Here is a 57,304-nt window from a genome sequence, read left to right as displayed (position 1 = left end):
GTGAAGCTGAACGAGCGCCTCGAAATTTACCGCGACCGCCAGGCCGCGCTGACAGCGGGCGCGATCCGATAACCCACCTCTGATGGCAATTCGAACCGCAACAAGGACATAACGCATGCGAAGAATGTTGATTGCCGCCGCGCTCGCATTGAGCGCATCCGCCGCGATGGCCCAGACCACCATCCGCATCGGCTTGCAGGACGATATCGGTTCGCTCGACCCCGCGCGCAGCGTGCAGTTCGTCGACCGGATCGTGTTCGCGTCGATGTGCAATTCGCTCGTCGACGTCGGGCCCGATCTGAAAATCGTACCGATGCTCGCGACCTCCTGGACCACGAGCGCCGACGGCAAGTCGCTGACGTTCAAGCTGCGCCAGGGCGTGAAGTTCCAGGACGACGAGCCGTTGAACGCGGCTGCCGTGAAGGCGAACCTCGACCGCTATCGCACGCTGCCGACCAGCAATCGCAAGAGCGAGCTTTCGTCGGTCGATCATGTCGACGTCGTCGACGACAGCACCGTGAAGATCGTGCTGAAGCAGCCGGACGCTGCGCTGCTCGCCACGCTCTCCGATCGCGCCGGCATGATGCTCGCGCCGAAGACGCTCTCCGATGCGGCGGGCGTCGCCTCGCATCCCGTGTGCTCGGGTCCGTACAAGTTCGTGCAGCGCGTGCAGAACGATCGCGTGGTGCTCGAGAAATTCGCGGGCTATTGGGACGCGGACAAGTATCCGATCCAGCGCGTCGTGTTCCAGCCGATTCCCGACAGCACCGTGCGTCTCGCGAACCTGCGCTCGGGCTCGCTCGACATGCTCGAACGCCTCGCGCCTTCGGATGTCGCGTCGGTGAAGAGCGATGCGAACCTGCAATTCAAGCCGGTCACGGGACTGGGCTTCTACTACGTGACGTTCAACATCAACAACGGGCCGCGCGGCAACAGCCCGTTGAAGGACAAGCGCGTGCGCCAGGCGTTCGAGCTGTCGATCGACCGCGATGCGATCGATCAGGTGATCGGCGCGGGCATCTTCACGCCAGCCAACCAGGGCATTCCGAAATCGAGCCCGTACTACAACGCATCGCTGCCGACGACGAAGCGTGACGTCGCAAAAGCGAAGGCCTTGCTGAAAGCGTCGGGCCACGAGCATCCGACGATCGAGTTCGCGTATCCGAACAACACGGTCGCCAGCCAGATCACGCAGATGTTGCAGGCGATGCTCGGCGAAGCGGGCATTACGCTGAAGCTGCGCCCGAGCGATTACGCGACCGAGTTGAACGCGGGGCACAGTGGCGATTTCGAGGCGATGTACACGGGCTGGTCGGGCCGCGTCGATCCCGACGGCAACTTGCATCAGTTCAACACGTGCTCGGGCAACCTGAACTACGCGCACTACTGCAACCAGCAGGTCGATTCGCTGCTCGACGGCGCGCGCACGAAGCTCACCGCGGCCGAGCGCAAGGCGGACTACGACGCGGCCGGCAAGATCCTCGCCGACGACGATCCCATCGTCTACATCTACGCGCAGCCGTGGCCGTTCGTGCTGTCGAAGAAGGTGCAGGGCTTCACGCCTTCCGCCGATGGCCTCGTTCGCCTGCGCGGCGTTTCGATGAAGGGCTGAGCACCATGCTGCGGATCATCGCCAATCGGATGCTCGTGGCCGTGCCGACGCTGATCCTGGTGTCGATGCTGATCTTCGGCCTGCAGAAGCTGCTGCCGGGCGACCCCGTCATGGCGATGGCGGGCGAGGACCAGGACCCGCAAGTCATTGCGACGCTGCGGGTCAAGTATCACCTCGATCAGCCCGTGCCGACGCAGTACGCGCTGTGGATGCGCGACGTCGCGCGCGGCGACCTGGGCGCATCGCTGCGCACGGAAGTGCCCGTGCGCTCGCTGATCGCGCAGAAGCTGCCCGTCACGATACAGCTCGCGATCATGGCGATGATCCTCGCAATCGGCATCGGCATACCGGCGGGCGTGATTTCGGCGGCGAGCCGCGGCGGACCGCTCGACTACGCCGCGAATATCTTCGCGTTGTCCGGCATGTCGATACCGAACTTCTGGCTCGGCATCATGCTGATCTTCATCGTGTCGGTGCGCTGGCATCTGTTGCCGTCGTCGGGCTACGTGTCGCCGGGCGAGGACTTCTGGCTCAGCATCAAGACGATGCTGATGCCCGCGTTCGTGCTCGGCGCCGCGCTCGGCGCGCAACTGATGCGCCACACGCGCAGTGCGATGCTCGGCGTGCTGCGCACCGACTACATCCGCACCGCGCGCGCGAAGGGCCTGCTGCGCGGTGCCGTCGTCGTCAAGCACGCATTCCGCAACGCGCTGATCCCCATCGTCACCGTGCTCGCGCTGCTGTTCGGCGAACTGCTCGCGGGCGCCGTGCTGACCGAGCAGGTCTTCACGATTCCCGGCTTCGGCAAGCTCGTCGTCGATGCCGTGTTCAACCGCGACTATCCCGTCGTGCAAGGCGTCGTGCTCGTGACGGCGCTCGCGTTCATCGTCGTCAATCTGTGTGCCGACGTGCTGTACATCCTGCTCAATCCCCGACTGAGGCGCAGTTGATGGCTACCCCTCTCGATGCTCAAGCCGTATCGCCGGCCGCAACGCTGCCGCGCCGCAAGCGCCGTGGACTCGTGCGCTTCATGCGCAACCGCGCCGCGGTATTCGGCGCGCTGCTGGTGGCGCTCGTCGTCGTGATGGCCGTGTTCGCGCCGTGGCTCACGCAGTACGACCCGGTGCAGGCGAGCTTCATGACCGTGCGCCAGGCGCCGTCGCCGGCTCACTGGTTCGGCACCGACGAACTCGGCCGCGACGTGCTGAGCCGTCTGCTGTACGGCGCGCGCGCGTCGCTGCTCGCGGGTCTCGTGTCCGTCGGCATTGCCGTCGTGCTCGGCGTGCCGCTCGGGCTGCTCGCGGGCTATTTCGGCAAGCTCGTCGACGGCGCGATCTCGCGCGTCGCCGATGCGCTGCTGTCGATTCCATTCCTGATTCTCGCGATCGCGCTGTCCGCGTTCCTCGGGCCGAGCCTGACGAATGCGATGGCCGCGATCGGCATTTCGGCGATGCCGCGCTTCATCCGCCTCACGCGCGGACAGGCGATCAGCGTGAAGGCCGAAGAGTACGTCGAAGGCGCGCGCGCGATCGGCCTCGATCATCCGCGCATCATCCTGCGGTACATTCTGCCCAACGTGCTGCCGCCCATCATCGTGCAGGCGAGCCTCACGGTGGCGAGCGCGATCATCGCCGAAGCGAGCCTGTCGTTCCTCGGGCTCGGACAATTGCCGCCCTCGCCGTCGTGGGGATCGATGCTCAACACCGCGAAGGACTTCGTGAGCCAGGCGCCATGGATGTCGATCTTTCCCGGCATCGCAATCTTTCTGGCCGTGCTCGGCTTCAATCTGCTCGGCGACGGTCTGCGCGACGCGCTCGACCCGCGCGAATCCTGATTTCTTTCCGTGGCCGTGTCGCTTGCGATATGGCCGTGGTCAACCTCTAGAGTGAAGACATGACGAGTTTCAACTGGCAGAACCCTTATCCGACGACGCGCATGCCTGTGTTCGCGCGCAACATCGTCTCGACTTCGCAGCCGCTCGCGGCGCAGGCCGGTCTGCGGATGCTGTGGAAAGGCGGCAATGCCGTCGATGCCGCGATCGCGGCGGCTGCTGCGATCACGGTCGTCGAGCCGGTGTCGAACGGCCTCGGCAGCGATGCGTTCGCGCTCGTGTGGGACGGCAAGAAACTGCATGGGCTGAACGCATCGGGTGTCGCGCCTGCCGCATGGAACGTCGATTACTTCAAGCGCAAATACGGCGAGAACAACGGCCTCGCCGAGCACCCCGTGCGCGGCTGGGACACGGTGACGGTGCCGGGCGTGATCGCGGGCTGGGAAGCGTTGCACAAGAAGTTCGGCTCGCTGCCGTTCGCGGACCTGATGGAGCCCGCGATCGAGATCGCCGAGCGCGGTCATGCGGTGGCGGGCATCGTTGCGCGCAAGTGGGCGGCCGCCGTGCCCGAGCTCAAGAACCAGCCGGGTTTCGCCGATACGTTCATGCCGCGCGGCCGCGCGCCCGAAATGAGCGAACTGGTGAAGATGCCGGGTCACGCGAAGACGCTGCGCGTGCTTGCCGAACAGGGTCCGCGCGCGTACTACGAAGGCGAGATCGCCGAGCGCATCGCGGCGTTCTCGCGCGAATGCGGCGCCGCGATGACGCTCGACGATCTGCGCAACTATCAGCCCGACTGGGTCGAGCCGATCGGCAAGCAGTATCGCGGCTACACGGTGCACGAGATCCCGCCGAACGGGCAGGGCATCGCCGCGCTGATCGCGCTCGGCATTCTCGAGCAGTTCGACATGCGTTCGCTGAAAGTCGACGGCATCGAATCGCAGCACTTGCAGATCGAGGCGATGAAGCTCGCGTTCGCGGATGTGTATCGCTATGTCGCCGATCCGCGTTCGATGGAAGTGACGCCCGCGCAAATGCTCGACGACGCGTACCTGAAGTCGCGCGCAAAGCTCATCGACCCGAAGCGCGCGACGCATTTCGGCTTCGGCATGCCGAAGTCGGGCGGCACGATCTACATGTCGGCGGCCGACGAGCGCGGCATGATGGTCAGCTTCATCCAGTCGAACTACATGGGCTTCGGCTCGGGCGTCGTCGTGCCGGACAGCGGCATCTCACTGCAGAACCGCGGCTACGGATTCTCGATGGACTCGAAGTCGCCGAATGTCGTCGAAGGCGGCAAGCGGCCTTTCCACACGATCATTCCCGCGTTCCTCACGCAGCAGGTGGACGGCCGGCAGGAAGCCGTGATGAGCTTCGGCGTGATGGGCGGCGACATGCAGCCGCAAGGCCATCTGCAAACGGTCGTGCGCATGCTCGACTACGGCCAGCAGCCGCAGGCCGCGTGCGACGCGCCGCGCTGGAAGGTCAACCGCGACTTCACGATCGACGTCGAATCGACGCTCGATCGCAACACGACGCGCGCGCTCGAAGGGCTCGGCCACACGATCAAGTCGATCGACGATCCTTATATGGATTTCGGCTCGGGCCAGTTCATCTGGAAGCTCGACGGCAACGTGCCCGAGCGCGGCTATGTGGCCGCGAGCGACAGCCGCCGCGATGGTCTCGCAGCGGGCTTCTGAGCGGACCGCCATATCCGACGCTATCGACCCGTTCGCGCGTTGGAACCGGCTGCGTTCTTCAGCCGGTTTTCCAGCGCGCGTCCGCGACGGTCAGCTTGCCGGGAATCAGCTTGAGCGCGCTGAATGTATCGGCGATCTGCTGCTGATACGCGAGCGTCGCGTCCGTGATCGGCTGAACGCCGTAGCCTGTGCGTTTGAGCGCGACTTCGAGCGTGGCCGTATCGAGCCCGACGAGCGGCGACAGCAGCGCGGCGACTTCGGGAACGTTGTCGTGTGCCCAGCCGTCGATGCCGTTCACTTCTTCGAGCAGCGTGTGCAGCAGTTGCGGCTGTGCCGCGGCGAATTTGCGGGCCGAGACGTAGTACTGCGTATTGAGCACGAGGCCCTCGCCATAGGCAAGGGTGCGCGCATTCCCCTGGCGTTCGATCGCCGCGAGATACGGGTCCCAGATTACCCACGCATCCACGCTGCCTCGCACGAAGGCCGCGCGCGCATCGGCGGGCGTCAGATAGACGGGCTGGATGTCGGTGTAGGCGAGCCCCGCTTTTTGCAGCGCCTTCACGAGCAGGAAGTGGACATTCGAGCCCTTGTTGAGCGCGACCTTCTTGCCGCGTAGCTGCGCGACCGAGCGGATCGGCGAATCGTGCGGCACGACGATCGCTTCGCCTTGCGGCGCGGACGGTTCGCTGCCGATGTACACGAAGTCGACGCCACCCGCCTGCGCGAAGATAGGCGGTGTCTCGCCTACGGTGCCGACATCGACGGCGCCCGCATTCAGTCCTTCCAGCAGTTGCGGCCCCGCGGGAAATTCAAGCCATTGGACGGTCACGCCCTGGCTTGCAAGCCGCTTTTCGAGCGCGCCGCGCGCTTTCAGCACCACGAAGTTGCCGTACTTCTGATAGCCGATTCGCAGCCGGTTGCTCGCGCCTTGCGCATGCGCAGCGCCGCTCGCGAACGGTCCTAACGGTCCGAACGCGCCGCCGAGCGCGGCGCCCGTCAAGCCGGCGGCGGCGCGCTGCAAGAGCCGGCGCCTGCGCAAATCGGCGGGTTGGGTATCGATGGATGTGTCGTGTTTGCTCATCTGTCGTTGATGTCTGTTATGTCTGTTAGGAATGCCGCTTGCCGGACTGCGCGGCGCAGTCAGCAGGAGTTGTTCACGGCGCAATCGCGCGCGTCGGACTCACGACGTTAAGTCGGCGCGCGCGCGAATCCAACCAATGTTTGCGCATATCGAAACCAGTGAATCGACGATAGCGCTCGTGTGACGATCGCCGTAGGCATCGCACGAGACGCGCCATTTGCATATATCGATTCGTCGTTTGGAAGAGGTGTAGCGCGTCGCTAGCATGCAGGGACTTTTGACTCCCTGTTCGACAGCCACCATGTCTACCGTCGCCATTCCGTCCACTTCCGTCGATGTCCCGGCCGGACACGCCGATGTCGCCGTTCCCGTCATCATCCGCAGCGCGCAGGACGTTTCGCGCATCGTCAACGCGGGTGCCGCGAAGGGCAGCAACGCACGCATCGTGATCGCGATTGCGCTCGGCGGCGTTTTTCTCGACGCCTATGATCTGACCTCGCTCGCCTACGGCATCAAGGACATCGCAAAGCAGTTCGCGCTGACGCCCGTGCAGGTGGGTTTCGTTTCTTCGGCAATCACGTTTGGCGCGATTCTCGGTGCGCTGTTCGGCGGTTATCTGACGGATCGGATCGGCCGCTATCGCGTGTTCATGGCCGACATGCTGTTCTTCGTCGTCGCGGCGATCGCGGCAGGTCTCGCGCCCAATGCGTGGGTGCTCGGCGCAGCCCGCTTTCTGATGGGATTCGGCGTCGGCCTCGACTTGCCCGTTGCAATGGCCTTTCTCGCCGAGTTCTCGCGCGTGGCGGGCAGGGGCAACAAGGCTGCGAGCGTCGCGTCATGGTGCCCCGCGTGGTACGCGGCAACCAGCACCTGCTATCTGCTGATTCTCGGTCTCTACGCGATCCTGCCCGAACAGCAACTCGGCTGGCTATGGCGGCTGACGCTCGCGTTCGGCGCCGTGCCCGCGCTCGCGATCATTCTGGTTCGCAGCCGCTATATCAGCGAATCGCCCGTGTGGGCGGCGAATCAGGGCGATCTCGAAGGGGCGGCGCGCATTCTGAAGCGCACGTATGGCGTCGATGCGATCGTCGAGCGCGCCGCAGTAAGCGCAACGTCCGCGAGCGAACCGCGCCGCGCAGCGTGGCGCAACTATGGCGTGCTCTTCAACAGCACGTATCGCAGGCGCACGATTCTCGCGGCCGTGATCGGCAGCGCGTCGTCGTTCGGCTACAACGCAATCATCTTCGGCTTGCCCGTCATCATCACGAGCTTTTTCGCGCAAGGACCGCTGACGACGATCGTCGCATCGCTCGCGCTGAATCTGCTGTTCGCATTCGTTGGCGGCTTGATCGGCGTGCGGACCGCGCCGACGGTCGGCGCCTGGAAAATGACCGTGCTCGGCCACGCGTTGCAACTGGTTTCGCTGATCGGACTCGCACTGATCGGGCGGCCGAGCGGCGGCGCGCTGGTCGCGGCGGCGATCCTGCTGCTGGGCGGCTATCTGTTCGGGCAAGGCTTCGGGCCCGGCTCGCATTCGATGACCTATGCGTCGCTCAGTTACCCGACGTCGCTGCGCGGCATTGGTGTCGGCTTCAATCAGACACTCGTGCGCACGGCGTCGACGATCTCGCTGTTCCTCTTTCCGGTGCTGGCGGGCGCGCTCGGCACGAAAGTGTTCTGGGTCATCGCGATCGCGCCGCTCACGTCGCTGCTGGTGCTGCTCGCGATCCGCTGGGAGCCGTCGGGTTATGACATCGACGGCGAAGACTATCGGGCGGTCGACCCTGCTCCGGCGCGCGCCGGCGCTTGCAGTTGCCGTTAGTCACGACATGCGCGGCATGCGTTCGCCGTGGCGCACGCCGCGCGTTGCAAAGCATTGCGCGAATGCTTGTTTGCACATGGGCGCGCCACTGACTAGATTCAACGAACAGGCCACAAGCAGGAGGGCGCATCATGTCGATGAATCTCGCAACGTTTTACCGTCATGCCGTTTTCGAGCCGTTCGAAGCCGCGCGGCATCGGCTGCATGCGAGGCCGCGGCGCGTCGCGGCCCGTCAGAAAGACGCGCATGATAAAGATACGCAAGACAGGCCCTCGCCACGCGACGACGCCGAGCGCCTCGAGCGTATCGCCGCTTATGCGCGTGCTGGCTACTTCAACATGGGATACACGCTCGACATGTATTACGTGATCGGCGAAATAGAACCCGAGTGACGCACTCGCATCGATCCGCGTGCGCAATCGGGACGGGTTCGTTCCCGATCTGCGTCCCGGGCGACTCCAGCTGCGTGCAGAAGCAAAGAACCTGTTTTCCGGACGCGGCAAGCCAAGATGTTCGCGCAAGGTCGTGCCTTCGAACGCACGGCGGAAAATCCCGCGCCGTTGCAGTTCGGGCACGATCTTGCCGAACGATACGACAAGCGCGCGATTTCGACTGACACTCTGCCCGTGCTTCGTCCATCGCGCGGCTACGCGATCGGCGCGGCGCTCGCGTTCGCGCTGACGTCGCTCGCGGTGTCGACGCGCATCGGCCGCGATCTGCTGTCGATGCTCACCGCGATGTTCAATTCGCTGCCCTCTATCGCACTGCTGCCGATCGCGTTGCTCTGGTTCGGCCTCGGTACGGGAAGCCTGCTGTTCGTGCTGGTTCATGCCGTGTTGCGGCCCATCGCGCTCAGTATGTACACAGGCTTTCTCGGCATGCCCGAGACACTGAGGATGACGGGACGCAACTACGGCCTCAAGGGTCTGCGCCAGGTGCTGCTGATTCTCGTGCCGGCGGCGTTGCCGCCGATCGTGGCGGGCCTGCGCGTCGGTTGGGTCTCCGCATGGCGCACGCTGATCGCAGCGGAACCGGTTTTCGGCGCGAGCGGGCAGGGCGGACTCGGCTGATACATCTTCCAGAACCCCAACGAGCTTTACACCGATCGCTTGTTTGCGGGCCTTGTTGCCGTCATCGCGATTGGTTTGCTCGTCGAGCATCTGGTGTTCGATACGCTCGAACGCGTGACGGTGCGGCGTTGGGGCGTGCGGCACTGACGTTCGCATCGTGCTCTGCAAGGCTCGACTGACCAACGACAGCCGCCGCAAAACAAATTCGCGAATGCGGATAAGCATTCCTGAAAATGCTGGTAGGCGATAACGCAAGGCACTGGTTCAATGGATGCCTGGACCCGCTGTGCAGCCCCTCATCTGCCACGTAGCAGGAGGGCGGGCACGCATGGCGGGCGCTCTAGTCGCTCGAACAGAACTCCATGCCAGATATAGAAAGCCATCCAAACGGCGACCGCATTGCGGGGCCGCTCGATCCTGACGAAGTACACCGCATCGCCGACGACGCAGAAGCACTCGCCGCTGCGCATGAACTCGCTTCGACGTTCGCGAAGGAAGCCGCCCGGCGCGACCGTGATCGCGTGCTTCCGTGGGACGAACTGGACCTGTGGTCGAAAAGCGGACTCGGCGCGATCACCGTGCCGCGCGAATACGGGGGTGCCGATGTGTCGTATGCGACCCTCGCGGAGGTGTTCGTGATTCTCTGCGAAGCGGACCCGGCACTCGGTCAGATTCCGCAGAATCACTTCGGCGTGCTGGGTCTGCTGCGCGAAACTGGTTCGCCGGAGCAGAAGGCGCGCTTCTACGCAGAAGTGCTGGCTGGACGGCGGCTCGGCAACGCGGGCCCGGAGCGCCGCTCGTCCGCCGTGAATACGATCTTGCAGGGCACGACGCGTTTGCAAAACACGCCGGGCGGCTTGCGTCTCGTCGGCCGCCGCTTTTATTCGACGGGCGCGCTCTTCGCGCATCGCGTGCCGGCGCGCGCAACGGACGACGAAGGTCGGCCCGTGCAAGTATGGGTTCCGCGCACGGCACCCGGCCTCACAGTCGTCGATGACTGGGCCTCGATCGGTCAGCGCACGACGGCAAGCGGCACCGTGCTATTCGACAACGTGCCCGTCGATCCCGACGACGTGCTGCCCATCTGGCAACTGGCGAACCGCTCTGGTCTCTATGGCCCAACGTCGCAACTGATCCAGGCCGCCATCGATCAGGGCATCGCGCAAGCGGCCATCGCCGACGCGCTCGCGTTCGTGCGCGAACGTTCGCGGCCGTGGATCGATTCGGGTGTCGAGCGCGCCAGTGACGACCCATACATCATCGCCGACGTCGGGCGCCTTGAAATCGATCTGCATGCTGCGCACGAGGTGCTGCTCGAAGCAGGCCGCACGCTCGATGAGATTGCCGCCGCGCCGCTCGACGACGAAGCGAGCGCGCGGGCGTCGGTGGCCGTCGCGGAAGCGAAGGTGCTGACGACGCGCATCGCACTCGAAGCCAGCGAAAAGCTCTTCGAACTGGCAGGCTCTTCGGCGACGCGTGCCGCGCACAATCTCGACCGTCACTGGCGCAACGCGCGCACGCACACGCTGCATGATCCCGTGCGCTGGAAGGTGCATCTGCTCGGCAACTATCACTTGAATCACGTGCTGCCTGCGCGGCATTCATGGAACTGAACGATGACGATCGACCTCTCACCTGCGCAGGACACGTACGTTGAGTCGCGGCCGCCGCTTTTGCCGCGCAAGCCGCTGCGCGCGCCCGATTCCATCATTGACGATGCGCACGCGCTCGAAGTCGCACGGCGGCTCGCTGGCGAGTTCGCGCCCGATGCGGCGCTGCGCGACCGCGAGCGCCGCTTGCCGTGGTCCGAACTCGATGCGTTCGTCGCGAGCGGCCTGTGGGCGATCACCGTGCCGCGCGCTCATGGCGGTGCCGGAGTCAACGCGGGCACGCTCGCTGAAGTGATCGCGACCATTTCGGCCGCCGACGGATCGCTCGGCCAGATTCCGCAGAACCACTTCTATGCGCTCGAAGTGTTGCGCGTCGGCGGCAGCGCCGAACAGCAGCGCTTCTTTTACGACCGCGTGCTTGCCGGCGAACGCTTCGGCAATGCGCTCGCCGAAATCGGCCACAAGGATTTCAAGCGTCGCACGCGGCTGACGCGCGAGCGCGATGGCTGGCATATCCATGGCCGCAAGTTCTATTGCACGGGTGCGTTGTACGCGCACTGGATTCCTACGCTCGTCGTCACGGAGGAGGACGGCGCCGACGTGACGCGGCTCGCTTTCGTGCCGCGCAATGAAGAGGGCGTGACGGTGACGGAAGACTGGGACGGCTTCGGCCAGCGCGTGACGGGCAGCGGTTCCGTCACGTTCGATCATGTGCGGGTCGAGCCCGAATGGGTCGTGCCGTTTCAATCGTCGTTCGAGCGGCCCACGACGATCGGCCCTGTAGCGCAAATCATGCACGCGTCGATCGATCTCGGTCAGGCGCGCGGTGCGTTTGCCGCTGCGCTCGACTTCGTGCGCGAGCAATCGCGACCGTGGATCGACGCGAACGTGGCGCGCGCAACCGACGATCCGCTGACCATCGCGCAGTTCGGCGACCTCGCCGTGCGGCTGCGCGCGGCAGAAGCGCTGCTGAGACGCGCTGGCCGTATCGTCGATGCGGCGCAGGCGGCGCCCGACGAGCAGTCGGTTGCGCAAGCGTCGATTGCCGTCGCCGAGGCGCGTGCGGCGACGACCACGGTATCGCTCGATGCGGGCTCGCGGCTCTTCGAGCTGGCGGGCACGGCCGCGACGCTCGACGATCTCGGCCTCGACCGCTTCTGGCGCAATGCGCGCACGCACACGCTGCATGATCCCGTGCGCTGGAAATACAACGCGATCGGCAACTTCTATCTGAACGGCAAGCTGCCGCCGCGACACGGAGCATTGTGATGGCGAAGAAAGAAATCCTGCTGAACGCGTTCAACATGAACTGCGTCGGACACATCAATCATGGCTTGTGGACGCATCCGCGCGACCGCTCATCCGATTATCGCTTGCTGTCGTACTGGACGGACCTCGCGCGCGCGCTCGAACGAGGCCTGTTCGACGGGCTCTTTCTTGCGGATATCGTCGGCGTGTACGACGTCTACAGGCGCAACGTCGATGTCACGCTCAAGGAGTCGATCCAGTTGCCCGTCAACGATCCGACACTGCTCGTTCCGGCAATGGCCGCCGTCACGCAGCATCTGTCGTTCGGCGTGACCGTGAATCTCACGTATGAGGAGCCGTATCTGCTCGCGCGGCGCTTCTCGACGCTCGATCACCTGACGCAAGGGCGGATCGGATGGAACATCGTCACCGGCTATCTCGACAGTGCCGCGCGCGCGATGGGGCGCGCCGCGCAACTGCCGCACGACGAGCGCTACGATCGCGCGGACGAGTATCTCGACGTGCTCTACAAGCTGTGGGAAGGCAGTTGGGAAGACGATGCCGTTGTTCGCGACAGGGCGGCGCGTGTCTATGCGCGGCCTGACAAGGTGCATCGCGTGCGGCATGCGGGGCAGTACTACAACGTCGAAGGCTATCACCTCGCGGAACCGTCGCCGCAACGCACGCCTGTGTTGTTTCAGGCGGGCAGTTCCAGACGTGGGCAGCGCTTCGCCGCGCGTCACGCCGAATGCGTGTTCATATCGCCGCCGAATCGCGAAGTGGGACGCGCAACGGTGCGTGCATTACGCGAGGAACTGGTGAAAGCGGGGCGTCGCCCGGACGACGTGAAGGTGTTCGTCGGGGCCGCTGTGGTGCCGGGCGCAACGCAAGCCGAGGCGCGCGACAAGCACGCGGACTATCTGCGCTACGCGAGCCGCGAGGCGGGTCTTGCGCACTTCGCCGCGAGCACGGGGATCGACTATGCGCAGTACGATCTCGACGAGCCGATCGACTACGCGCCCGGCAACGCGATCGAATCGGCGGCTCGCACGGCGAAGGCACACGGCTGGACGCGTCGCAAGCTGCTCGATATGTTCGCGCTGGGTGGGCGCTATCCGGCGATCGTCGGCACGCCCGCGCAGATCGCCGACGAACTCCAGCTATGGGTCGACGAAGCGGACGTCGATGGTTTCAATCTCAGTCGTACGGTCGTGCCCGAAAGCTACATCGATTTCGTCGATCTCGTTGTTCCCGAATTGCAGGATCGCGGCATCTACAAGACGGCTTATGCGGATGGCTCATTGCGTCACAAGCTGTTCGCTGCGGGCGACAGATTGCCCGGGCGACATGCGGGTGCTGCGTTTCGTCAGCGATCGGCGCTCGACAGCGTTGCCGAAGCGCCGAGCGTCGCCTGAGCAACGAAGAATCTAAAAGCTAAGCGGCCTGTTGCCCCAGTGCGCGCGACAGGTTGGTTGCCTCTCGCTTGAGCAACTCGGCAAACTGCGTGACGCGGTTGTCGGTGACACGCACGCTGGGACCGAAGATGCAAATCGATCCCGCAATCTGATTGGCCCCGTTGAAGAACGGCGCGGCGACGGCAACCGCGCCTTCGATCAGCTCATGGCGGCTCGTTCCGTAGCCTTGCGCGCGGATCGCTTCGATGTCCGCGAGCAGCGCCGACACATCCTGATCCGGCTCTGCGAGATACGGGCGCAGTTCATCCGCGGAAAGCTGCATCTGCGAGAGGATGGTGCGCCCGCTCGCGCCGAGCACGAGCTTCTCGCGATAGCCGACACCCCGCCGGAAACTCAGCGGCTGCGGGCTCTCCAGTTCCGCCACGCACACGCGATACGTGCCGTCGGGCACGAACAGCGCCACCGTCTCCGACGTCTGCGCCCAAAGATTTCGCAGCATCGGTTGCGCAAGCTCCGCGATGCTGTGATCGCTCATCCACACGTGCGCCAGATGCGCGACGGCGCTTCCGAGGTGAAACCGCTGCGGTTCACCCTTCGACGCGAGAAAGCCCTTTTGTTCGAGCGTGTTCAGCAGCCGATACAGCGTCGGTCGGCTCAGGTTCACGCGCGTGAGCAGTTCCGCGACGGTCAATTCGTTATCCCCCGGTCTGAACGCAAGAAGTATTTCTAGCGCTCTTTCCACCGCACGCACATTCTCGTGCGATTTTTTTTCTTGCATTTGAAATTTCCTTTCCAAATCGGACGGTGCCGTCTGCACATTGTAGAGAAAGTCACCGGCAATGAAACTTGACTTCGCTCAAACTGTCCGTAGAATGAAATCATAATCTCACACAGCGGACAACAACGCCGCAACCGATCTGGAGGATGAACATGGACAAGAACATGTCGGAAACCCTGGTGCGCACGGGCCCGGGGACGGCAATGGGCAACCTGATGCGCCGCTACTGGGTGCCGATCCTGCTCGCGAGCGAAATCGCCGAGCCCGACTGCCCGCCCGTGCGTGTGCAGATCCTCGGCGAGAAGCTGCTCGCCTTTCGCGATTCCGAGGGCAAGGCTGCGCTGATCGACGAGTTTTGCTCGCATCGCGGCGTGTCGCTGTATTTCGGCCGTAACGAAGAGAACGGCATTCGCTGCGCGTATCACGGCCTCAAGTTCGATCGCGACGGAAAGTGCGTCGACGTGCCGTCCGCGCCTCAGGCGTGCAAGCACATGGGCATCACCGCGTATCCGTGCATCGAGCGCGGCGGAATCGTGTGGGCGTACATGGGACCGAAGGACCGCCAGCCGGCGCCGCCCGATCTGGAGTGGTGCAATCTTCCAGACAGCCATGTGTTCGTGTCGAAGCGGCTGCAGGAATCGAACTATCTGCAGGCGATGGAAGGCGGCATCGACACGAGCCATGTCTCGTACGTGCACCGCTATGAAGTCGACGACGATCCGATGCACCAGGGCACCAAGGCGCTCGACTACATCAAGGCCGATGGCAACGTGATCTTCGAAATCGAGAAGCAGCCGTTCGGCCTGACGCTTTTCGGCCGTCGCAACGGCGAGCCGGATTCGTACTACTGGCGCGTCACGCAGTGGCTGTTCCCGTGGTACACGCTGATCCCGCCGTTCGGCGATCACTCGCTGGCGGGCCACGTGTGGGTGCCGATCGACGATCACAACTGCTGGGCCTGGAGCATCAACTTCCGCCCCGACCGTCCGCTGAGCGAACAGGAGCTGGCCGATCTGAACGCGGGCAAGGGCATTCACTGCGAGTACGAGCCCGGCACGTTCCGGCCCAAGGCCAACAAGGACAACGACTATCTGATCGATCGCCAGGCGCAGAAGGACAAGCGCGCGTACTCGGGCGTGTTCGGCTTCGCGATGCAGGATGCGTCGCTGCAGGAGAGCATGGGGCCGATCCAGGATCACAGCAAGGAAAAGCTGCTGCCGACCGACCGCGCGATCGTGATGGCGCGCCGGATGCTTTACGAAGCGGCCACTGCGTTGCTGCCCGATACCGATCCGCCCGCCATCGACGCCGATCAGCAGCGCGTGCGCGCAGCGGGGGCGCTGTTGCCTCGCGATCAGAAGCCGCAGGAATGGGCGGCCATCCACCTTGCCGACGGCAAGGGTCAACCGATCTACTCGATCTGATCGTCCGCGCCGGATGCTGGTCCGGCGCGGGGGCATCGTTCCTGATTCGCGACAAGGAGGCCGGCATCGCGCCGGCATGAAATGCAGCAAGGTACAAGACTTCAAGGCAAGGTTGCGCTGATCACAGGCGGCGGCGGAGGGATCGGCGCCGCGACGGCGCGCGTCTTCTGCGACGAGGGCGCGGCTGTGGTGCTGGTCGACGCGAACGCCGAGGCGCTCGCGCGCGTCACCGATGAACTGCTTCAGCACGATTCTTCCGCGAAGGTGAAGACCTTCGTGGCCGACGTGTCGAACGCGGACGAGGCGGCCGCAGCGGCCGAGCTTGCCGCCCGCTCGTTCGATCGTCTGGATGTGCTCGTCAACAACGCGGCGATGCGCAACTACAGCCCGCTCGCCGAGGCGACACCCGCCGAATGGCAAAGCATGGTGTCCGTGAATCTGATCGGAACGTCGAATTACTGCAAGGCCGCGCTTCCGCTGCTGCGCAAGTCGGCTTGCGCGAGCATCGTCAACGTGTCGTCGTGCTATGCGGTGACGGGGCGCAAGGGGATGGGCCTGTACGATGCGACCAAGGCCGGCATGCTCGCGATGACGCGCACGCTCGCATTCGAGGAAGCGGCGCACGGCCTGCGTGTCAATGCCGTCTGTCCCGGCTCGACGCTGACCGACTTTCACGTCAACCGCGCGCGTGCCGCCGGCAAGAGCGTCGACGCGCTCAAGACGCAGCGGCAGGACACGTCGCTGATCGGTCGCTGGGCTGCGCCCGAAGAAATTGCGTGGCCGATTCTCTGGCTCGCAAGCGACGAAGCATCGTTCATCACGGGCACGACACTGATGGTCGATGGCGGCCTGTCGACCATGTAATGGGTGGTCAGCATGAACGATTCCACACTTACCGTGCGTGTCGCGCGACGCAGCGTCGAAGCTGAGGGCATTGTCAGCTTCGAGTTCGCGAGTGCCGACGGGCGCGAGTTGCCTGCGTTCGATGCGGGCGCGCATATCGACGTGCATGTTCCCGGCGGTCTGATCCGGCAGTACTCGCTGTGCAATTCGCCTGCGGACCGTCGGCGCTATCAGATCGCTGTGTTGCGCGATGAACAGTCGCGCGGCGGTTCGGCGGGCATGCACGAATCCGTGCACGAAGGCGACGAGATTCGCATCAGCGCGCCGCGCAATCATTTCCCGCTTGCGCACGGCGAAGTGAAGCATCTGTTGCTTGCGGGCGGCATCGGCCTTACGCCGCTGCTTTGCATGGCCGAACATCTCGGCGATGCGGGCGCGTCGTTCGAGATGCACTACTGCACCCGCTCGCGATCGCGCGCGGCTTTCATCGAACGTATCGCCCGTTCGCCGTGGGCAGCGCAAGTCCAGTATCACTTCGACGATGGCGACGCTGCGCAGCGCCTCGACTTGCAGGCGCTTCTCGCGCAGCCGCAGCCCGATGCGCATCTGTATGTATGCGGCCCGCAGGGATTCATGAATGCCGTGCTCGACATGGCCCGTTCGCTGGGCTGGCCCGAGCAGCAACTGCACTATGAGTTCTTTTCGGCCGCGCCCGTCGATACCAGCAACGACGGGGCTTTCGAAGTCCGCCTCTCGCGCTCAGGACGTATCGTGCCGATCCCCGCGGACCGGTCGGTGGCCCAGGCGCTCGCCGATGCCGGCGTGGATGTCCCCGTGTCGTGCGAACAGGGTATCTGCGGGACGTGCATTACGCGCGTGATCGACGGCGAGCCCGACCATCGCGATCTTTTTCTGTCGCCCGAGGAACAGGCTCGCAACGACCAGTTTCTGCCGTGCTGTTCGCGCGCGAAGTCGAGGAGGCTCGTGCTGGACCTTTAGCGATGCAAGCAGGTCGATAGAACCAGGACCAGCCCGCTTCGAATGGCTGGATCAGAAGTGCAGAATAAAGGGGCGGCCACGTGCACGCCCTGCATTGGAGGAGTCATGGAGAAGAATCTGACGCCGTCAGGCGACGCATCTTGCGGCGTGTGGTCCGCACAAAGCGCGGCGGATACTGAAACGAGCGCTTACCGCTGGGTTGCATTGTTCATCGTATGGGCGGCGTTTCTGCTGAGCTACGTGGATCGCGTTGCATGGAGCACGGTCGCCGCGCCCGTCGGCGCGTCGCTCGGTCTCAATGTCGCGATGCTCGGCGCGTTCGTCACCGCTTTCTACGCGGGTTACGTTCTCGCGAATGTGATCGGCGGCGCGCTCACCGATCTGCTCGGCGGCCGCGCGATGATGACGCTGGCGCTGCTGCCGCTCGGCGTTTTCACTTTCTTCTTCGGCGAGACCCGCACGCTGACGACAGGTATTGCGATCCAGCTTGCAATGGGCTTTGCGGCGGGAGCCGATTACTCCGCCGGCATGAAGATCATCCCCGCCTGGTTCACGCGGGACCGCGGCCGCGCGATGGGGATCTACACCACGGCCACATCGCTGGCGGTCGTTCTCGCGAATGGGATCGTGCCGTCGTTTTCCGCGCAGCACGGCTGGTCCAACGCGTTCCGCATGCTCGGCGTCGTCACGTTCGCGTGGGGCATCGTATCGCTGCTGTTCCTGAAGAACCGGCCGAACAGCGATCAATCGCCGACACGAAACAGCGCGAAAGAAATGCTTGGCCTCTTGCGCAACCGCAATCTGATCGTGCTCGCGATTGCAGGCTGTGGCGGCCTTTGGGCGACGGTCGGCTTCGGCGCGTGGGGCAATGCGTTGATGACGAAGCAATACGGCATCTCGCCCGTCGTTGCGGGTTCCATCATTGCGTCGTTCGGAATCGGCGCAGTGATCGCAAAGCCGACGCTCGGCTGGATCTCCGATCTGCCCGGCATCTCGCGCCGGCTGATGTCGATTCTCTGTCTGATCGCCTTCGCGCTGATGCTGCTCGTCTTCGGCATGTGCTCGACAACGACGCAGTTCTTTGTGGTCGCGCCGATTCTGGGCGCGTTCTCGTACGGCTATCTGCCTGTGCTGATGGCGCAGATCAGCGATGCGTCGGGCAAGCGTCTTGCGGGCGCGAGCGCGGGCTGGACCAACGCGATCTGGCAAACGGGCAGCGCAATTTCTCCGCTCGCCGTGGGACACGTATATGGCGGCACGCATTCGTTCATGCTCGCGCTGATGACGCTCGCGATCGGTCCCGTCGTCGGCATGGTGGCGATGTTGTTCGTCAGCAGACACATTTCCCGCGAATAAAACCAATGCCAAAGAGAGCGTTATGTCTCGCTCTCTTGTTCCTTGCGATTCGATTAGTACCACTACAGTAATAAATCAAAGGAGACAGGATGAAGTCGAATTACACGGCCCGCGCGATCGGAAATCTGCTTGTCGCTTGCGTTGGAGTGGGAATGAGTGTCGCGGCGCACGCGCAATCGTCGGTGACGCTGTACGGGATTGTCGATTCAGGCGTCGAGTACGTGAACCACGCGGCGAAGCAGGGTTCAGGCAACCTGTTCCGGCTCAATACCGGCAATCGAATCAACTCGCGCTGGGGCATAACGGGCAAGGAGGATCTCGGCGGCGGCCTGCGCTCGATCTTCACGCTCGAATCGGGCATCGCGATGAACAACGGGACGTTGCAGCAGGGTGGACGACTCTTCGGACGCCAGGCGTTCGTCGGCATCGAGAGCGACCGGTTCGGCTCCGTGATGGCCGGCCGGCAGATGACGCCGATGTATCGCTACTTTCTCCCACTCGATCCGCTCGGCTATTCCAGCTATGGTTTTTCCGCGCAGGACGCGCAGTTCGTGGGCCGCGCCGACAATGCCGTCGAGTATCTGGGGCACGCGGGACCGTTCGAAGTCAATGCGCTCTACAGCTTCGGCTATGACTCGACCGTGCCCAATGGCGGTCCGGTACCGGGCGCGTTCCGGGTCGGCAAGCAGTTCGACGTAGGCGGGCGCTATCGTCAAGGCCCGTTAAATCTGTCGTTCGTGTATGAACAGCGGCAGGGCCAGAGCATCGCATCGGCGAATGACAGCGAACGCCGTTACGTGGCCGGCGGTTCATGGCAGATCGGCGACGCGACGCTTTATGGCGGATACGAGCTGTTGCTCAACGACATCGCCGCGACGTTGCAGGCTTCGCCGTCGCAGTACATGGCGTATGGCGGATTGCGTTACAAGGTCACGCCGCAACTTCAGCTGGCGGCCGCTTCCTACTACCACTCGTATCGCGCGGTATCGGCGCACGCGCTGAGCTCGGGTGTCAACGCGGACTACTGGCTTTCCAAGCGGACGGTTCTCTATACCGACGTGACCTATGTGATCAACAGTTCGAAGTCTGCGTTGAGTGCGACGGGATCGACGACAACGGTCGCGACGGGTGCGAATCAACTCGCGGTCGCGATTGGGATTGCGCATCTGTTCTAGGCGCTTTCATTGCAGACTCATGCCAAACCGTATCGCCTGTACGATGCGAATTGCGCTCAGCGAAACACGCTGACCGCTTCCACGAGGTGTTCGGCCTGTTGCCTGAGGCTCTCCGACGCAGCGGTGCTCTGCTCGACGAGTGCCGCATTCTGTTGCGTGATGGTGTCGAGATCGCTCACTGCGCGATCGACTTGCGTGCCCCCGCTGCTTTGTTCCTCGGTGGCGGACCGGATTTCCGCAATGAGGTCCGACACGCGCTTCACTTGCGCGACGATGTCGTCCATCGTCTGTCCTGCATCGTCGACCAGCTTGACGCCCGCCTCGACTCTCTCGACGCTCGCGCCGATCAGGTTCTTGATTTCCTTCGCGGCGTTCGCGCTTCGCTGCGCGAGCGCACGGACTTCGCCGGCGACGACCGCGAACCCGCGTCGCTGGTCGCCCGCGCGTGCGGCTTCGACTGCGGCGTTGAGGGCCAGGATGTTGATCTGAAACGCGATGCCGTCGATCACGCCGATGATGTCGGCGATTTTTCGCGAGCTGTCGGTGATGTCGTCCATCGTGCTGACGACCTGCGACATCGCCTGTCCGCCTTTCGCAGCCGCGTCGCTCGCTGACGCCGACAGCGTGTTGGCCTGCATCGCGGTTTCTGCGTTGCTCTTGACGGTCGCGGTCATCTGCGTCATCGACGATGTGGTCTGCTGCACGTTGGTGGCGGCCTGCTCGGTTCGTCCGCTGAGATCGTTGTTGCCTTGCGCGATCTCGTTGACTGCACGCTGCACATTGATGACCTGTTCGCTGACGTCGTCGATCAGCCAGCGAAACATCAGCCCAAGCTGGCTGATCGTGCGCAGCGTCATGCCGATTTCGTCGACGCGATTCATGTGAACGGCTTTCTGGCTCTCTCCCGATGCGACACGCAGTGCCTGTTGTCGGGAAATTAAAACTCGTGCTGCGTGACAGGTTGGTTATTGCGCACGGACGGCCCTCGAAAGTTGGAATGTTTGTCGTGCCCGCAGACGTCGCGCTAAGGGCGCGCACTGTCTATCGAGTGCTATGGCGTCGCGCCGCAGACTGACACCATAAGAAGGCTATCGGAGGCAGGTGAAAAGAACTTTATGGGCCGGAGCGGGAAAAAGGCCTACGGATTTACCCAGTCCCCCCAAAAATAGAGGTAGTCGCTACTTTGTGATTTTGCTGTGACAAGCGGGACTCCCGAAGGCGTCATTGCACCGATTGAAGGGGCGTCGGCCCAAGCGTTCATCCCATTGCTGCGATGCGTGGCATGGGTCGCTGTCTCTAGCAACCCATGCCTGTCTTCGGATTAGCTGGATTCGCCCTGGGTGGCTTGAGCGCTGATCCATGCGTTACACACCTGCTCGATTTGCAACGCCTCCTTGTTCGGAAGAAGATCGTAGCGGCCGTCGACAGACCCATTGATCAGCCCATGGAGCCCGCCCGCGAGGAATCGCCTCTTCCAGTACGTTACTGCCGCCGACGTTATAGAACACTCGCTGCTGATGTCGTTGTTCGAATGACCGTCAGCGGCCATCAGCAGGATCTTCGCACGAAGTCTCCATGAGGGAGGGTGGTCTTGCGTGCGGACCATCGCGATGAGCTGCTCACGTTCGTCCGCCGAAATTTCAAATTGGATTCTGGGTCGAGCCATGTTCAAACTGCAGTAGCGCAGTACTCCGTGAAAGTCAGAATGAACGTCACCGTCGTTGCGTCTTGCCGTGTCGACAAAACACAGCTCCAAAAGGCGAATGCGGTGAGTGGAAATCGTGCCGTCCATCGGATCGGAAGCGCATCTTCGATCAAACGGTCGAGCGCGAGTCAAGGGGTGTGTTTGAATTCGGCAAGCGCATCTCCTCCACGTTCTCAAAAGTGGTAACTGCTTCATCACCGCCGCAGCGGACTTGCAAGGCAAGATGGCAATGTCGTGCGCCGGGTGAAGTGGTCAACCGGTGCCGACGAATTTTGTTGATATATTGAGCCATCGCCGATATTGCTCAACAGTTCCGGCCACCTTCCTGGCAAGGAGGCAACAGGAACGGATCGAGCGGCGATACGGCACTTGCGTGCCTGATGGACCGCTGAGGGCCGCTAGTTCGACAGGGATCGTGTCACATGAGCAAAACATTGCGACGCCTCCTGCGAGGGGGAGTACGCATCCTACGGCTTTTATTTTTTTTATTCCCCCGCCCTTTGGAGGGGGAGCGCTAATTCGCGAAGCAGCACTTTGGGAATCGGTGCTCAGCCCGTCTGTTTAATGCAGAGCAATTACGATGGGCGGTGCGAACACATTGAGGACGTAATCGTTTTCGACCCTTGAAAACGGAAGTGCTCGCGACATCAGTCGCGAGCACCGTTGCCAGGCTTGTCAGTGTCAACCTACCTTCGACGTCAACTCGAACCGGCAGTGAGTTCGCTCGCCGCTTTCGACGTGTTGTAGTTGTCCGACGGGCAGCCATCCTGCTTCCTTGATCCGCTCAAGCAGTGCGTCGAGGTCATCCACATACGTTGCGATGTGGATAAAGCCTGCATCGCAGGGACGTGCGTCGACGGTCTTTCGGTTGGTGGGCTTCCGGCCGCGAAGTCATGCTTGCTCCCGGTCTGCGCGTTTCCAGAACGCTTGCAGTTCTTCGGAGATGAATTGGGTCTTCTCCTCGAAGACCCAATGGCCGCATTCCTCGATCACGCCGCCACTCGCATTGACCGAGATTGCCTTTGCGCTATCGAAGCAGTGCGATCCAAATGAGTGACTTCCGCCCCAGGCGAGCATCGGTATTTTCAGTTTCTCTTTTGCGAGTTCTGCTGTCTGCGCGGCCATTTGAGGAATGTAGCCGTAGTGATTGAGGCTTGCACGAAGATTGCCCGGCTGCTTCATCTGCATCACATAAAGCGCCACTTCCTCTTCTGGCATTGCTTGAGGGTTGTACGCGAAGTCGCGGAAGAAATGGCGCAGATATTGCGCCTCTCGTCCTTCGACAAGAAAGCGAGTGATATCCATATTCATATGCATGCCGAGATGCCAGTACGGCACACGCGGATCGACATATCCGGGGAAGTCGAGTCCGAAGAACGGTGTTTCGATCGTGGACAGGGAAATAGCGCGATCGCCAGCCATATACGCGAGCGCCACCGAGGGCGGACCTCCAAGGTCGTGGCTGAGAATATGGAAGCGATCGATGGCTTCCACTTCGAGCAGGTCGAGCATGTCCTGGGCGATGGTTTTCGGCTCGTAGCCGGAGAACGGCTTGTCGCTGTCCGCGTACCCACGCAGGTCTGGGGCGATGAACCGATATTCGTTGCCCAGTGCGTCGATGATAGGAATGAACTCCCTGTGGTTCTGAGGCCATCCGTGCATCGCGAGGACCACGGGACGGGAGGGATTCCCCGCCGCAACGTAGTGCAGCGTTATTCCATTTGCCCTTGCGCGCTTGCTCGTCAGCTTTTCCATGACCGCTCCTGTCGAATAGAAGCACCGGATGAAGCATCGGTGTTGGTGATAGTCCGCAGCAGCGTTCGCTGCTACGACTCCGCTCACGCGATGTCGAATTTGCAGCCGAAGAAGCAGATTCGACATCGATACGTGCCGAAAAGATTATGGACCTATCGGTTCAGAAGTGCATGCGTAGGTATCGAATGAAACGTTCTGCATTCTCGAACGTGCCAGAACGGCCTGAGCGCGCACGCGGGATGGGTGCCAGAAGCGGGTTTTCGAAGCCGAGCCCGCTTCTGGTTATGGAGCTTCAAAAAAAGTTACTCGTTACGCTCATAGCCTTTGACAAGATCGAGCCATTCGAACGTCCGGTCGGACTTCAGAAGGCCTTTGAGCTTGCCTTCATAGTCGACCCGGTATGGCTTCTTCAGATGATGATCCACGAAATACTGCGCGCTGCACGCCCAGGTTTCGTAAAGCACGAGGGTGTCGGGATCATCTGCGGATCGATGTAGATATGTGTTGACGAAATCCGGTTCATTTGACATTTCGTCGAGCACCTTGACGAGGCTCGAGTAAAGTTCTTCGCGCGCCTCAGGCTTGCCGGGCAGATGGACAATGAATGAAATGTTCTGAGTCGTGGTGGGGCTCCTGAATCTGGATGGATCTTTACGCTATTGCATCGGCAGCGTTCAACACCTGACGTCACAGGAGGTGATGATTGTGAAGATTATGGACCAACCGGTTTCGAATGTCGTTCGAAGGGACCCGCGAGGTCGTTCGGTTTCATCGAACGAGTACGGGCGAGCGATCTGACGACATCGAGCGCGATCGAGGCAATCCTCTGTTGTAAACCGCTTGGTCTACAATGACAGTCTGTCAGAGGAAACTGAAATGGCACGCCCACGAGAGTTCGACGAAGATCATGTTTTGGATAAAGCCCTGCATGTGTTTTGGGAGAAGGGCTATGATGCCGCGTCGCTGGCGGATCTCCAGGAGGCGACGGGGCTCACGAAGTCCAGCTTGTACAAGGCGTTCGAAAACAAGGAGGGGCTGTTTCGGCGGGTGGTCGATCGATACAACGACAACCATCTGGCGTTTCGTGAGCACGCGTTGGCGCAACCGACACCCAGGCTGATCGCCGAATCTCTGCTCGATGGAATCGTTGTACTTCACACAGGGAAGAACACACCTTCCGGTTGTCTTGTGACGTTTGCCGCGCTTGCGTGCAGCGCGGATGCGCGTCCTCTCGCCGATGAACTGTCGGAGAGCCGCAATGCTTTCGAGCGGCGTCTGCGCAAGCGCTTCGAGTCAGTGAAGCAGGCGGGGCCGCTTCCGGAGGGCATGACCAGTCATGACGCGGCCACTTTCGTATCGACGTTTATTCAGGGTCTCGCCGTTCAGGCGAGAGGAGGCGCTACGCGTCGGCAGCTTCGTCAACTGGTGGCGGCGGTGTTGAAGAGCTGGCCCGCAGCTTAGGAAAACGCTGTCCAGATCTGCTCGGCGGTGCACCCGCAGAGTTGCCGAATGAGAAGCGCGCGGCACTTCTCACAACGGTAGTGCTCGATTGCCACTACACCTTCGCATTCGCCAACGCCGATCAGGGTCAGGCCGTCTTCTCTGATCCTGTCAGCGGAGCATCCCTGGAGCGTGGCGCATTCGTCGCAAAGTTCCATGAGCTGATTGCCGTTTCACGTGAGTCAAGCTACAGCGGGAAAAGGAGCGCTTAAGCGGGCCATCCATCAGTGAAGACCCCGCGAGAAGAAGCGGGCAAGTGAGTATTGCGCCAATTTGCCAGTTGCGCAGCAAGAATTATTTGGGGAACCAGACAAACCGGGAAATGCACAGCGTTAGTGCCAAACGTGCTTCATTTCGGTGAGTTTTGCGCGGGTTGACGAGCAGATACTTCGCGCCATCAGGCGGTACGCGCACTCAGGTGCTGGGCAAAACGCAATCACTCGGCGGGCTGCATCCACGCCGGATCGAGCGGCGCCATTCTGCGCAGCGTCAGTCGAAAATCGCGTGCGACGGCCGGCAATGTCGCATCGCGTCGGCGGATCAGACCGATTGTGCGTGCAACCGTCGGCTCGACGAGCGGACGGATCGCGATTCTCGATTGAGCATCGCGCGGCGCCGCGCAACGTGGAATGATCGAGATGCCGAGTCCGGCTTCGACGAGTCCGAGCGACGTCGTCAGATGCTCGATTTCGATCAGACGGTCCGGGCGCCAGTCGATGTCGCGCAATGCGGCATCGAGCATCCGGCGATTGCCGCTCGTCGTGCCCGACACGATCAACGGCCACGGTCTCAGCTCTCGCCATGCGACGTGCTCGCTTTTCGCAAGCGGATGATCGGCGGGGCACGCCAATACGTACGGGTCCACCAGCAACTCGTCGATCGCGAGTTCGGGCGTTTCATTGACGAGAAACGCGATGCCGAATTCCGCGTCACCATCTGCGACGCGCCGCGCGACCGTCGAGAGGTCGGCTTCGATCAGCCTCAGCCGCACTTCAGGCCGCTTGTGGTGATAGCTGCTCACGATCTTCGGCAGCAGGAACTTCGCGACAGTGGGGATGCACGCAATCGTCAGTTGACCCGCGCGAATACGGGTGGCCTCGGTGACGAGCTGCAATGACGCGTCAAGTTCGCGCAGCACGCTTTGCGCGCGCGGCAACAGCAGTTCGCCCGATGACGTGAGCGAGACCGTGCGCGTCGTGCGCTCGAAGAGCATCAGATCGAGTGCTTCTTCGAGCCGCTTGATGCGTCGCGTCAGCGCCGATGCGGACAGATTCAATTCGATCGCCGCATCGTTGAACGATGCGTGGGAAGCGACAGCGACGAAAGCGCGGAGCGCATCGAGATCGACGCCGGGAAAGCGAATCATGGGAGCCTGACTGTGGATCTGACTGTGAGGGATACACAGACTATCGACTATTGCATGTGAGGCAATAATAATCGCGCCGCACGCAATTCACAAACCCACGGCGCGTGCGGATACTGGGTGACAGCAAAGCAGCATGCCCGGCTTAAACCCACTACCGCGCGCCATTGCGCCTGACACGCGATGAACCAGCACAACGACATCGGCACAAACCCTTATACCGGCGGCGTCGCGGCCTTTGTGGCGGGATTGCGTTACGAAGCGATCCCCGACGAAGTGCGCGCTCGCATCAAGCTGCTGATTCTCGATTCCCTCGGCTGCGCACTGTTCGGCTCGGGCCTCGAGTGGAGTCGCATTCTCTCGGACACGCTCGCGAGCATCGATATGACGCAGGGCTGCAACGTGTGGGGCATGCCGTTGAAGCTGTCGGCGCCACACGCGGCGCTCGTCAATGGGACGATGATCCAGAGCTTCGAGCTCGACGACGTGCATCGCGCGGGCGTGCTGCATGTCGGCGCGGTGACGTTGCCCGCAGTGCTCGCGATCGCAGAGACGCTGCCCGCCGATGCACGCATGAGCGGCCGCGACTTTCTGCGCGCGTGTGTCGCCGGCTATGAAGTGGGGCCGCGCGTCGGCATGTGCATGGGACCCGAACATATTGCGCAGGGTTGGCATTCGGGCGCCACGGTCGGCGTGTTCTCGGCTGCGGCGGGCGCGGCGGCCGCGTTGCGTCTAGATACCGCGCAGACGGTGCACGCGCTCGGCATCGGCGGCACGCAGTCGGCGGGCCTGATGGCCGCGCAGTTCGGCGCGATGGTCAAGCGCATGCATGCGGGGCGCGCCGCGCAAAGCGGACTGTATGGGGCGCTATTGGCGCAACACGGCTTCACGGGCATCGTCGATGTGTTCGAAAACCCGTATGGAGGATTTTGCAGCACGTTCTCGCGATCGACGGACCGCTTCGATCTGACGCAACTGATCGACGGCCTCGGCGAGCGCTTCGAGACGATGAACATCGCGCTGAAGTTCTATTCGTGCGTGGGCAGCAATCACACGACGCTCGATGCGATTCGCGCGATGCAGGCGCGTCATCCGTTCGGCGCGAACGACGTCGAGTCGATCGTCGTGCATGGCTCGCGTGTGACAGTCGATCACGTGGGCTGGCGCTACGTGCCGCAGGGGCTGACGTCCGCGCAGTTGAACCTGCCCTACTGCGTCGCGACGCTGCTGCTCGAAGGCGACGTGTTCGTCGACCAGTTCAGCGAAGACAAAGTGGCGGACCCTCAACGCATGGCGCTGGCCGATCGCGTACAGGTGCTCGAAGACCCGTCGATCACCGCGTGCGGCCGTGGCGCGCGCCATACGGTGAGAGTCGAAGCGATACTGCGCGACGGCACGCGGCTCGAAGAAACCGTGCAATCGCAGCGCGGCAGCGAGCATGCGTTTGCAAGCGAGGTTGAAATCGTCGGCAAGATGACGAAGCTCGCCGCACGTCGCATCGAAGGCAAGCAGATCGAGCGCATCGTGGACTGGGTCATGCACGCCGAAGAAAAGACGGACGCAGCAGAACTCGTGCGCTTGCTCGCGTCTCGCGGTTAGCGCCGCGAGAACATCACACGCGAGCACATCACACGCAGCACGGCAGGCAGGAAAGTAGCAAGGCAGCAATCCAGGCACCAGACAATAGCGGCCGGGCGGCCGCAAGGGGACACAGGATGGCCGCAACGCCTCACGATCTGTCGCTACGGACTTCGCTCGCCGGGCGGCGGGAACGCTTGCGCTCGATCATCGGCGGCAGCGCGGGCAACGTGATCGAGTGGTACGACTTTCTCGCGTACTCGATCTTCTCCATCTACTTCAGCAAGGCATTCTTTCCGGGCGGCAATCAGACGGCGCAATTGCTGAACGCGGCCGCGGTCGCCGCGATCGGCTATGTGGTGCGGCCGCTCGGCAGCTGGGCGATCGGCGCGCTCGCGGACAGGCACGGACGGCGCGTCGCGCTGAGCGTATCGGTGGCGATGATGAGCATCGGCTCGCTGATCATCGCGCTCACGCCGACCTACGCAACGATCGGTGTTGCCGCGCCTGGCGTGCTCATCTGCGCACGGCTGCTGCAAGGCTTCAGCATGGGCGGCGAGGCGGGCACGAGCGCGACGTATCTCAGCGAAATGGCGCCTGCGGGCCGGCGCGGGTTCTTCGTCGGCTTCGTGCAGGTGACGGTCGTGATGGGTCAACTCGTGGCGCTCGCGCTGATGCTCTTGCTTCAACGGCTCGTGCTGTCGCCCGCGCAACTCGAAGACTGGGGCTGGCGCATTCCATTTGCGATCGGCGGCGCGCTCGCAGTATTCGCGCTCTACCTCAGGCGCCGCATCGCGGAAACAGATGCATTCGAGCGTGCCGATGCGCTCACGGCGGGCAAGCCGCGCGACGAAGCTGAGCGCGGCAGCCTCGTCGCATTGCTGATCCGCCATCGCATGCAGACGCTGTGGACGATCGGCATCAGCATCGGCGGCACGGTCGCGTTCTATACGTTCACGATCTATCTGCAGAAGTACATGGTCAATACGACGGGCTTCAGCCGCAATACGGCGACGCTGATCACTACGGTCGCGCTCGTGATCTACATGTGTTTTCAGCCGCTCTATGGACTGCTGTCGGATGCCGTCGGCAGGCGTCCCGTCATGCTGATCTTCGGTGTCGGCGGCACGTTCTGCACGGTGCCGTTGATGCACGCGCTCGGCACGACGCACAGCGTGTGGGCGGCGTTCGCGCTGAACCTCGCGGCGCTGGGCATTCTGAGCGGCTTCTCCTCGATACATTGGCTCGTGAAGTCGGAACTCTTTCCCGCGAAGCTGCGCGCGCTCGGCGTCGGTTTGCCGTTTGCGGTGGTGTCGTCGGTGATGGGCGGCACGACGGAATACCTCGCGTTGAAGTTCAAGCACGCGGGCCACGAGTCGTGGTTCTTCTACTACGTGAGCGCGTGCGCAGCGATATCGCTCGTCACCTATCTGCTGATGCCGGAGACGCGCCATCGCTCCGTCATCGACGAAGAAGCGCGAGGCTGACGGCGCCATGCAAAGCACGCAACGAGACGACACGATGCACGAATCGACGACGACGGCCGCACACGCGCTCGCGGACTACGCTCACGGCTTGCGATACGAAGCACTGCCCGCCGACGTCGTGCGGCTCGCAAAGGATTGCCTGATCGATGCAGTCGGTGCGGCCGTCTATGGTCACGAAGTGACGGCGGGCGAAGCCGTGCGCCGCTATCTCGCGAATGCCACGCCGGGACTGTGCGCCGTCCCCGGCATCGCCGATGCGCGCTATGGCGCCGAAGCGGCGGCCTTCGCGGGCGGCGTGCTCGTGCATGCCGCCGAGCTCGACAGTCTGCGGCAGCCCGGCGCGGGTGTTCATCCCGGCGCAGTGCTCGTGCCGCCCGCGCTGGCCGCCGCGCAGATATCGGGCGCATCGGGACGCGATGTGTTGACCGCGCTCGTCGTGGGCATCGAAGTGCTGTTCCGGATCGGCGCGGCGACGAACCATTCGGCGGAAGCGCGCGGATTCCACGCGCCGGGTCTGACGGGCCCGTTCGGCGCGGCAGTCGTCGCGGGCAAGCTCGCGGGCGTGGACAGAGAGACGCTGCGGCGCGCGCTCGGAATCGCGGGTTCGCTGGGCGGCGGACTGCTCGAATTCGCGAAGGCAGGCGACGGCGGCCTCGTCAAGCGCGTGCATCTGGGGCGCGCGGCGCAGGCGGGCATCGTCGCCGTGCAACTGGCGCGCGCGGGTTTCGACGGCCCGTCGAGCGTGCTCGAAGGGCGCTATGGTTTTCTGCACGCGTATTGCGAGCGCTCGGACGTTGCGCTGCTGACGGACGGTCTCGGCACGCGCTACGAAACGCCGACGGTCTGCCTGAAGCGCTACGCGTGCCACATCGTCGCGCACACGCCCGTCTATGCGGCGCAGCGTCTGCGTGCCGCGCACAATATCGACGCGCGTCGCATCGCATCGATCCACATTGAGGGCGCGGCACGGCTCGCCGCGAATCACGACATCAAGTCGCCGGCCGATGCGACGCTCGCGCAGTACAGCGTGCCGTACTGCGTCGCCGCGGCGCTGCTGCACGACGCCGACGACCCCGCGACCTTCGGCAAGCCGTTGCTCGACGATCCCGCCGTCGGCGAACTGGCGCAGCGCGTGAGCATCGTCGCAACGGTTGCGCAAGGGCTGTCGACGAAGACACGCATCACGCTCGACAACGGCACGTGCTACGAAGAAGCGCGCGCGGACTTTCCGGGCTGTCCGAGTTCGCCGCTTTCGCGCGAGCAGTTGCGCGCGAAATTCATGCGGATGACGCGCACGCTCGACACTGCGGCCGCGCCGCTGTTCGACCGCCTCGATCGTATCGAAGAGGAAGCGAACCTTCACTGGCTCGACGCTGCAGCGTCACGGCTGCAAGGAGCACGCGCATGACGATCGCCCGATGGCTCGGTGAGAGGATCGCCGCATTCCGTTTCGAAGACCTGCCGCCCGAGGCGTTGCGCTGGGCGCGCATCGGCATCGTCGATACCGTCGGCGTAACGCTTGCGGGCGCGAGCGAGCCTTGCACGCGTCTCGCGCATGCCGTCGCGTCGCCGTCTGTGGGCGACGCGCTGGTGTTCGGACGACGCGAGCGCATGAAGCCGTCGGACGCGGCGTTCGTCAACGGCACGGCCGCGCATGCGCTCGACTTCGACGATTGCAGCAACACGCTCGGCGGTCATCCGTCGGCGCCTATTCTGCCGGCGCTCTTCGCGCTTTCGGCGGAGGGGCACGCAAGCGGCCGTGAGTTCGTGAGCGCGTATGTCGCCGGCTTTGAAACGCAGGCGCGGCTCGCGCACGCGGTGAACTTCCATCACTACGACAAGGGCTGGCATCCGACCGCGACACTCGGCGTATTCGGCGCGTGCGCAGCGGCGTCGCGTCTGATGCGGCTCGACGCATCGCAAACGGCAACGGCCCTGTCGATCGCTGCATCGTTTGCGTCCGGCGTGAAGGCGAATTTCGGCACGATGACGAAACCGCTGCATGTCGGTCACGCGTCGCGCAACGGGCTCATTGCAGCGCAGCTCGCACGCGAAGGCTTCACGGCCGGCGACGACGCGTTCGAGCATCGCCAGGGCTTCTTCAATGTCTACAACGGCGCGGGCAATTACGATGCCGACGCGGCGATGCGCGCGTGGGCCGATCCGCTCGATATCGTCGAGCCGGGCATCGCGATCAAGCAGTACCCGTGTTGCGGCAGCACGCATCCCGCCATCGACGCGATGCTGATGCTCGTCGCCGAGCACGGCTTGACGCCGGAGAAAGTCGAGCGCGTGATCTCGCGCACGCATCCGCGCCGCTTGCAGCATACGAACCGTCCGCAGCCGAAGAGCGCGCTCGATGCGAAGTTCAGCGTGCAGTACTGCGTTGCAAAAGCGCTCGCGCAAGGTCGCGTCGTGCTATCCGATTTCGAAGGCGATTCGTATGCGATTGCATCGATACAGGCCGTGATGGGGAAAGTGACGGCCGGGCCCGATCCGCTCGCGGACCAGCAGCCCGATCATTTCGGCGCGGAGGTGGTCGTCGAGTTGCGCGACGGAAGCCGCCTGTCGAAGCGCGTCGCGCGCGCGGCGGGCCGCACGTCGGCGAATCCGCTGCCCGACGAGCGTATCGAAGCGAAGTTTCTGGATTGCGCCTCGCACGCGCTGACGAAAGACGCGAGCGAGCGCGCGCTCGCCGCGTTGTGGCAGGTCGAGCTTCTTGAAGATATCGCCCGTTTCACTGCGCAGATGGAGGCCGGCTTGAAGCCGGAATAGAAGCCCGATTGAAGGAAGCGAGCGGATGAGCAACGCAACCGTCCCGCACCACACCCGATAGCACATCGCGCGGCCACGAACGCGCGGATTCGAAGGAGACAGGCATGAACGATTCACTCGTCGCCGCGCGCGTCGACCGTTTGCCGAACTCGCGGATGCATCGCGAATGGATGCTGCTGTTTGCGATCCCGCTGTTTTTCGACAGTTGCGATATCAACACGTTTGCTTCGGCTGCGCCCGCGCTGATCCGGCATTGGCATATTGCAATCAACGAAATCGCGCTGATCACGTCGGCGAGCTTTATCGGCATGTTCTTCGGGGCTACGTTGGGCGGCATGCTGTCGGACCGGATGGGACGTCGGCGCTCGCTGACTGTGTTCGTGCTGATCTCGTCGCTCGGGTCGCTCGCGACCGCGCTGGTGCCCGGCGTTCCCTGGCTGTTCGCGGCGCGCGTGGTGACGGGCTTCGGCATTTCGGCGGGCATGGTGACGGTGATGACGTACATCGCCGAGCTGTTTCCTGCGAAATCGCGCGGCACGTGGCAGTCGTGGGCGATGGTGATCAACCTGTGCGCGATTCCGTTGACGAATCTCGTCGCGCGGCTCGTCGTTCCGTTCGGTCCGGACGGCTGGCGCTGGGTGTTCGTGTGGGGCTCGCTCGGCATTGCGTTTCCGCTGATCGTGCGGCGCTTGCCCGAATCGCCGCGCTGGAGCGCTCGCGCGGGGCGCTTCGGCGACGCCGAAGCCGCGATCGCCGCAATGGAAGCGCGTGTGGCAGCCGAAGGGCATGTGCTCTCATCGCCCGCCGTGGTCGTGCGCGCGCCTGACGCACGCGAGCCGTGGACCGCGATGTTCAATAGCCTCTATCGCCGCCGCACGCTCACGCTGTGCGCGATCTGGCTGCTGCAGACCATCGGCTTCTACGGCTTCGAAGCGTGGGTGCCGACGCTGCTCGTGCATCACGGCATCACGGTCGCGCGCAGCCTCACGTACTTCACGCTGATCAACGTCGGCGCGCCGCTCGGCGCATTGCTCGCCGTCGCGCTCGCGGATCGCTTCGAACGCAAGCATCTGATCGCGATCGTCGCGTTTCTGATCGCATGCTTCGGCTTGCTGTACGGGCTGAGCTTCCAGCCCGTGCTGATCGTCGCGTTCGGTTTCGCGGTCGGCATGTTGACGCAGACCTTCGCGACGCTGCTGTACTCGTACACGCCCGAGCAGTTTCCGACGGGCGTGCGCAACAGCGCGACGGGCCTGACGTATGGTGCAGGCCGCGTTGCCAACGTGGCGAACGCCTTTGTGATCGCCGCTATCTACACCAGCTATGGCTACGTGACGGTGTTCATGTACATCGCGGGCGCGTGGACGCTCACTGCGCTGATCACACTGATGTTCGGTCCGCGCACGACAGGCCGCAGCCTCGAAACGCTGAGCCCCGCCGTCGATCCGAATGCAACGGGCGACGCGTCGCTGCAACCGCTCGCGGACTATCCACGCCGCTGACTACGCAACGGGAGACTTGACTGATGACCCTCGACGAACTCAACGATATCGACGTCCTCGTGATCGGCGCCGGCAATGCCGCCGCGAATGCGGCACTGGCAGCGCGCAAAGGCGGCGCGCGCCGCGTCGCGATGCTCGAAAGCGCGCCCGAGAATGCGCGTGGCGGCAACTCGGCATTCACGGGCGGCGCGTTCCGTTTCGTCTACGAGTCGGTCGATGATTTGCTGAAACTCGCGCCCGACATCGCCGAACTCGATTTGCCGAACATCGATTTCGGCACCTATACGCGCGAGCAGTATTTCGACGACGTCGGCCGCCTGACCGAATATCGCGCCGACCCGGACCTCACGGAAGTGCTGATCGGCAACAGCTACGAAGCGGCGTTGTGGCTCAAGCGACATGGCGTGCGCTTTCAGCCGGCGCTCGGACGCCAGGCGTTTCGCGTCGAAGGCAAGTTTCGCTTCTGGGGCGGTCTCGCATGCCATATCCTCGGCGGCGGAACACATCTCGTCGAAACGCTGCATGAGGCGCTCAAGCGCGCGGAAGTCGGCGTCGTCTATCAGACGCAGGCGGCAGGGCTCCTGTATGGCGACGGACGTATCGAAGGCGTGCGCGCGTTGTATCGCGGACGCCCCGTCGAAATCCGAGCGAAGGCTGTCGTGCTCGCGTGCGGCGGCTTCGAGTCGAACCCGGAGATGCGCGCGCGCTATCTCGGCCCGAACTGGGATCTCGCGAAAGTGCGAGGCACGCGTTACAACACGGGCTGGGGTCATCGGATGGCGATGGAGATCGGCGCGGCCGTGACGGGTCACTGGTCGGGCGCGCATGCGGTGCAGTGGGACATGAACGCGCCCGAGTATGGCGACCTGACGATCGGCGATCGCTTCCAGAAGCACAACTATCCGTTCGGGATTCTGGTGAACGCGAAGGGCGAGCGCTTCCTCGACGAAGGGCTCGACTTTCACAGCTTCACGTATGCGAAGTACGGCCACGAAGTGCTTCGTCAGCCGGGCCTGTTCGCATGGCAGATCTTCGATCAGAAAGTGGTGAAGCTGTTGCGCGACGAATACCGCATTGCGCGCATCACGAAGGAGACGGCCAATACGCTCGAAGAACTCGCACAGAAACTGACGGGTGTCGACCCGGAAGGCTTTCTGCGCACGGTGCGCGCGTACAACGCCGCCGAGCGTCCCGATGTGCCGTTCAATCCCAACGTGCACGACGGCTTGCGCACGCGCGGGCTCGCGATCGACAAGACCAACTGGGCGAACCGGCTCGATACGCCGCCTTACGAGGCATACGGTGTCACGACGGGTGTGACGTTCACGTTCGGCGGGCTGAAGGTGTCGACGGATGCGGAAGTGCTCGACGTTTCGGGTGCGCCGATTCCAGGGCTCTATGCGGCGGGCGAAATCGTCGGCGGTCTCTACTATCACAACTACGGCAGCGGCACGGGACTCGTTGCGGGCGTCGTGTTCGGCAGGCTGGCGGGCGAAGGCGCGGCGCGCCTCGTCGCTCGCTGAACGCGTTAGCGGAGGGCGCTTCTCGATGCTGCTGCTCGACAACGAATGCGTCGCGCGTTTGCTGACGATGCGCGACTGCATCGACGCGCAGGCGCGGGCGTTTGCGGGACTGCCGGCTGGCGCGTCGATCGGCCGCCCGCGCTTCGATACCTATGTGCCGACTGCGCGCGACGATGGCTACTACCGTTTCGGTTCCGTCGATGGTGCGACGGACGGCATTCTCGCCGTGCGGCTGAAGTCGGACGTGATGGTGTGGCCTCGCGACGATGGAGCCGATCAGTCTGGATCGTATCGCGTGGGCAGCGAGCAGAAGTACTGCATCGAGCCGGGCACGTACTGCGGGCTCGTGATTCTCTTCAGCACCGAGAACGGTGCACCGCTCGCGATCATCAACGATGGTCATTTGCAACATATGCGCGTCGGCGGCGCTGCGGGGCTCGGCACGCGTCTGCTCGCGCGCGAAGACGCGCATACCGTCGGCATGATCGGCTCGGGCGGCATGGCCGAAACGTTTCTCGATGCGCTGTGCTGCGTGCGCGAAGTTCGCCGCGTGCGCGTGTATAGCCGACGCGAGGAGAACCGGCGACGCTTCGCTCGCACGATGGCGGACAGGTTTCAGATCGACATCGAAGCCGTGGATAGCGCTCGCGATGCGGTGCGCGGTGCGGATATCGTCGCGACCTGCACGGACAGCATGTCGCCCGTGCTCGACGCCGCGTGGCTCGAACCGGGGATGCATGTGGTCGCGTTGACGCCGCGCGAGTTCGATGCAAGCGTCGCGCGGCGCTTCGACGTCGCGATTGCGCAGGGTCGCGAGCGCCTGCCGTTGTCGGAGAGCGAGCGCTTCAGCCAGCATGTTTCGGGAAGCCCGAATGCGTTCGTCGGCGGCAGCGACGACGAACGGCGACGGCTGCCCGTTTCGCGCGGAGAGCGCGTCGATACGAGCGGCTGGCCCGTCTATAGCGATGCGATCACGGGCCGCGCGGCGGGCCGCACGAGCGCGGAGCAGATCACGTTTTACTACACGGTGGGCAACTGGGGCGTGCAGTTCGCGGCCGTCGGCGGACATGTGTACCGTGAGGCGGTCAGACAGGGCGTCGGCGTGGCGTTGCCGCGCGAGTGGTTCATCCAGACGATACGCAATTAGGGTTGGGCATCGGCCGATGGGGCGAGTTCTTGTTCGCCAGGGATTGCGCGGCGCAAGAGGCGGGCAACACGCAACGGACACGCTTCCCCGCGTAGCGAGCCGACAGGCTGCGGAACCAAACGTTTCTTCGAGATCGCCGCCTGGTCTGGTTCACTGTCGAACCGGATCGCCCAGCGCCCAGCTGCGGTCGAAAATCGCCGGCTCTGGTCCATAGAAGCGGAAAATAGCGAACCATTCCTTGCCGGGTGCGGTGTAGATCCAGTTCGATGCCTTGCCCGAGGGAGGCTTCGAGCCGAAGTAGAGATCGATCGAGCCGTCGGCATTGCGTTGCGCGTCGGTATCGTACGAATCGAGATTCACGCGCGGCGAGTGCTCGATGAACCCGGCGCTATTCACGTCGTAGACCGTCACGGCCCAAAACTGCCGCACGGGCACGTTTGGCGGTACGCGCAGCCGGTAGGTTCGCTCGCCTCGCAGCTTCTGGCCGCTGGCGTCGTGCCACTCGGTCAGATAGAAGCTCGCCTTGCCGAGTTTGACGGGTGGCGCATAGGCGAGGTAGTAGATCGCGCCGCGCTCGTCCACATCGAGATAGTCGGCGGTCTGGAACGTGAAGCCCGTCTTCGTCGCCACGCCCTGGCTACCGGTGCCCCAGTGCGCGCCGGGCCACCAGAGCTTGCGGTTGTCGCGAATCGTAGCGATGAACTCTTCATGCGCTTCGCCGACGGCTGCACGCAGGATGGATTGCGTCGCGGCGCTGGGCGCAAATGCCCTGCCCTTTTCGATGCCAACCGAGCGCAGCTGGTTCATTGCCACGAGATCGCGCGACGCGACGGGCTCCTCGTTCACCATCCGCGCGAGCCGCGTATAGAACGTCTCGTCGTAGCGAACAATGCCGTCGAAAAGCTTGCCCGCCATGTCGATGTGGCGCTGCTCTGGTGGATGGGCGTCCTGCGCGAGCGGATAAACCCGTTGCTCGCGGATCGACGCAACCGCGGACGCGAGGTCCGGGCCGGTGAGCGTCTTCGGAATCACGCGGATCATCGCATAGCCGTTCAGCGTCGAGCTGCGCACGGGAATATACCCGGCCGGCACTTCGCCGCTGAAGCCGGGTGGCAGCAGCAGATAGCGTGCGCCCTTGCCGGCATCCTGTCCGGACGTACCTACGTCGATGAGCGGCTCCTGCCATGCGTCGAGCAGGCTGCCGAAGGTCGCTGCCCCGTTCGACGGCGGGAGGTCGAATACGACAGGGCCGTCCTTCAGGTTGAAGTTGAAGTAGACGTAAAGCGTCGACGAATTGGGCGTCGTCGTCTGGTTCATCCAGTCGGCGGGGCGCGACCAGTAGACGATGTCGTTGTAGTGCGCGTGGGCATCGCGGAAGAAGGCCTCGCGCATCGCGTCCACGCTCACGATCGGCATGCCCCAGATCGCAGCCTCGACCGCGCGCCGGTAGAGAATGCCCTGAGTGGCCGGGTCCGACTGTTCCTGGGGGTGAGACGAGGCAGCGGCGTTCGCGGGCAAAGTAATGGCGAATGCGGCTGCCGCGAGCAGAATACGCATTCCGTTGCGATTAAGCTTAGGTGTGGTGTTCATGATCTGGTGTTCGCTCCTTAAGGCGCAGTCGCAGTCGCGCTCGCGCCAACGGAATAAGCCTGTGGAAAGGACCAGTTGCCCTCGAGCGCCTCAGCGTGCGGCCGATACAAACGAACCATGTAGTTCCAGTCCGGAGGAATCGGCAGGCAGTTCGGGACCTTGCCGTCGCAGCCGCCGAACTGGATCGCGATGGTGCCGTTGCTGGACTTTTTCGCCGTGATGCTGTTGAGCGTGTAGGCATCGAGAGCGTTGGGCACGAAATAGCCGTGGGCATCGTAGACGCTGATCGACCAGAAACCGTCCACCGGCACGTCCTTTACGTTCATGCGGTAGATAGTCGTGCCGTCGTTGTGCGCGGGCGTCAGGTTCAGATAGATCGCATCCTTGTCGGGATTGCCGCCCCATGCCATCGCCGTGCCTATCAGGGTGACGGACGGGATCAACCTGCCCGGGCGCACCGAACGCACGTCGCAAGTCGGGCAGCGTCGCGCCGAGCGACACCAGCGCGTCGCGCACCTTCTTCTGGCTGACGGGGTCCCAGTCGGGCACCTCAAAGCGGCCGGTGCCACCCGGCTGGCTAACCGCGATCGCGCCCTGCAGTGCGTGCGCGCGGTCGACATCGGAAGGATCGGCCACATCGACCAGTGTGCGAACGGCAACGAACAGATAGCGTGTGCCGGCCTTCGCCTTCGTATAGGTATAAGCGCCCCCGCCGTATCCCACGCTGAGTACGTCGTGATCCTCGTTGACGGCCATGATCGACATGAAGCGCCTGCCTGCCTCCGGTATGGAGATCGTCACCGGTCCGGCATCGAGGTCGAAGACGGCCTCGGAATAAAGCGTGTCCCGATTGGGACGCACGCCCGTGCCCTTGATCGGCGCGAGATCGCGGAAGTGATAGAACCGGCCGAATGCGCCGCGTTTCACGAAAAGGCGCAGGTACATGTCCGTTTCGGCACGGGGGAAATTGTCCACCGTCACGGCATTGGAAGCATGTGCAGGATGCGTGTCCGTCTGCGCCCACAAGGCCAGCGGCGCAAATGCGAGGACGGGGGCCATCAGCGAGCCCAGCACGTTCGAACGTTTTGTCATCTCCTCTCCGTTTTTTCCGCCACGCACGCGCGCGGCGGGTTCGGCGTGCTGGCCGGTGCGGCGGTGCCAGCATGCCTTACCGTCGAGCATAGAGGGACACGGGTGACGGGCACCCCTGCCCTCATGGGGGGCGCCCGTGACGACGGATCAAATCGCGCAGGAATTGATGCCGTGCAATACCCCCTCAAAAGGCGAGGGGCTGACGGGCGGCGCGGCTCCCTATCATGTTCCTCAGCCATCGACGGCATGGTGGAAGTACGTAGTCGAAGCCGCTGTCAGTGCCGATCGAATTCTCTATCCAGCACACCTTGAACCGGATGCCGCCATGTCGCTGATACTTTCCCGCCGGGATCTGAATTTCCTGCTCTACGAATGGCTTGGCGTCGGGCAACTCACGCAAGTGCCGCGCTACGCCGACCATTCGCGCGAAACGTTCGACGCCGCGCTCGATACCTGCGAACAGATCGCCACCGAATTGTTCGCCACGCACAACAAGAAGAACGACCAGCACGAACCGCACTTCGACGGCGAGCGCGTCCATGTGATTCCCGAGGTCAAGACGGCGCTCGACGCGTTCTGCGCCGCTGGTCTCATGGCCGCCGGGCAGGACTACGATCTCGGCGGCATGCAGCTTCCGCTCGTCGTCGAAAAGGCGTGCTTCGCCTGGTTCCTCGCCGCGAATATCGGCACGGCCGCCTATCCGTTCCTGACCATCGGCAACGCAAACCTGTTGCTCGCGCACGGAACGCCGGCGCAGATCGACGCGTTCGTGCGCCCGGAGATGGCGGGTCGATTCTTCGGGACGATGTGTCTTTCCGAGCCGCAAGCGGGTTCGTCGCTCTCTGACATCACGACGCGCGCCGAATACGAGGGAGAGTCTTCGTTGGGCGCGCAGTACCGCCTGCGAGGAAACAAGATGTGGATCTCGGGCGGTGAACATGAACTCGCGGGGAACATCGTGCATCTGGTTCTCGCCAGGGTCCCCGGCGCGGACGGCAAGATCACGCCCGGCGTCAAGGGTATTTCGCTTTTCATCGTGCCGAAGTACCTGCCCGACGAAAACGGCGCGCCTGGCGAACACAACGACGTGGTGTTGGCGGGCCTCAATCACAAGATGGGCTATCGCGGCACGACCAATTGTCTCCTGAACTTCGGCGAAGGGACGAAGTACACGCCCGGCGGGCGCGCGGGCGCGATCGGGTATCTCGTCGGCAAACCCGGCGAGGGACTCGCCTATATGTTCCACATGATGAACGAGGCGCGCATCGGCGTGGGTCTTGGCGCGGCGGCGCTCGGCTACACGGGTTATCTGCACGCGCTCGACTATGCGCGCAACCGGCCACAGGGACGCATCGCGGGCGCAGCCGGAAAAGACGCCGCCAGCCCGCAAGTAAAGCTCATCGAGCACGCCGATATTCGCCGCATGTTGCTCGCTCAAAAGAGCTATGTGGAAGGCGCGCTCGCACTCAATCTCTATTGCGCGAAGCTCGTCGACGACGCGCGCGCGGCCCAATCGGACGACGACGCACACGCGGCACGCGACTGTACGCTGCTGCTCGACATCCTCACGCCAATCGCCAAGAGCTGGCCGTCGCAATGGTGTCTCGAAGCGAACAATCTCGCGATCCAGGTGCACGGCGGTTATGGCTACACGCGCGAGTACAACGTCGAGCAGTTCTGGCGCGACAACCGTCTCAATCCGATCCACGAGGGCACGCACGGCATTCAGGCGCAGGACCTGTTGGGCCGCAAGGTCACGATGCAGGAGGGCGCCGCGCTGCGCCTTCTGCTCGGTCGTATCCGCGCGACGATCGCACGGGCGGCGGCCGCGGAAGACGCCGCGCTCGCCGAATGGGCGCAAAGCCTTCACGCGATGATCGCGCGTCTCGAAGAAGTCACCGGCGTGCTGTGCTCGACCGATGATCGCGCGCTGGCGCTCGCCAACGCATCGGTGTACCTGGAGGCATTCGGCCATGTGACGCTTGCATGGATCTGGCTCGAACAGGCGCTCGTCGCGCAGTGCGCGCTCGACAAAGATGCACCCGGCGAGCGCGCGGAGTTCTACCGAGGCAAGCTCGCTGCCGCTGGATGGTACTTTCGCTGGGAATTGCCGCGTGTGGCAGCGCAGTTCGACCTGCTCGTGTCCCTCGACCGCACCACGCTCGACATGTGCGATGCGTGGTACTGATCACTCTCACTCTCGTCGATGAAAACATGAACCACGTACAACGACTGTTCGATCTCACGGGCAAGACGGCCGTCATCACGGGAGGCTCGCGCGGGCTCGGTCTCCAGATCGCCGAGTGCCTCGGCGATCTGGGCGCGCGGCTCGTGCTCAGCGCGCGCAAGGCGGACGAACTGGAGGCTGCGCGGACGGATCTCGCGGCGCGCGGCGTCGAAGCCGAATGGATCGCCGCCGACGGCGCATGCGAAAGCGACATCGCCCGCCTCGCCGATGAAGCTCTCTCGCGCCTGGGCCACGTCGACATTCTCGTGAACAACGCTGGCGCCACCTGGGGCGCACCGGCCGAAGCATACCCGCTCGACGCCTGGGACAAGGTCATGAACCTGAACGTGCGCGGACTGTTTCTGCTCACGCAGCACTTCGGCAGGAAATCCATGATTCCGCGCCGCTACGGCCGCATCATCAACATCGCTTCAATTGCGGGGCTCTCGGGCAATGCGCCGGGCACCATGCAGACGATCGCATACAACACGTCGAAGGGCGCTGTCGTCAACTTCACCCGCGCGCTTGCAGGCGAATGGGGAGCGTACAACATTACCGTCAATGCGCTCGCGCCGGGCTTCTTCCCTTCGAAGATGACGCAAGGGTCGCTCGACCGGCTTGGCGTAGAGAGCATGTGCGCAGATGTGCCGTTGCAACGCCTCGGTGACCACGAGGACCTCAAGGGCGCGGCAGCCCTGTTTGCAAGCGACGCGGGCAAGCACATTACGGGGCAGATTCTCGCCGTGGACGGTGGTATCAGCGCCGTGTGAGCGGATCTGCATCGCCCCTTTCCGATTCCGTGACCCTATGGCGATCTATCAACTTGGCAAGCACCAACCGGTGATCGATGTCGATGCCTACGTCGCGCACGAGGCCACACTTATTGGCAACGTCACGGTTGGCGCGCGTGCGAGCGTGTGGCCGGGCGCGGTCCTGCGCGGGGATAACGACACTATTGTCGTCGGAGCGGGCAGCAGTGTGCAGGAAGGCGTCGTGCTGCATACGGATTACGGGTGCCCGCTCATCATCGGCAAGCACGTGACAATAGGGCATCAAGCCGTGTTGCATGGTTGCACCATCGAGGACGGCGCGCTGATTGGCATTGGCGCGGTCGTGCTCGATGGCGCCTTGATCGGCCGGGAGTGTCTGGTCGGGGCCCGTGCGCTCGTGACTGAAGGAAAAGTTTTCCCGCCTCGTTCGCTCATTCTCGGCGCACCGGCACGTGTTGTCCGTGCGCTGACCGACAACGATATCGCGCGGCTGCATGAAGGTGCAGCGCACTATGCAGAGGGGCAAGCCGCATACCGCGCGGCGCTTGCTCGGATCAGCTAGCGATTTCCATGGCCAGGCTGCTATTGCAGCAAAGCTTCTGCTCGAGCGTCTACGCGACCTCAAAGAGCCATTGAGGCCTCGCCGCTGCTTCGGCGCGCTCCCGTTCCGACAACCGCCGTTTCCCCGAAAATCCACGAAGGACTCTTTTTGTCCGCGACACGGTTGATTGCGGATTGATCTCCGGATCGATTGGCGTTGATTGCCGCGCGCCCCGGCGCATCGGCGTCCCGTCTGCGTTGCCGTCCTGATCGGCGGGCTGTCTCGTCCGATGCCGCCTCGCATCTGCACGCCTTTGTCACCCCTCGAAACGGCAGGGGGCCGCCCCGCGGCGGCCGTACTAACCTGACGTACCTCCGTTTATTGGTCCCGCAGTGTGCGGCGGGGGTGTCCACCCATCTCTCTCGTTTCAGGAGTTCCGATGTTCTCCATACAGCGCTTGTTTCTCGGACTGACTCTGGTGTGCGGTGCCTTGCAGGCATCGGCGCAGACGGCCGGATCGTCAACGCCGACAGTACCCGTGACCGTAGACAACTTCGTTCGTGCCGAGTCAGACATGGAGTTCGCCGCGATCGTCAAGATGAACGGCATTGGGCGTTTCGGACATCTTCGCGAACTTGCTCCGTTGAACCGCCAAATCGTCGTGCGCGTCAATCGCGACACGCTGTATTCGACCGCGGTATTCGATCTCGACGCAGGCCCCGTCACCATCGATCTTCCCGACGCGGGCAAGCGCTTCCGCTCGATGATCGTCATCAACGAAGATCACTACGCGCAGCAGGTGGTCTACGACGGGGGCAAGTACACGCTCACGAAAGACAAGATCGGTACGCGCTACGTGCTGGCGGCAGTCCGGACGCTGGTCGATCCGGCAAATCCTGAGGATCTCAAGCAGGCTCATGCGTTGCAGGACGGAATCAAGGTCGAGCAGCGCAGCGCGGGCCAGTTCGAAGTGCCCAATTGGGACCCCGCGAGCCACAAGAAGGTGCGCGACGCGCTCAGGGTCCTGGGTTCGACGGTGCCGGACGGAAGGAGCGCCTTCGGCCAGAAGGGCGAGGTTTCGCCGATACGCCATCTCATCGGGGCAGCCGTGCTCTGGGGCGGCAATCCCGACAAGGATGCGATCTATCTGACCGTCACGCCGCCGAAGAACGATGGCAAGGCCTCGTACAAGCTTCACGTACGCGATGTCCCGGTGGATGCCTTCTGGTCGGTCACGGTCTATAACGCGTCGGGCTATATCGACCCGAATCCGTTGAACGCCTACACGATCAATAGCGTCGTAGCGAAGAAGGCGGCTGACGGCGCGGTCGACGTGCAGTTCGGCGGATGCGACGGCAAGCGCGAAAACTGCCTGCCGATCGAGCCGGGATGGAACTACACGGTACGTCTGTATCGTCCGCGCCCCGAAGTTCTCGACGGCAAATGGGACTTCCCGAAGAGCGTGCCCATGTCGTGATCGCGCTGGTCCGTATCGTCAGGGCTCCCGCTGCGTCGTTAGCGCGCGCCGCTGACCGGGCAACGGACGCCACCAGCCGTTGCCCGCGAACATCCGAATGATCCGACGAACGACAGCGGTTGTATCCGAAGCCCGGACGCGCTGGCGATTCAACCGGCTTGTCCGCGAAGCGCACCCCCCACGCGCGAATTTCCACCTGCCGGGCTCAGGGCGATGCCCGGCATCCAACGCCGCCGGAGTGTGCGGATTCACCTGCTTTCCGGCGCATTCCAGTGCATGTCAAAAGTGCCTGCAACGCCCGTCCCGCAGGCCTCTCCGTCCGATGACACACGGTGAAATAACTTCCGCATAGCCTGTAACCGCGTCCATCACTACAGTGCGCATATCGGATGCGATGCACTTGATCCACCACTTCACCGCAGACGATACCTCCCGCCACCACCGTCATGGCATCGTCATGGAAAATCTTGGAAAATTCACGCTGTACGTCACGGCTTTCGTCATCGTCGTATCGATGGTCGAAGCCGTCTGGCTCACCCGCAAATACCGCAATACGGCCACGCCATTTGCATGGCACGAAGTCTGGCTATCGATCATCGATCTGATCGCGCGCAAGCTGCTCGCGCTGCTGCCGCTCTCGCTCGCGGCACCTGTTTTCGCCTTCGCCTGGGACCATCGCCTCTTCACGGTGGAGCTCAATAGCGCGCTGATGGTGCTGGCGCTCTTCGTCGGCCAGGAATTCTGCTACTACTGGTATCACCGCGCGTCGCATCGTGTGCGCTACTTCTGGGCCACGCACGCCGTGCATCATTCGCCGAACCAGTTGACGCTGTCCACCGCGTACCGTCTCGGCATCACGGGCAAGGTGTCGGGTGCGGCCGTGTTCTTCGTGCCGCTCGTCTGGCTCGGCGTGCGTCCCGAAGTCGTGCTGATGACGCTCTCCATCAACCTGCTGTATCAGTTCTGGCTGCACACGACGTGGATTCCGAAGCTCGGCTGGCTCGAGTACGTGTTCAATACGCCGTCCTCGCACCGCGTGCACCATGCGTCGAATGTGGACTATCTGGATGCGAACTACGGCGGCGTGCTGATCGTCTTCGACCGGCTGTTCGGCACCTACGTCGAAGAACGCGCCGACGAGCCCTGCCGCTACGGCCTCGTCACGCCGACCACGTCGCGCAATCCGTTCGTCGTCGAGTTCGAGCACTGGGCGACGCTGGTCCGGGACGTCGTGAAGGCGAAGAGCGTGTGGATCGCGATCAACCACGTGATCCAGCCGCCCGGCTGGCTGCCCGACGGCGGCGGCGAAACCACGGAAGAACTGCGCCGCAAGAGCAAGCCGGCGACTCGCGAGTGCGAAGCGGTCAACGGCTGATCAGAAGACAAAGCAGCACCGGGACAGGGCGCGTGAAGTGACACGCGCCCTGTCGCTTTTGAGGGCGGCGCGCTCGACGCTGCCTGCGAGATCCCCGCCGCGGCCTGAAAGCCATGCCTATCGCGGTACGTCCTTGTTGCGTTGCCCACGCGCCCGGCTGATTCAACCGCTCAAGTCGTAACAGTTCCCATGGCAATATCTGACTGCCGGCACGATGTTCGTGCGGCGTTTGGGCTTTTCGGTGCAAGAGAGGAAACCGTGATGGACGACGACGCGCATGCCTTTAACCAGCTTCGCCCGCGTTTGCAGAAGATTGCGTATCGAATGCTGGGATCCGTGGCCGAAGCCGAGGATATCGTGCAGGACGTGTGGCTGCGCTGGCATTCGGCGGCCCGTGAGGGCATCGACAATGCGGAAGCCTGGCTCGTCGCGGTCACGACGAGAATGTCGATCGACCGTCTGCGCGCGGCGAAGATCCAGCGCGAGCACTACACGGGCATCTGGCTGCCCGAGCCGCTGCTGACGGAGCCGCCCGCGACGCCCGAAGAAATGACCGAGCGCGCCGATGATGTCTCCGTTGCCTTTCTTATGCTGCTCGAACGGCTGACGCCGGAAGCGCGCGCGGCGTTTCTGCTGCGTGAGGTCTTCGACACGGACTATGTCGACATCGCCGATATCATCGGCAAAACGGAGGCGGCGTGCCGTCAGCTGGTGAGCCGCGCCAAAGCGCAACTGCGCGACACACGCCCGCGCCAGGCCGTGCCGCGCGAGACGCATCGCCGGCTGCTGCAGACGTTCGCGCGGGCGCTCGAGGGCGGCGACTTCGCGTCGATCAACGCGCTGCTCGCGGAAGACGCGACGCTGATCGGCGACGGCGGCGGCAAGGTACAGAGCTTCCCGCGTCCGATGCTGGGCGGCCGGCGCATCGCGCAGCTTTTCTATGCGTCGTCTCTGCGTTACAAGAGCGAGCTTCGCGTGAAACTCGTGATGCTCAACGGCGAGTGGGCGCTGCTGCGCTATTTCGAAGGCAAGCTAGAATCGGCGCAGACGTTCGAAACGGACGGCCAGCGTATCGTCAACATCCACGTGCAGCGCAATCCCGACAAGCTGGCGCGCATCGTCGCAGCGCACGGCAATCCCTGAGCGCCGATCCATCCTGCGCGCACGCGCGGTGAGTACCAGATGACCGATGCGCCGATTGGTGCTTCACAGGCAACAGCATGAGCCCGATCGCGGGTCTACCGCCGCGCGCCTCGCACACCTACCATGGCTTCATGCGGTTCTCGCCGCTCATGGCACCCTGGAAGTGCGGGTGTTTTTCTGATCGACACCAGGAGACAACATGACCCAGCGCATCAACTACGTTCAACAATCGCCGGAACTGTTCAAGAAGTACCTCGAATTCACCACGCTGTTGAAGGACAGCGCAATCGAAGAGACGATCCGCGACCTTGTTTCGATCCGCGCGTCGCAGATCAACGGATGTGCGTTCTGCCTCGACATGCACGTGAAGGAAGCGCGCATTCACGGCGAGCGCGAGCTGCGCATCCATCATCTTCCGACGTGGCGCGAGTCGACGCTCTTCTCGCCGCGCGAACGTGCCGCGCTCGCGTGGGTGGAAGTGCTGACGAAGCTGCCCGAGCACGGCGTCGATGACGATATCTACGAGCGCGTGCGCGGCCAGTTCTCGGAAAAGGAATTGTCCGACCTGACGTACGACGTGATGGCCATCAACGGATGGAATCGTGCAAACATCGCGTTCAGGACGGTGCCTGGTTCGCAGGACAAGGCATACGGCCTCGACAAGGCTAACCTCGCCTGAGGGGCGCCGTCGGGTTTCGCTATATTCGGCCCGCGCGCGTGGGCCGCGTCTTTGAGGAGCGTGCCATGTTTCGCTCGAAGAGATCCATCATGTCCTTGCTCGTCGTCACGGGCGCATTGATGGGGCAGGCGGCCCGCGCCGCGGCGCCCGAGGCCATCGTCACACCCGTGATGACGCAGCCGCTCGATGACTATCCGGGCAAGGAAGGGCTGATGATCACGGTCGAATATCCGCCCGGTTCCGTCGATCCCGTCCATCGGCATTACGCACACGGGTTCATCTACGTGCTGGAAGGGTCGATCGTGATGCAGGTGAAGGGTGGAAAGGAAGTCACGCTCAAGCCCGGGCAGAGCTTCTATGAAGGCCCGAACGACGTTCACACGGTCGGGCGCAACGCGAGCCAGACACAGCCGGCCAGGTTCCTCGTGGTGTTCCTGAAGAACAAGGGCGCGCCCATTCTCGTGCCGGAAAAGTGAGCGTGGCGGTCGGCGGCGAGCCGGGCCGAGGAAAGGAATCTGCGTGAAATTTCACAAGCGGCGTCACAAGCGCTGTCACAAACGGGGGCGCTCATACGTCTAGTCGGATACCGACCCACCGACTATGCACCATGTCAGACTACCCACCACGCAGTTCGACCTCGAGCGCCGACGACCCGATCGCCAGCAGCTTTGCGACCAGTTACGCCGGCGTTGTTTCCTTTCTGGCCGTTGCCAACGAAGGCAGCTTCGCCCGCGCGGGCGATCGCCTCGGCATCGGCCGTTCTTCCGTCAGCCGCAACGTGCAGAAGCTCGAATCCCAGCTCGATGCGCGGCTCTTTTTTCGCACGACGCGCAGCACGTCGCTGACGCGCGAGGGCGAACTGTTCTACGAGAAATGTCAGCCGGGCGTCGAGCGTATCGCGCAGGCGCTGGAAGACATGCGCGAGCTGCGCAACGGACCGCCACGCGGCCGTTTGCGCGTCTGCTCGACACCTGGCTTCGGCCGCAAGATCGTCGCGCCGTTGTTGCGCGGTTTTCGCGCGCGCTACCCCGACATCGCGCTGGAACTGCTGCTGAACGACCGTCCCACTGACTTCACGGCCGACCGCATCGATGTGTCGTTTCGCGACGGACGCATGGAAGACAGCGAGATCGTCGCGCGCCAGCTGATACCGATGCAAATGATCGTCTGCGCATCGCCCGCGTATGCGCAGGTCTACGGCTTGCCGCGCGATATCGACGAACTCGCCGCTCACGACTGCATCAACTTCCGCATGACGTCGGGCCGCATCAGGGAATGGGAATTCAAGGTCGACGGCCTGCCGCAGCGGCGCCAGCCGGCCGCGCAGCACACGTTCAACGACGCCGATCTGATCTTGCAGGCCGTGCTCGACGGCGAGGGTATCGCGCAATTGCCGGCGTATCAGGTGTGCGATCTGCTCAAGCGGGGCCGGTTGCTGTGCTGTCTGCCGCAATACGCGCCCGACGACGGCGGCCATTACATCTGCTATCTGAGCCGCAAGCATCTTCCCGCCCGAATCCGCGTGTTCGTCGACTACATGACCGAGCACACGAGAGCGCTCGATTTGCAGTATCTGGCCACGACGCACGAGATGCCCGAAATCGAATCCGCGGTCGATTGACGGCGCGCCGAACGTCGATCTTCCTCGACGTTCCGATTGCTTCCGATTGGTGCCGATTGGTGCCGATGACGCAACACGATGGATGCTTCTGCGGCTCTTCTGCCGGGCGGCGCGCAGGCCTACGATGCTTCACGTACGGACTGCGCGCAATTCGCGCTTTGCACGCGGGAGCGGCTTCGAGGCCGCGCACAAGCTCTCGTCGTGCTCGCGCGGGCGGATGACGCTGACGAAGCGTAACGCCGCGCGTGTGCATCAGCCAAGGAGTCGAACATGAACGGCAGTGATCCGTGGTCTCAGATCGTCGACTGGTTGCACGGGCAGGCTCCCGATATGCGAGAGTCGCGCGAACTCTGTCGTCCGGCACGGTCCCCTGTTGCAAATGCATCGTCGATCGATCGCATCGAGCGGCAGACCACGTCGACGATACTGGTGTCGTGGAGCGACTCGACGTTCGGCCGGTATCAGGATCAGATGTGGCGGGCAGGCTTTGCGCGCACGTCCGGAGTCTGCGGTCTGACGGGCGCGCCCGTGCGGCGCGGCGACCCCGTATTCCGGCCGCTCGTGCGCGTGGGCGCGAAGCCATTGAACGCGCTGGACATGATTCTCGCGGCCACGCTGCAGAGGGAATGGCACGTCCCATCCTCGGACGGACGCTGACCGCGCGGATGCTACGGCTGCAACATCGACGCCTTCGCTCCAGCATGACATGTAGCGTCACGCGTGCGCGGCGTCGCGCGAATCAGCGCCGAAAAATAGCGGAGTGTCGCGTCGAGCCCTTCGTCCAGCGATGTATGCGGCTCCCACGCCAGCAATTGTCTTGCACGGCCGATGTCCGGTTGCCGATGCCACGGATCGTCTACAGGCAGCGGGCCAAACTCGATGACCGACGACGAACCCGTCATCTCGACGATGCGTTGCGCGATCTCCAGCATCGACACCTCATGCGGATTTCCCAGATTGACGGGGCCGTTGGGATCTTCGGCCAGGTTCATCAGCCGGATGAACGCGTCGATCATATCGTCGACGAAGCAGAACGAGCGCGTTTGCGAACCATCGCCGTACACCGTCAGCGGCTCACCGCTCAACGCCTGGGTCGCGAAGTTCGACACCACGCGTCCATCGGCGGGATGCATGCGCGGTCCATACGTGTTGAAGATTCGCGCGATGCGGATATCGAGCCGATGCTGGCGCCGATAATCCATGAAGAGCGTCTCCGCGCAGCGCTTGCCTTCGTCGTAGCACGAACGCGGGCCGATGGGATTCACGTGGCCCCAGTAGTCCTCCGTTTGCGGATGCACGCGCGCATCGCCATAAATCTCGCTCGTCGACGCCTGGAAGATCTTCGCCTTCACGCGCTTCGCAAGCCCCAGCATATTGATCGCGCCGTGCACGCTGGTCTTGGTGGTCTGCACGGGATCATGCTGATAGTGAATGGGTGAAGCGGCGCACGCAAGGTTATAGATTTCATCGACTTCCACGTACAGCGGAAATGTCACATCGTGACGCATCAGTTCGAAATTCGCGCAGTCGAGCAGATGCGCGATATTGTCCTTCGTGCCCGTATAGAAGTTGTCGACGCACAGCACGTCGTGGCCTTGCGCGACGAGCCGCTCGCACAGATGCGAGCCGAGAAACCCGGCGCCGCCCGTCACGAGAATGCGTTTGCGCGATATCTCTTTCATCGTCGTGCTCTCTGTCAGGCCGTGACCTGCGTTAGCGTGTCGTGCCAGTCCTGCACGAAACGGTCGATATGAAAACGTTCGAGCGCCGTGCGCCGCGCGTTGTCGCCCAGCGAGCGCGCGAGCGCCGGATCGCGTATCAGCGTGTGCATCGCATCGGCGAGCGCGTCCGTGCTGGTGTCGATGAAACCGTTCTCGCCGTTGCGGATCACCGTCGACAACTCCGTCGTCGCAAGACCGACGATCGGCATGCCGATCGTCATCGCTTCGACGATCGCGAGCCCGAGGCTCGTCCAGCGGATCGGGTTGAAAAAGAAGCGGTATCGGGCGATGAACGCGGCAAGTTCGAGATTCGAAATCTCGCCAATGCCGCCGCAGCTTTGCGCATCCATGCCGACGAGATCGAGCGGCACGCGCGAACGCATCTGCGCGAATACATCACTGCCGAGGCGCCGTCCGCGCTGCGCAAGATGATTGACGACGACGATGCCGCATTCGCGCTCGCCGCTATACCGCACGCCTTCGGGCACGACCACGCCGTGCTCGATGACGCGCGAGGGCGTCACGCCGCAATCCCACATCAGCTGATTGAAGTGCGTGACGTGCACGAGCAGCGTCTCGGGATCGTCGACCCAGTGCCATTGCTGATAAGGGTTCTCCATCGGAGGATCATGCTCGACATAGATGCGCGGCAAGCGGCGCTGCGCATCGGACAGTACATGCTCGCGGTCATGGTCCCAATGCTGGCGATGCTGATACAGCACGACATCGAAATCCGTCGACGCCACTTCGGCGATGCTCACCTCATGCACGTTTTCGCCCCACGGCAGCGTGCCATTCGCGCCCGCATAGCCGGGCGGATTGCCGGGCCTGGTGACGAGATAGAAATCGTGCGGCGCCTGGGTCAGGTAGTACAGGTAGTTGCCGTGCACATGCCAGGTCAGCACGCGCAGCCGGCGACCGCTACGCAACATGGCGCACCTCCTCGCTGGCAGACAGAACGGAAGCATCGGCCGCGTGCAACGTGCACGGCGCGGCCGGGCTTGCATTGCAATCGCACGCGAGCATGTCGCGCGCCGCCTGCACGACCTCCGGCACGGCGATGTTCAAAGCGCATTCGTGCCCATAAGGACACACGCGGAACGCGCACGGACGGCAAGCCGGATAATCCGCGAGCACGCGGTGCCGTTCGCGATCGAGGGGCGCCCAGCGGCGCGTGTCGCTGCCCGACGCGACGACGATGCTCGGCGTGCGCATCGCGGCCGCGATGTGCGACATACCCGTATCGTTGCAGACGACGAGCCTCGCACGATCGACCAGCGCCGCCAGCGAGCCGAGCGAAGTCGAGCCCGCCAGATGCAGTGCGGGCGCGGCCATCAACCCGAGCACGGTGGCCGTCAGTTCCGCTTCCGCATCCGTGCCCGTCACGGCGATCTGCCAGCCGCCGGCGGCGAGCGCATCGGCGACTTGCGCGAAGCGCGCGGCGGGCCAGCGGCGCGACGGCAATTGCGCGCCCGGGTGAATCAGCACGAGCCGATACGCCTCGATGCCGTGCGCGGCGGCGAGCGACGCATACGCGGCTTCGTCCTGCGCGGTCAGGTCGAACGAGAGCGCATCGCTCTCGCGCGGCGCGCCCATTGCATTCGTCAGCGCGAGATAGCGATGCGGCTCCGGCGACACGTCCGGCCATTCGATGAAGCAGCCGGAGCGCGCGATCTCGCCGGGTTGCACGAAGCCCGCATACGCGCGCGCGCCGAAGCGGCACACGATGTCGTTCGCGATGCCGCCGCTGCCGTGCAGCTGGATCGCGAGATCGAATGCGCGCTGCCGCATCGCGTCGATGAACGCGGGCAGCGCGCTATCGTCTTCGTGCTGCTCGGGAAATCCGCTTGCGCCAGGAAACACGATCAGTTCGTCGAGCAGCGCAGGGTATCGGTCGACGAACACCCGGGCCCACGGCAAACCGATCAGCGCGATATGCGCATGCGGCGCCGCGCGTCGCAGCGCGCGCAACGCGGGCACGCTGCACAGCATGTCGCCGAGTTGCAGCGCGCGAAAGATCGCGATGCGTTGCGGGGCGAGTCGATCGATAAAGGAACTCACAGGAAGAACACCTTGTAACGGATCGCGCCGCGCAGACGCCAGTAGATCGAAAGAAACGGAATGAGCATCGACGTCCATGCCATTTCGGCGATATGCGGAAGGTCGCGTCGCGTGTGGCGCAGACGCGCGGCGCAGAAGGTCGCGGTCAGCAGCGCCCATAAGATCAGCGCGGCTGCGGCGGGCAGCCGGTGCCCCGCGAGTGCGGCGACGCACGCGCACAGCATGCTCGCGACGATCGCGTAATAGAGGTGCGGCGGCCCTGCATCGATTCGCTGCCGGTACAGAGCGGGATGCTTGCGAAACAGCAGCGCTTCGAACTGGCTCTTCTTCTGCTGCGCAAGGCTCACGCCCCAGCGCGCGGGACGCACGGGATGCACGACGACGGCATCGTACGCGCGCACGATGCGGCCGCCCGCCTGCAGCACGGCGAACTGCAAATCGGAGTCCTCGCGCCATGCCGATGTGAACCGTTCGTCGAAGCCGCCCATTGCGGCGAGCCGCGAGCGGCGCACGAACGCATTGGCGGTGGCGAATTCGGCGCGCGAGAGGCCGCTCGCGTCGAGTTCGTAATCGCTGGGCGCGTCGGGCAACGGCACGGCGATCGTGCCCGATGCAGCGTCGGCGCCCGTGGCGAGCGCGGCGGCGCCCGCCGTGAGCCAGTGCGGATCGGGAATCGTATCGTCGTCGGTGAAGGCGATCAACGGCGAGCGGGCCGCGCGCCAGCCCGCGTTGCGTGCCCCGGCTGGCCCTTGCGTCGCCCTCACGGGCACGTAGCGGACCGTGAGCCCGCGCGCCGACACCTGGTCCGCGAAGCGCTGCACCGCCAGTTGCGTCGCGTCGTCGGGGCCGTCGTCGCACACGATGATTTCATAGCGATGCGCGCCGAAGTCCTGCGCGGCCAGCGCGTTCAGACAGACTATGAGCGGCGCCGGCCGCCTGTAAGTGGGCACGACCACCGAGACGTCGCATTGCGCGCAGTCGGCGCCTGTCGCGTCGGCCCCGGCGTCATGCCGCGCGCAGCCATGGCCCAAAGCATCGAAGCGGCGCGCATTCATGCAGTGGACTCCGCATGCGTTGCGCCCGAGCGCGCCGAACCGACTTTTTCGATGATGAATGGCCCGATCACGAGGGCGTCGAGAGGGGACGTCCAGAACGATTCGATGGCATCGCGCGGCGAGTTGACCATCGGCTCGCCGCGCGTATTGAACGACGTATTGACCAGCACGGGCACGCCCGTACGCTGCCGGAACGCGTCGAGCAGATCGTAGTAGAGCGCGTGCTGCGCGCGGTTCACCGTCTGCACGCGCGCGGTGCCGTCGACATGCCGCACGGCCGGAATGCGCAACGCCTGTTCTTCGCGAACATCGAACACGAACAGCATGAAGGGCGCGCGCTGCCCGCCGACGAACCATTGCGCCGCGTGCTCTTCCATCACGACGGGTGCGACGGGCCGGAAATCTTCGCGGTCCTTGATCTCGTTGAGCCTTGCCTGCATGCGGGGATCGACCGGCGACGCGAGAATCGAGCGGGCACCCAGCGCGCGCGGCCCGAACTCCGTGCGGCCCTGATACCAGCCGATCACCTTGTTGCAGGCGAGCATGTCGGCGGCTTCGTTCACGACATCTTTCGCGCGACGATAAGGTATCTTCGACCACTTCAGGAAGCGCTCGATTTCATCGTCCGCGTAATCGGGACCGAGATACGCGTGGTCCATCGTCCAATGGCGCGTGTTGTCGCCACGCTCGCGATAGTCGGTCCATAGCGCGGCGCCGAGCGCGGTGCCAGCGTCGCCGGCGGCGGGCTGAACCCATACTTCGTCGAATGGCCCCTGGTCGCGGATCTTCGAGTTCATCACGCAATTGAGCGCGACGCCGCCCGCCATGCACAGCCGCGTCAGACCCGTCTGCCGACGCAGCCAGCGCGCGAGATGCAATACCGTTTCCTCCAGCACGCATTGCAGCGAATGCGCGATGTCGAAGTGCCGTTGCTCCAGCGGGCCGCCCCGTTCGCGCGGTGCGCCGAATCGTTCGACGAGACGCGGCGCATCGACGGTATACGTGCCGTCCTGTCTCACCTTGACGATCGCACGGAACTGATCGACATAGACGGGCTTGCCATACGAGGCGAGCGCCATCACCTTGTACTCGTCGGACGAGTGCAGAAAGCCAAGCCATGCCGTCACGGCTTCGTAGAGCAGCCCCAGCGAATGCGGCAACTCGACCTGACGCAGCCGCGTGTACCTGCCGCCGACGAACTGCCCCATGCTGGTCGTCACGCCTTCACCGCGACCGTCCATCGTGAGAACGGCGGTATCGTCGAACGGGCTCGCGAGAAAGGCGCTCGCTTCATGCGCGAGATGATGATCGACGAAGTGCCACTCGAAACAGTCGTTGCGATCGACGCCTTTGAATCGCTTCGAAAGATGATGTGGCGCGCCGTCCAGCAGTTGCTCTTTCGCATTCGCGATATAGCTCAGAAAGAGCGGGTCCCACGGCGACTCCGACGGGTTTGCGATCCTGGATTGCGCGGGATCGAACGGAAGCGCGATCGTCGCTTGCGGCTCCTTCGGCATGCCCGCGAACAGCGCGGGATCGTAGGAGTACGCGACATGGCCGACGTCCTTCAACGTGATGCCGGCGGTCTCGAGACAGTAGTCGATCGCATCGAACGGCAGTTGCCACGTCGAGAAAGGCACGGGCCGTTTCGCGTGCTTGACGTGCGTGAACCGCTCGTCTTCGGCGGCGGCCAGCACGACGCCATCGCGGACGAGCACGGCGGCGCTGTCGTGATAGACGGCATTGATTCCCAGTGTGTACATGAACGTCATCCCGTATGAGTTGCGATTGCATTGGATGCCGGTTGCGCGCCCGATGCGGGCTCGCCTGTTTCGTCGAGCAGATCGAGCGCGGCCTTTGCGACGTCGGCGGGCGGGATGCCGCGCAGGCACGCATGATGTCCCTGAGGGCAGACGCTGCGATAACACCAGCGGCATTCGACATCGTTGAACAGCACGCGATGCGGCGTTTGCCACGGCCCGTGCTGCGGATTGGTCAGCGCATACAGATCGACGACGGGCGTGCCGAGTGCGCAAGCGATATGAACGGGCCCGCTGTTGTTCGACACCACGACCGTCGCTCTTTCGATCAGCGCGGCGAATGCGCCGAGGTCGAACGCGTCCGTCAGATCGTGCATGAACGGCCGCGCGGACGGGCCTGCTGCATCGATCGCCGCTCGTATCAGCGGCGCTTCGCTCTGGTTGCCCGTGATCAGCACGTTCATCCCCGTTGCGAGAACGAGCTGCGCGGCAGCCGCGCCGAAGCGTTCGGCCGGATAGCGGCGCGACTCGGCGCTCGCACCAGGATGGATGACGATGAAGGGAATCTCGGCATCGATATGCCGCCGGGCGAGCGTCGCGGCAAGCGTCTTGCGATCGAGTTCGCGCATGCGCATGCGCATGCGCGTGTCGTTCGTGCTCGCACCAACGGCCCGCACGAGCGTCAGTTGCCGCTCGACTTCGTGCTGCGTGCCTTGTTCGGGTTCCGTCTCACGCACCCAGTCGTCGAGCAGCGCATAGGGATTCTCGCGGCAGCGCGCGAGCCGGTGCGGAATGCCCGCGAGATAGCACAGCGTTGCGGCGGGCAAGGGGTTCTGGCTGTAGACGGTAAAGATCACGGCGGCGTCGAAACGTCGTTCTTCGAGCAGCGCACGTATTGCCAGATCGGCGGGATGCGAGCGCGGAGGACGTGAGCGCGACCACGGCGCCTCATAGTGGATCACATCGTCGATATCGGGCAGGAAGGGCGCAAGAGTTGCGCCGGCCGTCGAAGCCAGCATCGTCAGGTGACGTCCGGGGCACGCGTCGCGCAACGCGTGAAAGGCGGGCGTCGTCATCAGCACGTCGCCCAGATTGTCCGTGCGCACGCAGAGAATGCGCTTGACGTCGTCGCCCCACGGCGCGAGCGCGCGCGATGCCGCGACGGGTGCATGCGCCGCGCCGGGCGGTGGGAGCAGCGCGAGGCTCTTCATTGTGCCGCCTGGCCGGACAGACCGGATGCGCCCGCGCTGCATTTTTCCTGGTAGTGCAGGATCATCAGCGCCGCACGATGGAGGTCGCGCGCATAGGCGGTCGGTATGCGCGTTTGCGTGCGGCGCCATACCGTCTCGTGCCCGTTGTCGAGCAGTATCGTCTTGCATCCCGCCACGTTACCCGCCTCGACGTCATCGAGTATGTCGCCGACGAACCACGACGTGACCAGGTCGATGCCGTGCTCGCGGGCCGCCCGCAACAGCATGCCCGGTGCGGGCTTGCGGCAGTCGCATGACTGCGCATAGGTCGGCACGCTGCCTTCGGGATGATGCGGACACCAGTACACGCCGTCGAGCGTCGCGCCGCACGACGCGAACATGTCGCGCAGCTTCGCTTCGACGGCATCCAGCGCGGTGATATCGAAGCGCCCGAGCGCGACCCCGCTTTGATTGCTGATGACGAACAGCCTGAATGGACAGCACGCGAGCGCGCACAGCGCTTCGTATGCGCCGGGCGCGAAACGCATGTGCTGCGGATCGACGTTGTACGGCACGTCCTCGAGCAGTGTGCCGTCCTTGTCGATAAAGACGGCCGACTGATGAAGCGTATCGGCGGGCGTGACGGAGGGCGTGAGCATGGCAACCTCGGCTGGATCGAACATTGGATGTGACTCGGCGTGCG

At 63.7% G+C, this 57,304-nt stretch carries 49 protein-coding genes and 3 pseudogenes (1 of these 52 cut by a window edge); 34 read left to right on the top strand and 18 right to left on the bottom strand.

Annotation, left to right across the window (positions count from 1 at the left end; all coding sequences use genetic code 11):
- The 5 genes in view from AB4Y32_RS18260 to AB4Y32_RS18240 are tightly spaced (at most 59 nt apart) and all read left to right on the top strand, a layout consistent with a single transcriptional unit that may run on beyond the window.
- On the top strand, positions 1-72 hold the 3' end of the coding sequence (locus AB4Y32_RS18260) for an ABC transporter ATP-binding protein (RefSeq protein WP_368722680.1). The gene continues 1,014 nt to the left of window position 1, outside the view; the window shows 72 of its 1,086 coding nt (coding positions 1,015-1,086); its start codon lies off the left edge, out of view; the stop codon is at positions 70-72.
- A gap of 43 nt (positions 73-115) precedes the next feature.
- The gene (locus AB4Y32_RS18255) at positions 116-1,612 is read left to right on the top strand and encodes an ABC transporter substrate-binding protein (protein WP_368722679.1); all 1,497 of its coding nucleotides are present in this window, start codon (positions 116-118) and stop codon (positions 1,610-1,612) included.
- Positions 1,613-1,617: 5 nt separating this feature from the next.
- A complete protein-coding gene (locus tag AB4Y32_RS18250; RefSeq protein ID WP_368722678.1) occupies positions 1,618-2,562 on the top strand; it encodes an ABC transporter permease in 945 nt (314 codons plus the stop codon).
- Positions 2,562-3,446, top strand: coding sequence for an ABC transporter permease (locus AB4Y32_RS18245; protein ID WP_368722677.1), 885 nt, complete (start codon positions 2,562-2,564; stop codon positions 3,444-3,446). Before AB4Y32_RS18250 ends, AB4Y32_RS18245 begins: the two co-directional genes overlap by 1 nt.
- 59 nt (positions 3,447-3,505) lie before the next feature.
- Complete coding sequence (locus AB4Y32_RS18240; RefSeq protein ID WP_368722676.1) at positions 3,506-5,143, top strand: gamma-glutamyltransferase family protein; 1,638 nt, start codon at positions 3,506-3,508, stop codon at positions 5,141-5,143.
- Positions 5,144-5,201: 58 nt separating this feature from the next.
- On the opposite strand, the gene AB4Y32_RS18235 is transcribed toward AB4Y32_RS18240, so the two are convergent.
- Positions 5,202-6,224 (bottom strand): sulfonate ABC transporter substrate-binding protein, encoded by a 1,023-nt coding sequence (locus AB4Y32_RS18235; protein WP_368722675.1) that lies wholly within the window; start codon positions 6,222-6,224, stop codon positions 5,202-5,204.
- A 301-nt stretch (positions 6,225-6,525) separates the two neighbouring features.
- On the opposite strand from AB4Y32_RS18235, the gene AB4Y32_RS18230 reads away from it, so the two are divergent.
- The 6 genes and pseudogenes from AB4Y32_RS18230 to AB4Y32_RS18205 all read left to right on the top strand — a co-directional run bounded on the left by AB4Y32_RS18230 (position 6,526) and on the right by AB4Y32_RS18205 (position 13,389).
- Positions 6,526-8,046 (top strand): MFS transporter, encoded by a 1,521-nt coding sequence (locus AB4Y32_RS18230; RefSeq protein WP_368722674.1) that lies wholly within the window; start codon positions 6,526-6,528, stop codon positions 8,044-8,046.
- Between the two features lie 131 nt (positions 8,047-8,177).
- Positions 8,178-8,438, top strand: coding sequence for a hypothetical protein (locus tag AB4Y32_RS18225; RefSeq protein ID WP_368722673.1), 261 nt, complete (start codon positions 8,178-8,180; stop codon positions 8,436-8,438).
- 249 nt (positions 8,439-8,687) lie between these two features.
- Positions 8,688-9,263: pseudogene (locus AB4Y32_RS18220) on the top strand (ABC transporter permease); the annotation flags it as partial.
- A gap of 215 nt (positions 9,264-9,478) precedes the next feature.
- Positions 9,479-10,729 (top strand): SfnB family sulfur acquisition oxidoreductase, encoded by a 1,251-nt coding sequence (locus tag AB4Y32_RS18215; protein ID WP_368722672.1) that lies wholly within the window; start codon positions 9,479-9,481, stop codon positions 10,727-10,729.
- Between the two features lie 3 nt (positions 10,730-10,732).
- Complete coding sequence (locus AB4Y32_RS18210; RefSeq protein WP_368722671.1) at positions 10,733-11,995, top strand: SfnB family sulfur acquisition oxidoreductase; 1,263 nt, start codon at positions 10,733-10,735, stop codon at positions 11,993-11,995.
- Complete coding sequence (locus tag AB4Y32_RS18205; protein ID WP_368722670.1) at positions 11,995-13,389, top strand: LLM class flavin-dependent oxidoreductase; 1,395 nt, start codon at positions 11,995-11,997, stop codon at positions 13,387-13,389. Before AB4Y32_RS18210 ends, AB4Y32_RS18205 begins: the two co-directional genes overlap by 1 nt.
- Positions 13,390-13,408: 19 nt before the next feature.
- On the opposite strand, the gene AB4Y32_RS18200 is transcribed toward AB4Y32_RS18205, so the two are convergent.
- Positions 13,409-14,167 (bottom strand): IclR family transcriptional regulator, encoded by a 759-nt coding sequence (locus tag AB4Y32_RS18200; protein WP_368722669.1) that lies wholly within the window; start codon positions 14,165-14,167, stop codon positions 13,409-13,411.
- 152 nt (positions 14,168-14,319) lie between these two features.
- Between AB4Y32_RS18200 and AB4Y32_RS18195 the strand changes: the two genes are divergently transcribed.
- The 5 genes from AB4Y32_RS18195 (at position 14,320) to AB4Y32_RS18175 (ending at position 19,964) form a co-directional block, all read left to right on the top strand.
- Positions 14,320-15,591 carry a Rieske 2Fe-2S domain-containing protein gene (locus tag AB4Y32_RS18195; RefSeq protein WP_368722668.1) on the top strand — a complete coding sequence of 424 codons (1,272 nt, stop codon included), beginning with the start codon at positions 14,320-14,322 and terminating at the stop codon, positions 15,589-15,591.
- An 81-nt stretch (positions 15,592-15,672) separates the two neighbouring features.
- Positions 15,673-16,455 carry an SDR family NAD(P)-dependent oxidoreductase gene (locus tag AB4Y32_RS18190; RefSeq protein ID WP_368722667.1) on the top strand — a complete coding sequence of 261 codons (783 nt, stop codon included), beginning with the start codon at positions 15,673-15,675 and terminating at the stop codon, positions 16,453-16,455.
- Positions 16,456-16,467: 12 nt separating this feature from the next.
- Positions 16,468-17,433 carry a PDR/VanB family oxidoreductase gene (locus AB4Y32_RS18185; RefSeq protein ID WP_368722666.1) on the top strand — a complete coding sequence of 322 codons (966 nt, stop codon included), beginning with the start codon at positions 16,468-16,470 and terminating at the stop codon, positions 17,431-17,433.
- Positions 17,434-17,538: 105 nt separating this feature from the next.
- Positions 17,539-18,789, top strand: a complete 1,251-nt coding sequence (locus tag AB4Y32_RS18180; protein WP_368722665.1) for a nitrate/nitrite transporter — start codon at positions 17,539-17,541, stop codon at positions 18,787-18,789.
- Positions 18,790-18,878: 89 nt separating this feature from the next.
- Complete coding sequence (locus tag AB4Y32_RS18175; RefSeq protein WP_368722664.1) at positions 18,879-19,964, top strand: porin; 1,086 nt, start codon at positions 18,879-18,881, stop codon at positions 19,962-19,964.
- A 56-nt stretch (positions 19,965-20,020) separates the two neighbouring features.
- On the opposite strand, the pseudogene AB4Y32_RS18170 reads toward AB4Y32_RS18175, so the two are convergent.
- The 5 genes and pseudogenes from AB4Y32_RS18170 to AB4Y32_RS18150 all read right to left on the bottom strand — a co-directional run.
- A pseudogene (locus AB4Y32_RS18170) lies at positions 20,021-20,890 on the bottom strand (methyl-accepting chemotaxis protein); the annotation flags it as partial.
- A 395-nt stretch (positions 20,891-21,285) separates the two neighbouring features.
- Entirely contained in the window at positions 21,286-21,756 is a 471-nt protein-coding gene (locus AB4Y32_RS18165) for a transposase (protein WP_368722663.1), read from the bottom strand.
- Between the two features lie 594 nt (positions 21,757-22,350).
- On the bottom strand, positions 22,351-22,497 hold the full coding sequence (locus AB4Y32_RS18160) for a hypothetical protein (RefSeq protein WP_368722801.1): 147 nt from the start codon (positions 22,495-22,497) through the stop codon (positions 22,351-22,353).
- A gap of 63 nt (positions 22,498-22,560) precedes the next feature.
- Positions 22,561-23,424 (bottom strand): alpha/beta fold hydrolase, encoded by an 864-nt coding sequence (locus AB4Y32_RS18155; RefSeq protein WP_368722662.1) that lies wholly within the window; start codon positions 23,422-23,424, stop codon positions 22,561-22,563.
- 302 nt (positions 23,425-23,726) lie between these two features.
- Positions 23,727-24,017, bottom strand: a complete 291-nt coding sequence (locus AB4Y32_RS18150) for a putative quinol monooxygenase (RefSeq protein WP_368722800.1) — start codon at positions 24,015-24,017, stop codon at positions 23,727-23,729.
- 247 nt (positions 24,018-24,264) lie between these two features.
- On the opposite strand from AB4Y32_RS18150, the gene AB4Y32_RS18145 reads away from it, so the two are divergent.
- Positions 24,265-24,885 (top strand): TetR/AcrR family transcriptional regulator, encoded by a 621-nt coding sequence (locus AB4Y32_RS18145; RefSeq protein WP_368722661.1) that lies wholly within the window; start codon positions 24,265-24,267, stop codon positions 24,883-24,885.
- Between the two features lie 475 nt (positions 24,886-25,360).
- On the opposite strand, the gene AB4Y32_RS18140 is transcribed toward AB4Y32_RS18145, so the two are convergent.
- A complete protein-coding gene (locus AB4Y32_RS18140) occupies positions 25,361-26,290 on the bottom strand; it encodes a LysR family transcriptional regulator (protein WP_368722660.1) in 930 nt (309 codons plus the stop codon).
- A gap of 180 nt (positions 26,291-26,470) precedes the next feature.
- On the opposite strand from AB4Y32_RS18140, the gene AB4Y32_RS18135 reads away from it, so the two are divergent.
- The 7 genes from AB4Y32_RS18135 (at position 26,471) to AB4Y32_RS18105 (ending at position 36,299) form a co-directional block, all read left to right on the top strand.
- The gene (locus tag AB4Y32_RS18135; protein ID WP_368722659.1) at positions 26,471-27,886 is read left to right on the top strand and encodes an MmgE/PrpD family protein; all 1,416 of its coding nucleotides are present in this window, start codon (positions 26,471-26,473) and stop codon (positions 27,884-27,886) included.
- Between the two features lie 116 nt (positions 27,887-28,002).
- The gene (locus tag AB4Y32_RS18130; RefSeq protein ID WP_368722658.1) at positions 28,003-29,352 is read left to right on the top strand and encodes an MFS transporter; all 1,350 of its coding nucleotides are present in this window, start codon (positions 28,003-28,005) and stop codon (positions 29,350-29,352) included.
- Positions 29,353-29,386: 34 nt separating this feature from the next.
- A complete protein-coding gene (locus tag AB4Y32_RS18125) occupies positions 29,387-30,760 on the top strand; it encodes an MmgE/PrpD family protein (protein WP_368722657.1) in 1,374 nt (457 codons plus the stop codon).
- Entirely contained in the window at positions 30,757-32,127 is a 1,371-nt protein-coding gene (locus tag AB4Y32_RS18120) for an MmgE/PrpD family protein (protein ID WP_368722656.1), read from the top strand. Before AB4Y32_RS18125 ends, AB4Y32_RS18120 begins: the two co-directional genes overlap by 4 nt.
- Positions 32,128-32,231: 104 nt before the next feature.
- Entirely contained in the window at positions 32,232-33,629 is a 1,398-nt protein-coding gene (locus tag AB4Y32_RS18115; RefSeq protein ID WP_368722655.1) for an MFS transporter, read from the top strand.
- 23 nt (positions 33,630-33,652) lie between these two features.
- Complete coding sequence (gene tcuA / locus AB4Y32_RS18110) at positions 33,653-35,152, top strand: FAD-dependent tricarballylate dehydrogenase TcuA (RefSeq protein ID WP_368722654.1); 1,500 nt, start codon at positions 33,653-33,655, stop codon at positions 35,150-35,152.
- A gap of 25 nt (positions 35,153-35,177) precedes the next feature.
- On the top strand, positions 35,178-36,299 hold the full coding sequence (locus tag AB4Y32_RS18105; RefSeq protein WP_368722653.1) for an ornithine cyclodeaminase family protein: 1,122 nt from the start codon (positions 35,178-35,180) through the stop codon (positions 36,297-36,299).
- Between the two features lie 150 nt (positions 36,300-36,449).
- Here the strand turns inward: AB4Y32_RS18105 and AB4Y32_RS18100 are convergent, their stop codons facing one another.
- The 3 genes and pseudogenes from AB4Y32_RS18100 to AB4Y32_RS18090 form a co-directional block, all read right to left on the bottom strand.
- A complete protein-coding gene (locus AB4Y32_RS18100) occupies positions 36,450-37,889 on the bottom strand; it encodes a DUF1254 domain-containing protein (protein WP_368722652.1) in 1,440 nt (479 codons plus the stop codon).
- 17 nt (positions 37,890-37,906) lie between these two features.
- Positions 37,907-38,215 carry a DUF1214 domain-containing protein gene (locus AB4Y32_RS18095; RefSeq protein ID WP_368722651.1) on the bottom strand — a complete coding sequence of 103 codons (309 nt, stop codon included), beginning with the start codon at positions 38,213-38,215 and terminating at the stop codon, positions 37,907-37,909.
- A 445-nt stretch (positions 38,216-38,660) separates the two neighbouring features.
- Positions 38,661-38,834 (bottom strand): annotated as a pseudogene (locus tag AB4Y32_RS18090) (DUF1254 domain-containing protein); the annotation flags it as partial.
- Positions 38,835-39,306: 472 nt separating this feature from the next.
- On the opposite strand from AB4Y32_RS18090, the gene AB4Y32_RS18085 reads away from it, so the two are divergent.
- The 10 genes from AB4Y32_RS18085 (at position 39,307) to AB4Y32_RS18040 (ending at position 49,471) form a co-directional block, all read left to right on the top strand.
- Complete coding sequence (locus AB4Y32_RS18085; protein WP_368722799.1) at positions 39,307-41,169, top strand: acyl-CoA dehydrogenase; 1,863 nt, start codon at positions 39,307-39,309, stop codon at positions 41,167-41,169.
- A 26-nt stretch (positions 41,170-41,195) separates the two neighbouring features.
- Positions 41,196-41,978, top strand: coding sequence for an SDR family oxidoreductase (locus AB4Y32_RS18080; protein WP_368722650.1), 783 nt, complete (start codon positions 41,196-41,198; stop codon positions 41,976-41,978).
- 37 nt (positions 41,979-42,015) lie between these two features.
- Complete coding sequence (locus AB4Y32_RS18075; protein ID WP_368722649.1) at positions 42,016-42,540, top strand: gamma carbonic anhydrase family protein; 525 nt, start codon at positions 42,016-42,018, stop codon at positions 42,538-42,540.
- A gap of 418 nt (positions 42,541-42,958) precedes the next feature.
- A complete protein-coding gene (locus tag AB4Y32_RS18070) occupies positions 42,959-43,996 on the top strand; it encodes a DUF1254 domain-containing protein (RefSeq protein WP_368722648.1) in 1,038 nt (345 codons plus the stop codon).
- A gap of 457 nt (positions 43,997-44,453) precedes the next feature.
- On the top strand, positions 44,454-45,371 hold the full coding sequence (locus AB4Y32_RS18065; RefSeq protein WP_368722647.1) for a sterol desaturase family protein: 918 nt from the start codon (positions 44,454-44,456) through the stop codon (positions 45,369-45,371).
- A 261-nt stretch (positions 45,372-45,632) separates the two neighbouring features.
- The gene (locus tag AB4Y32_RS18060; RefSeq protein ID WP_368722646.1) at positions 45,633-46,514 is read left to right on the top strand and encodes an RNA polymerase sigma-70 factor; all 882 of its coding nucleotides are present in this window, start codon (positions 45,633-45,635) and stop codon (positions 46,512-46,514) included.
- Positions 46,515-46,713: 199 nt separating this feature from the next.
- The gene (locus AB4Y32_RS18055; RefSeq protein ID WP_368722645.1) at positions 46,714-47,193 is read left to right on the top strand and encodes a carboxymuconolactone decarboxylase family protein; all 480 of its coding nucleotides are present in this window, start codon (positions 46,714-46,716) and stop codon (positions 47,191-47,193) included.
- A gap of 65 nt (positions 47,194-47,258) precedes the next feature.
- Positions 47,259-47,669 carry a cupin domain-containing protein gene (locus AB4Y32_RS18050; RefSeq protein ID WP_368722644.1) on the top strand — a complete coding sequence of 137 codons (411 nt, stop codon included), beginning with the start codon at positions 47,259-47,261 and terminating at the stop codon, positions 47,667-47,669.
- A 131-nt stretch (positions 47,670-47,800) separates the two neighbouring features.
- On the top strand, positions 47,801-48,814 hold the full coding sequence (locus AB4Y32_RS18045) for a LysR family transcriptional regulator (RefSeq protein ID WP_368722643.1): 1,014 nt from the start codon (positions 47,801-47,803) through the stop codon (positions 48,812-48,814).
- Between the two features lie 270 nt (positions 48,815-49,084).
- On the top strand, positions 49,085-49,471 hold the full coding sequence (locus AB4Y32_RS18040) for a DUF3331 domain-containing protein (protein ID WP_368722642.1): 387 nt from the start codon (positions 49,085-49,087) through the stop codon (positions 49,469-49,471).
- Between the two features lie 11 nt (positions 49,472-49,482).
- On the opposite strand, the gene AB4Y32_RS18035 is transcribed toward AB4Y32_RS18040, so the two are convergent.
- The 7 genes from AB4Y32_RS18035 to AB4Y32_RS18005 are packed head-to-tail and all read right to left on the bottom strand — an operon-like array spanning position 49,483 to position 57,260.
- Entirely contained in the window at positions 49,483-50,496 is a 1,014-nt protein-coding gene (locus AB4Y32_RS18035; protein WP_368722641.1) for a UDP-glucuronic acid decarboxylase family protein, read from the bottom strand.
- Positions 50,497-50,510: 14 nt separating this feature from the next.
- A complete protein-coding gene (locus tag AB4Y32_RS18030) occupies positions 50,511-51,467 on the bottom strand; it encodes a glycosyltransferase family 4 protein (RefSeq protein WP_368722640.1) in 957 nt (318 codons plus the stop codon).
- The gene (locus tag AB4Y32_RS18025; RefSeq protein ID WP_439899805.1) at positions 51,457-52,596 is read right to left on the bottom strand and encodes a glycosyltransferase family 9 protein; all 1,140 of its coding nucleotides are present in this window, start codon (positions 52,594-52,596) and stop codon (positions 51,457-51,459) included. The genes AB4Y32_RS18030 and AB4Y32_RS18025 overlap by 11 nt, the downstream gene beginning before the upstream one ends.
- Entirely contained in the window at positions 52,593-53,651 is a 1,059-nt protein-coding gene (locus AB4Y32_RS18020; protein WP_368722639.1) for a glycosyltransferase family 2 protein, read from the bottom strand. The genes AB4Y32_RS18025 and AB4Y32_RS18020 overlap by 4 nt, the downstream gene beginning before the upstream one ends.
- Positions 53,648-55,414, bottom strand: a complete 1,767-nt coding sequence (locus tag AB4Y32_RS18015) for a carbamoyltransferase (protein ID WP_368722638.1) — start codon at positions 55,412-55,414, stop codon at positions 53,648-53,650. The genes AB4Y32_RS18020 and AB4Y32_RS18015 overlap by 4 nt, the downstream gene beginning before the upstream one ends.
- A 5-nt stretch (positions 55,415-55,419) precedes the next feature.
- Complete coding sequence (gene waaF / locus AB4Y32_RS18010; RefSeq protein ID WP_368722637.1) at positions 55,420-56,622, bottom strand: lipopolysaccharide heptosyltransferase II; 1,203 nt, start codon at positions 56,620-56,622, stop codon at positions 55,420-55,422.
- Positions 56,619-57,260 carry a D-glycero-alpha-D-manno-heptose-1,7-bisphosphate 7-phosphatase gene (locus AB4Y32_RS18005; RefSeq protein ID WP_368722797.1) on the bottom strand — a complete coding sequence of 214 codons (642 nt, stop codon included), beginning with the start codon at positions 57,258-57,260 and terminating at the stop codon, positions 56,619-56,621. Before AB4Y32_RS18005 ends, waaF begins: the two co-directional genes overlap by 4 nt.
- Between the last annotated feature and the right edge of the window lie 44 nt (positions 57,261-57,304).

The sequence above is a fragment of the Paraburkholderia phymatum genome (assembly GCF_040965635.1).
Taxonomy (GTDB): domain Bacteria; phylum Pseudomonadota; class Gammaproteobacteria; order Burkholderiales; family Burkholderiaceae; genus Paraburkholderia; species Paraburkholderia phymatum_B.
Note: the sequence above shows the minus strand (reverse complement) of the source record. Positions and strands in the feature narration are given on the sequence as shown.

Bases quoted from the DNA above. Each gene is read 5' to 3' on its own strand.
- AB4Y32_RS18250 (WP_368722678.1), top strand. From the start codon at position 1,618: ATGCTGCGGATCATCGCCAATCGGATGCTCGTGGCCGTGCCGACGCTG.
- AB4Y32_RS18185 (WP_368722666.1), top strand. From the start codon at position 16,468: ATGAACGATTCCACACTTACCGTGCGTGTCGCGCGACGCAGCGTCGAA.
- AB4Y32_RS18245 (WP_368722677.1), top strand. From the start codon at position 2,562: ATGGCTACCCCTCTCGATGCTCAAGCCGTATCGCCGGCCGCAACGCTG.
- AB4Y32_RS18140 (WP_368722660.1), bottom strand. From the start codon at position 26,290: ATGATTCGCTTTCCCGGCGTCGATCTCGATGCGCTCCGCGCTTTCGTC.
- AB4Y32_RS18015 (WP_368722638.1), bottom strand. From the start codon at position 55,414: ATGTACACACTGGGAATCAATGCCGTCTATCACGACAGCGCCGCCGTG.
- AB4Y32_RS18005 (WP_368722797.1), bottom strand. From the start codon at position 57,260: ATGCTCACGCCCTCCGTCACGCCCGCCGATACGCTTCATCAGTCGGCC.
- AB4Y32_RS18055 (WP_368722645.1), top strand. From the start codon at position 46,714: ATGACCCAGCGCATCAACTACGTTCAACAATCGCCGGAACTGTTCAAG.
- AB4Y32_RS18080 (WP_368722650.1), top strand. From the start codon at position 41,196: ATGAACCACGTACAACGACTGTTCGATCTCACGGGCAAGACGGCCGTC.
- AB4Y32_RS18030 (WP_368722640.1), bottom strand. From the start codon at position 51,467: ATGTTGCGTAGCGGTCGCCGGCTGCGCGTGCTGACCTGGCATGTGCAC.
- AB4Y32_RS18070 (WP_368722648.1), top strand. From the start codon at position 42,959: ATGTTCTCCATACAGCGCTTGTTTCTCGGACTGACTCTGGTGTGCGGT.
- AB4Y32_RS18155 (WP_368722662.1), bottom strand. From the start codon at position 23,424: ATGGAAAAGCTGACGAGCAAGCGCGCAAGGGCAAATGGAATAACGCTG.
- AB4Y32_RS18085 (WP_368722799.1), top strand. From the start codon at position 39,307: ATGTCGCTGATACTTTCCCGCCGGGATCTGAATTTCCTGCTCTACGAA.
- AB4Y32_RS18230 (WP_368722674.1), top strand. From the start codon at position 6,526: ATGTCTACCGTCGCCATTCCGTCCACTTCCGTCGATGTCCCGGCCGGA.
- AB4Y32_RS18040 (WP_368722642.1), top strand. From the start codon at position 49,085: ATGAACGGCAGTGATCCGTGGTCTCAGATCGTCGACTGGTTGCACGGG.
- AB4Y32_RS18200 (WP_368722669.1), bottom strand. From the start codon at position 14,167: ATGCAAGAAAAAAAATCGCACGAGAATGTGCGTGCGGTGGAAAGAGCG.
- waaF (WP_368722637.1), bottom strand. From the start codon at position 56,622: ATGAAGAGCCTCGCGCTGCTCCCACCGCCCGGCGCGGCGCATGCACCC.
- AB4Y32_RS18115 (WP_368722655.1), top strand. From the start codon at position 32,232: ATGAACGATTCACTCGTCGCCGCGCGCGTCGACCGTTTGCCGAACTCG.
- AB4Y32_RS18045 (WP_368722643.1), top strand. From the start codon at position 47,801: ATGTCAGACTACCCACCACGCAGTTCGACCTCGAGCGCCGACGACCCG.
- AB4Y32_RS18035 (WP_368722641.1), bottom strand. From the start codon at position 50,496: ATGAAAGAGATATCGCGCAAACGCATTCTCGTGACGGGCGGCGCCGGG.
- AB4Y32_RS18120 (WP_368722656.1), top strand. From the start codon at position 30,757: ATGACGATCGCCCGATGGCTCGGTGAGAGGATCGCCGCATTCCGTTTC.
- AB4Y32_RS18190 (WP_368722667.1), top strand. From the start codon at position 15,673: ATGCAGCAAGGTACAAGACTTCAAGGCAAGGTTGCGCTGATCACAGGC.
- AB4Y32_RS18100 (WP_368722652.1), bottom strand. From the start codon at position 37,889: ATGAACACCACACCTAAGCTTAATCGCAACGGAATGCGTATTCTGCTC.
- AB4Y32_RS18130 (WP_368722658.1), top strand. From the start codon at position 28,003: ATGGCCGCAACGCCTCACGATCTGTCGCTACGGACTTCGCTCGCCGGG.
- AB4Y32_RS18135 (WP_368722659.1), top strand. From the start codon at position 26,471: ATGAACCAGCACAACGACATCGGCACAAACCCTTATACCGGCGGCGTC.
- AB4Y32_RS18215 (WP_368722672.1), top strand. From the start codon at position 9,479: ATGCCAGATATAGAAAGCCATCCAAACGGCGACCGCATTGCGGGGCCG.
- AB4Y32_RS18105 (WP_368722653.1), top strand. From the start codon at position 35,178: ATGCTGCTGCTCGACAACGAATGCGTCGCGCGTTTGCTGACGATGCGC.
- tcuA (WP_368722654.1), top strand. From the start codon at position 33,653: ATGACCCTCGACGAACTCAACGATATCGACGTCCTCGTGATCGGCGCC.
- AB4Y32_RS18125 (WP_368722657.1), top strand. From the start codon at position 29,387: ATGCACGAATCGACGACGACGGCCGCACACGCGCTCGCGGACTACGCT.
- AB4Y32_RS18095 (WP_368722651.1), bottom strand. From the start codon at position 38,215: ATGAACGTAAAGGACGTGCCGGTGGACGGTTTCTGGTCGATCAGCGTC.
- AB4Y32_RS18020 (WP_368722639.1), bottom strand. From the start codon at position 53,651: ATGAATGCGCGCCGCTTCGATGCTTTGGGCCATGGCTGCGCGCGGCAT.
- AB4Y32_RS18210 (WP_368722671.1), top strand. From the start codon at position 10,733: ATGACGATCGACCTCTCACCTGCGCAGGACACGTACGTTGAGTCGCGG.
- AB4Y32_RS18240 (WP_368722676.1), top strand. From the start codon at position 3,506: ATGACGAGTTTCAACTGGCAGAACCCTTATCCGACGACGCGCATGCCT.
- AB4Y32_RS18075 (WP_368722649.1), top strand. From the start codon at position 42,016: ATGGCGATCTATCAACTTGGCAAGCACCAACCGGTGATCGATGTCGAT.
- AB4Y32_RS18050 (WP_368722644.1), top strand. From the start codon at position 47,259: ATGTTTCGCTCGAAGAGATCCATCATGTCCTTGCTCGTCGTCACGGGC.
- AB4Y32_RS18195 (WP_368722668.1), top strand. From the start codon at position 14,320: ATGGACAAGAACATGTCGGAAACCCTGGTGCGCACGGGCCCGGGGACG.
- AB4Y32_RS18225 (WP_368722673.1), top strand. From the start codon at position 8,178: ATGTCGATGAATCTCGCAACGTTTTACCGTCATGCCGTTTTCGAGCCG.
- AB4Y32_RS18205 (WP_368722670.1), top strand. From the start codon at position 11,995: ATGGCGAAGAAAGAAATCCTGCTGAACGCGTTCAACATGAACTGCGTC.
- AB4Y32_RS18175 (WP_368722664.1), top strand. From the start codon at position 18,879: ATGAAGTCGAATTACACGGCCCGCGCGATCGGAAATCTGCTTGTCGCT.
- AB4Y32_RS18180 (WP_368722665.1), top strand. From the start codon at position 17,539: ATGGAGAAGAATCTGACGCCGTCAGGCGACGCATCTTGCGGCGTGTGG.
- AB4Y32_RS18235 (WP_368722675.1), bottom strand. From the start codon at position 6,224: ATGAGCAAACACGACACATCCATCGATACCCAACCCGCCGATTTGCGC.
- AB4Y32_RS18060 (WP_368722646.1), top strand. From the start codon at position 45,633: ATGGACGACGACGCGCATGCCTTTAACCAGCTTCGCCCGCGTTTGCAG.
- AB4Y32_RS18165 (WP_368722663.1), bottom strand. From the start codon at position 21,756: ATGGACGGCACGATTTCCACTCACCGCATTCGCCTTTTGGAGCTGTGT.
- AB4Y32_RS18255 (WP_368722679.1), top strand. From the start codon at position 116: ATGCGAAGAATGTTGATTGCCGCCGCGCTCGCATTGAGCGCATCCGCC.
- AB4Y32_RS18065 (WP_368722647.1), top strand. From the start codon at position 44,454: ATGGAAAATCTTGGAAAATTCACGCTGTACGTCACGGCTTTCGTCATC.